This is a genomic window from Pseudomonas sp. xss_2, assembly GCF_043104195.1.
GTDB lineage: Bacteria > Pseudomonadota > Gammaproteobacteria > Pseudomonadales > Pseudomonadaceae > Aquipseudomonas > Aquipseudomonas urmiensis.
In genome coordinates this window covers 1-50,879 of sequence record NZ_JBICKL010000084.1, presented here as the reverse complement: position 1 = coordinate 50,879, position 50,879 = coordinate 1, and the positions used below count along the sequence as shown (strand labels likewise).

The following is a 50,879-nucleotide window of genomic DNA, read 5'->3' as shown; positions in this document are numbered from 1 at the left end:
CGTCCGACTATCCACCATACCTGCCACTATCGCCAGATAACGCCAGCCCAGTCGCCGCCACTAACTTCGCGACTTCAGGAGGCCGAGCGTAGGTGTCTGGAGGGCCAGGTGCGTCAGCACCCTTCGGCGTAGCCGAAGGCGCGAGATGTAGATTTGCGCAGCAAATCGTAGGCCGCGCGGGCCCGGAAGACACCGAAGCGAGGGGACCCGAAGCGCAGCGTAGGGCCGGATGGTGGAGCGCAGACTTTTTTGGTTACTTTTGGCTGGGCCGGCACACCGGGCGTTTGCCAAAAAGTGACCCGCCGTAAGGGCGGAAGGGTGCCGAAATATCACCATCGTGAATGGATAATCACACAAAACACATGGAATCAGACAAATCAGGAAATCAGGAAATCAGGAAATCAGCCACTAACCCCTCAAAGCAACACCACCTCAACCCGATCCCGACCCGCCTGCTTAGCCGCATAAACCCCAGCATCCGCCCGCAACAACAAAGCATCAGCCCCCTCCCCCGACCGCCACCCAGCCACCCCAAAACTCGCAGTAACCCGCCCAACCCCCTCAATCGCCAAACTCCGCACCCCCTGCCACAACTCCAACGCCAACCACCGCGCCTGCTCAGCATCACTCCCCGGACACAGCACCATGAACTCCTCCCCACCCAACCTGCAAAACACATCGCTACGGCGCAACCGCTGGCCAATGTGCTGGCACAGGCTACGCAACACATGGTCACCCACCGCATGCCCATACTCATCGTTGATGCGCTTGAAATGGTCGATATCGAGCATGATCACCGCCAGCTCCAGACCCTCACGCTGGGCCCGTTCCAGCTCGCTCTTGAGCCGCTCCTGGAAGTAGCGACGATTATGAATACCGGTCAGCACATCAGTGATCGACAGCGCTCGCAGCTCTTCCTCAACCCGCTTGGTATCAGACACATCCGTCAGATAGCCATGCCACAAGGTGCAGCCGTTATCGCCAATCTCCGGCGTCGCCTCGCCCCTCACCCAGCGCAGCCCGGCCCGCGGCAGAACCACGCGATACTCCTCCCGCCACGGCGACAGATGCTCGGCCGAGTAACGCACCGAACGCCGTACCCGCTCCAGATCGTCCGGATGAATGCGCTCGAATACCACCGTCGCATCCTCGCCCAACAACTGCAGGTCGACCTCGTAGATGTCGTACAAACCCTGGCTGGCATAGGGAAAGCACGAATGCCCGTCGGCATCCAGGCGGTACTGGTAGATACCTCCCGGCACCTCGGCGCTGAGCTTTTCCAGCAGCCGATCACGCGCAGCGAGCGCCTCATGCACCCGACGCCGCTCGGTCACGTCGATACAAATCGCCAGATAGCCCACCCACAAGCCCTGCTCGTCGAGCACCGCAGTCACCAGCATATTGGCCAACAAGTGGCTGCCGTCCTTGCGCACCAAAGTCCACTCGCCGGGCTCTGCGCCGGCCTCTTGCACGGTTTCGGCGAACATTGCCTGGCCGCCGGCGATCTCCCGCCCGTAACGCACGGTCAAGGCATGCGCTCGCTGGCCGAGTTCTTCAGCTTCGACCAAGTCGGCAAGGTTCAGCTGTCCAACCGCCTCACCGGCCGAGTAGCCCAGCATGCGTTCGGCGCCGGCATTGAAGGTGCCGACCACACCCTTGAGGCTGGTAGCGATGATTGCCACCTGGGTCGCTGCATCGAGCACACTGCGTAACTGGTTGTGGGTGCCGCGCAGGGATTGTTCACTGATGCGCAATTGCGCCGTGCGCTGTTCGACCAGCCGCAAGGCGCGCTGACGTTGGCTGAACAGGCTGTACAGCAAGGCGCTGAGCAACACGCTCAGCAGACCTCCGAGCAATGCCACGGTGTGCACCGCCGAAGAACGGTTGGCCTGCAGAAAGGCCTGGCTGGGCCGGATCGACAGCTGGTAGTGATGATCGGCCAAATGCAGCAAGTGGTTGCTGGCCATCGGGATCTGCGCGACCGGATTCTGCGAGTCGTACAGCGCTTCCTGGCCATTGCTCCCGGAGGTGTCGAGTATGCGCACCACCAGGTTATCGTCGGCCGGCGGCGGCAGGCCCTCGGCGATCAGCTGGCGCATGCTCAGCAGCGCCATGACATAGCCGCTGGGCGCATTGTCTGGCCCGCGCTCGGCGAAGACTGGCGCCACCATCAGCAGGCCACGGGCATACACCGGCTCGACATTGATCATGTCCAACGGGGCCGACACCGCCATGCTCCCCGGCGCCGACGCTCGCGCCAATGTGGCTTCACGCAGCGGCTGGCCGAGCAGATCCAAGCCATAGGGCTGCCCCTGCAACGTCGCCGCCTGGGTATAGAGCACGGGATAAAAACGCTCGCGCGCCGCTGCTGGCTGCAACACGCCTTGCGCGTCCTGATCGCGGATGTGATAAGGCTGGCCGAGCCAGGCACTGGCCTGACGCTCGAAGCTTTCTCGCTGCCCGACTTCTACCCTGGGTGCCCAGGAATAGGCCTGGGTGCGATGCAACAGCGGTTTGACGTAGCCATCGAACTCACGCGGGGTGATTTCGCTTGAGTAGCTGAAGAATCGGCGCAGCCCATCCAGGCGCTGCTCCTGATCATCGAAGCGTTCGGCGATGCGGCTGTAGCGCTCATTGGCCAGCAGCTCGAAGCGCTGGCGCAACTGCTGCTTGTAGAAGGTCTGTGCGGCAATGGCCAGGGCGGCCGTGAGCAGGCCGCCAGCCACCAGGGCCACCAGGGCGACCGCCCAAGCGGACAGCGCCTGGCTGAACAGGCCGAACACCTTCGCACGCACGCCACACTTGGACATAGAGCATTCTCGTCACGTCAGCGTCCTGCGAATTGTCCGGCCCTAGCTATTTATAGCCATTGGCCACTAGCGACGCAATGTACCTCGTCGCCTCAACGCAGTTGCAAACGCCATGCCCGGTGAATCTTGCTGTTACGCGCAAAGTCCGGGTCGACGGTCTGGGCGCTGATCTCCTCCACGGCGTAGCGTGCGCTCAGGCTCTCGTCGAGCTGGAACTTGCGGAAGTTGTTGGAGAAGTACAGCACGCCACCCGGCGCCAGACGGGCCAGGGCCAGGTCGAGCAACTGCACGTGGTCCCGCTGCACATCGAACACGCCTTCCATACGCTTGGAGTTGGAGAAGGTGGGTGGGTCGATGAAGATCAGGTCGTAGCTCTCGCGGCAGTTCTCCAGCCAGGCCATTACATCGCCCTGCTCCAGGCGATGGCGATCGGAATAGCCATTGAGCGACAGGTTACGCCGCGCCCAGTCCAGGTAGGTCTTGGACAGGTCGACGCTGGTGGTGTCGCGCGCGCCGCCTTTGGCGGCATGCACAGTGGCAGTGGCGGTGTAGCAGAACAGGTTGAGGAAGCGCTTGCCGGCAGCCTCGCGCTGGATGCGCATGCGCATCGGGCGATGGTCGAGGAACAGCCCGGTGTCCAGGTAGTCGGTGAGGTTGACCAGCAGCTTGACGCCACCTTCCTTGACTTCCTGGAAGCGCCCTTCGGTAGCCTGACGCTCATACTGGCGGGTGCCACTCTGGCGCTCGCGACGCTTGAGCACCACACGCTGCGGATCAATGCCCAGCGCCTGGGGAATGGCCGCCAGTGCATCGAGCAAACGGCCTTGGGCCTTATCCGGGTCGATCGAGCGCGGTGCGGCGTATTCCTGCACGTGCACCCAATCCTGATAGAGATCGACTGCCAGGGCGTACTCAGGCATGTCGGCGTCATACAGGCGGTAGCAATCGACCTGCTCGCGGCGGGCCCACTTGCCCAGTTGCTTGAGGTTTTTCTGCAAGCGGTTGGCGAACATCTGCGCGCCTTCGGACAACCGCGCCGGCTCGCTGGCCACCGCCAGCGGACGTGGGCTGTCGACTTCTTGCGACTCGGACGAGCGACGCTCGCCAGTGACGAACTGATCGGGTTGAACCTTGAACAGCAGCAGTTTGCACGGCAGCGCGCCGTTCCAGAAGGCGTATTGCTTGTGGCTGCGGATCCCCATGCGCTTGCCCAGCTCAGGCGCACCGGTGAACACCGCAGCTTCCCAACCCAGGCAGGCCTGGCGCAGGCGTTCGCCAAGGTTCTGGTAGAGGTAGAGCAAGCTGGCTTCGTCACCCAGGCGCTCGCCATAAGGCGGGTTGCTGATGACCAGGCCTTTTTGATTCTGGTCAGGACGCGGCTCGAAGCTGCCGACTTCACCCTGGTAGATCTTCACCCAGTCCGCCAGGCCGGCACGCTCGACGTTGTTGCGCCCCGGCTGGATCAGCCGTGGATCGGCCTCATAACCGCGAATCCACAGCGGTGGCTTGGCCAAGCCAGCCTCGGCGCGGGCTGCCGCCTCGTCGTGCACCTTGCGCCACAGCGCCGGCACGTGACCGAGCCAGGCGCTGAAACCCCAACGCTCGCGCTTGAGGTTGGGGGCGATGTCGGCGGCGATCATCGCCGCTTCGACCAGGAACGTGCCCACGCCGCACATCGGGTCGGCCAGGGCGCCGCCTTCGGCGGCAATTCGCGGCCAGCCGGCGCGGATCAGCACGGCCGCCGCGAGGTTTTCTTTCAGCGGCGCGGCGCCTTGCTGCAGGCGGTAGCCACGCTGGTGCAAGCTGTGCCCGGAGAGGTCGAGCGAGAGAATCGCCTCGCCACGGTCCAGGCGCAGATGTACGCGCAAGTCCGGGTTGAGCTTGTCCACCGAAGGACGCAGCCCTTCACGGTTACGCAGCTTGTCGACAATCGCGTCCTTGACCTTCAAGGCGCCGAAGTGGGTGTTGTCGATCCCCGAACCATGCCCGCTGAACTCCACGGCCAGGGTGCCATCGGCGGTCAGGTGATCCTGCCAGTCGACGGCGTTGACGCCGTCGTACAGGTCATCGGCGTTCTTCATCGAGAAGCGCTTGAGGACCAGCAGCACGCGGTTGCCCAGGCGCGACCAAAGGCACAGGCGGTAGGCGGTTTCCATGTCGGCCTCGCCACGAATCGCCGAGGTGTGCTCACGCACCTCCTCCAGACCAAGGCCACGGGCCTCTTCGGCAAGCAGGCCTTCCAGGCCCTTGGGGCAGGTGAGATAAAGTTCGAAACGGTCCGACATGAGTAATCCAGAGCCTTTGGCTATTTAAGTGACGGGTCGACGCATCGTCCCGCCGATGTTTACCCGAGCGCCCTTTTCACAGGCGCTCGGGTGGCGCTGCGTGCAGAGCAAGCGCCAGGCCACCCGACAGTTAAGCACTCACCTGGGTGAAAACGCTTTGATCGTCGGGCAGTGTGAAAATTTCGTGGGTTCGCGGGGAAGGCGTGACCCTTCGTCGCATTACCAATTATTTCAGTCATGTGCCGGAAACAATGGCCAAATGACTGCAACCGCCACTAAACCCTGATCATAGCGGGCTAAAGCCTAAACAGGGTTGAGTCGCATTTATTTACTTATCCTTTCATCGGCAGAAAGGTTACGTCCTTATGACAAATCGATCATTCACACTGTGACTCGCATTCGTTAGAACTGAACTCAGGTCGTTTCGCAATGGAACGACACTTCTGCTCGCGACGCCGGCAGCGAGCGCAAAACCGGCAGAAAGATTCTGCCCGGCCTCAGAGAGGCCGACGGGACATTACAGTCAACAAGTGAGGGCAACACCCTATGAGAAGACTTAAGCGTGATCCGTTGGAAAGAGCATATTCACGTGGCTACCAGTATGGGGTCACCGGCAAATCTCGCGAACTTTGCCCCTTCACCCTTCCATCCGTTCGCCAGGCCTGGATCAACGGCTGGCGCGAAGGTCGCGGAGATAACTGGGACGGTATGACCGGCACCGCTGGCATCCATAGACTCAACGAAAATCACGCCGTTGGCTGAACGAGGACATTGAATTCGAGTCACCATGCACGCCCCATCCGGGCGGCGGGCTACGGCCCAGGGGCCCCTTGATGGGGCCCTTTTTTATGCCCCGCCGTTACTGGCGCGGCATGGCAGCGATGGCATCCACCGCCTGGCGAATCAACGCCGGGCCCTTGTAGATGAAGCCCGAATAGATCTGTACCAGGCTCGCACCCGCGGCGATCTTCTCGGCAGCATGCCGGCCTTCGGTAATCCCGCCCGCAGCGATGATCGGCATCCGCCCGGACAGCTCGCCCGCCAGCACCTTCACCGTGTGGGTGCTTTTTTCCAGCACTGGAGCCCCCGACAGCCCACCCGCCTCGCCGCCGAACGGCAGGCCTTCGACGCCTTCGCGAGACAGCGTGGTGTTGGTGGCGATCACTGCATCCATACCCGACTCGAGCAAGGCCGCCGCTACCAGGGCAGTTTCTTCATCGGTCATGTCCGGGGCGATCTTGATCGCCATCGGCACGCGCTTGCCATGCTCGCTCGCCAGTTGCTCGCGGCGCACGGCCAGGGCATCGAGCAGTTGCTTGAGCGAGTCACCGAACTGCAGCGAACGCAGGCCCGGGGTATTCGGCGAGCTGACGTTGACGGTGATATAGCTGGCGTCGTTGTAGACCTTCTCCAGGCCGATCAGGTAGTCGTCAACCGCGCGCTCGACCGGGGTGTCGAAGTTCTTGCCAATATTGATGCCCAGGATGCCGTCATAGCGCGAAGCCCGCACCCGCGTGAGCAAATGATCGACGCCTAGGTTGTTGAAGCCCATGCGGTTGATGATCGCGCTCGCCTCTGGCAGACGGAACAGGCGCGGCTTGGGGTTGCCCGGTTGCGCACGCGGGGTCACGGTACCGATCTCGACGAAGCCAAAGCCCAGCTGGGCGAAGCCATCGATGGCCGCGCCATTCTTGTCCAAACCCGCGGCCAGGCCTACCGGGTTGGCAAAGTTCAAGCCCATGACGGTCACCGGGGTTGCTGCCGGCTGCTTGCACAGCAAGCCATTGAGCCCCAGCCGGCCACCTGCGCCGATCAGGTCGAGGGACAGGTCGTGGGAGGTTTCCGGAGAAAGCTTGAACAACAGCTGGCGGGCCAGGGTATACATGGGCGGGCAAGACTCGGGGATGAGTGAGGGGGCGATTATAGCCAGCACGCCGCCGCCGCGACAGGCCTTTACCGCACCTCTGGCATATCGCTTGCTTCGCTCAGGCTTCAAAGCCTATTCAGTACGGGCGAGGAGCTTCGTGAATACATTCCCCCGCGCAACACCTCTGGCCTGGGTCAACGGCAGCGATGCACCGGAAAAGCCCAGCCTGGACATTGGCTTCATGGCTCTGACCGATTGTGCTTCGGTAGTGGTCGCAGCCACCCAAGGCTTTGCCCAGCAACAGGGCCTGACCCTCAACCTCAAGCGCCAGGCCTCCTGGGCCGGCCTGCGCGATAAACTGGTCAGCGGCGAACTCGACGCAGCGCACTGTCTATATGGCCTGATCTACGCCGTACACCTGGGTATCGGTGGAGTACCGGCCAGCGACATGGCGGTGCTCATGGGCCTCAACCAGAATGCCCAGGCGATCAACCTGTCGCCGGCACTGCAACGCAAGGGCGTGACCAGCCCTGAAGCACTGGCCAGGCTTGCGCACCAAAATGGCCCACGACTGACCTTCGCCCAGACCTTCCCCACCGGCACCCACGCGATGTGGTTGTACTACTGGCTGGCCAGCCAAGGCATTCATCCACTGCGCGACGTGCACAGTGTCGTGGTGCCACCGGCGCAGATGGTCGCTCACGTCCAGGCCGGGCGTATCGATGGCTTTTGCGTCGGCGAACCCTGGTCGGCCGATGCCGTGGCCCAAGGCCAAGGTTTCACCCTGGCCACCAGTCAGTCGATCTGGCCAGATCATCCAGAAAAAGTCCTCGGTTGCGCGCGCGCCTTTGTCGAGCAATACCCCAACAGCGCCCGAGCATTGATCACAGCCATTCTCGCCGCCAGCCGCTTCGTCGAGCAGAGCCCGGAAAATCGCCGCAGCACCGCCCAGTTGCTCAGCGGCAAGGCGTACCTGGATACGCCGCTGGAAAACATCGAGCCGCGCTTGCTCGGCGACTACCAGGACGGCCTGGGCAACCGCTGGCAAGACCGGCATGCGCTGCGCCTGTTCGACCAAGGCCGGGCCAACCTGCCGTACCTGTCCGATGGCATGTGGTTCATGACTCAGTTCCGCCGCTGGGGCCTTTTGCGCGAAGACCCTGATTACCTCGACGTCGCCCGCCAAGTGCAGCAACTGGGCCTATACCGGGAAGCTGCGGCAGCACTGGGCGTGCCTTGCGCTGAGCTGCCAATGCGCAGCAGCCTGCTGATCGACGGCATCCGCTGGGATGGCAGCGATCCCCACGGCTATGCGCGCAGCTTTCGCCTGCATGCCATGGCTGAAACACCCAGCGCCCGTGTCGGTCTGTGAGGGGGACGAACATGCTACGCATCCTGCTGATCGACGACACCGAAAAGAAAGTTGGCCGGCTCAAGGCCGCACTGGTCGAAGCCGGCTTCGAGGTCATCGAAGCTGGCGGGCTGACCATCGACCTGCCCGCCTGCGTCGAAACGGTGCGTCCCGATGTGGTATTGATCGATACCGAGTCACCGGGGCGGGATGTGATGGAGCAAGTGGTGCTGGTCAGCCGTGATCGACCGCGCCCCATCGTGCTGTTTACCGATGAGCACGACCCGCAGGTGATGCGCCAGGCGATCCAGGCTGGGGTCAGCGCCTACATCGTCGAAGGCATCCATAGCGCCCGCCTGCAGCCGATCCTGGATGTAGCCATGGCCCGCTTTGAGAGCGACCAGGCGCTCAAGGCCCAGCTGTTGGCGCGCGACCAGCAACTGGCCGAGCGCAAGCGCATCGAGCAGGCCAAGGGCTTGCTGATGAAGATGAAGGACTGCAACGAGGAGCAGGCCTTCACCCTGATGCGTCGCCAGGCCATGAGCAAACAGCAGAAGCTGATACAGGTGGCCGAGCAGATTATTGCCATGCACGAGATGCTGGGCTGAGCCTTGCGGCCAGTAAGCGCTGACCGGCACTGACAAGCCAAAATAGCCGGCTCAAGATTGGCCCGGCTCTTGCTGAACAAATACCACAGGTAGCCAACGGCGGTTGCCCAACCCTCCGACAAAGACGTCGCTCTCCCCTCCACTGTGGTGGATCGGGTAGCGGCGTCTTTTTCGTTCCGGCCCTGCACAGACAGGGCATGACTACCGTTGCAAGCCGCGCGAGGTGTTCGATGAGTACGAGTTTCTGGAAGTCCGGGCATGTGCCTACCCTGTTCGCCGCGTTCCTGTATTTCGACCTGAGCTTCATGGTCTGGTACCTGCTTGGCCCCATGGCGGTGCAGATCGCCGCCGACTTGCAACTGAGCCCGCAACAACGTGGCCTGATGGTCGCGACACCGATCCTGGCTGGCGCACTGCTGCGCTTTGCGATGGGCATGCTGGTCGATCGCCTGTCGCCAAAAACCGCCGGCCTGCTCGGTCAGGTGGTGGTGATCCTGGCCTTGGCCTGTGCCTGGTTGCTGGGTGTGCACAGCTATGAGCAGGCGTTGCTGCTCGGCGTGTTCCTCGGGGTTGCCGGCGCTTCGTTCGCGGTCTCGCTGCCACTGGCTTCGCAATGGTATCCGCCACAACACCAGGGCAAGGCCATGGGCATCGCGGGTGCCGGCAACTCCGGCACCGTGTTCGCCGCACTGCTGGCCCCGGCGCTGGCGGCAGCCTTTGGTTGGAACAACGTGTTCGGCTTCGCCCTGATCCCGCTGCTGCTGACCCTGGTGCTGTTCGCCTGGCTGGCACGCAACGCCCCACAACGCCCCAAGCCCAAAGCCATGGCCGACTATTTCAAGGCGCTGGGTGATCGTGACAGCTGGTGGTTCATGTTCTTCTACAGCGTCACCTTCGGCGGCTTCATCGGCCTGGCCAGCGCCCTGCCCGGCTACTTCAGCGACCAGTACGGGCTGAGCCCGGTGACTGCCGGTTACTACACCGCCGCCTGCGTCTTTGGCGGCAGCATGATGCGCCCGCTGGGCGGCGCCCTGGCCGACCGCTTCGGCGGTATCCGTACCCTGCTGGGCATGTACAGCGTAGCCGCAGTGTGCATCGCTGCGGTCGGCTTCAACCTGCCCAGCGCTGCCGCGGCCTTGGCCTTGTTCGTCAGCGCCATGCTCGGTCTTGGTGCGGGCAATGGTGCGGTGTTCCAATTGGTGCCGCAGCGCTTTCGCCAGGAAATCGGCGTGATGACCGGGCTGATCGGCATGGCCGGCGGCATCGGTGGCTTCATCCTGGCCGCAGGCCTGGGCATGATCAAGCAGCACACTGGCGACTATCAACTGGGGCTGTGGCTGTTCGCCAGTCTCGGCCTGCTGGCCTGGTTCGGCCTGCATGGGGTCAAGCAACGCTGGCGCACCACCTGGGGCTCGGCGGCGGTCACCGCGGCACGGGTCTGAGGCAGCCAACATGAGCCTGCAACTGAGCTTTGCCCAAGCCACGGCCACCGGCCCGCGTGCGGAAAACCAGGACGCTTTGCGCCTGGTCACCCCGGCGCCGGAGCTGGCTGCCAGCAAGGGCTATCTGTTCGCCCTCGCCGACGGCGTCAGCCAGTGCGCTGACGGCGGCCTAGCGGCGAGGGCCAGCCTGCAGGCGCTGGCGCTGGATTACTATGCCACCCCGGCGACCTGGGCCGTGCCGCAAGCGCTCGATCGCCTGCTGTTGGCGCAAAACCGTTGGCTGCGCGCCCAGGGCAGTGGCCAACCGCTGTTGACCACCTTGAGCGCGCTGGTGATCCGCGGGCGGCGCTTCACCCTGGCCCACGTTGGCGACTGCCGGGTCTATCGCTGGCACCAGGGGCGCTTGCATTGCCTGAGCGAAGACCATGTCTGGGATCAACCCGGCATGCAGCATGTGCTCAAGCGCGCCTTGGGGCTGGATCAGCACCTGCTGGTCGACTACCTCGAAGGCGAGCTGCACAGCGGCGAAAGCTACCTGCTGCTCAGCGACGGCGTGTGGGCCAGCCTGGGCGACCAAGGCATCCTCTCGGTGCTGCGCGAGCAGGCTGATCTACAGGAGGCAGCCAATACGCTGGTGGCCAGCGCTCATCTGTGCGGCAGCCAAGACAACGCCAGCGCCCTGCTGGTGCGGGTCGAGCAACTGGGGCCAGCAAACTTGGGAGACACCCTGGCACAACTGCAACAGTGGCCTGTGCCGACAGCGCTGCGCCCAGGGCAACTGATCGATGGCTGGCGGGTCGATGCACAACTGGCGCGTAGCCGCCAGTCACTGCTGTACCGCGTTCACGACAGCCAAGGCCACCCGTGGCTACTGAAGACCTTGCCCACTGGCCAAGAAACACAAGCCGGCGCCGCGCAGCGTTTGCTGCAGGAGGAATGGTTCCTGCGCCGCGTTGCAGGCCGGCATTTCCCCGAGGTGCATGCTGCCAGCCATCGCCAGCACCTGTACTACCTGATGCGCGAATACCCAGGGCAGACCCTGGCGACCCTGCTGACCGAAAGCGGCCCGCTGCCGCTGGTGCAATGGCTGGAGGTCGCCCGCCAGCTGCTGCAAGCGGTAGGCGTGCTGCACCGGCGCAACCTGCTGCACCGGGACATCAAACCGGACAACCTGCACCTGGGCGAAGACGGTCAGCTGCGCCTGCTGGACTTCGGCCTGGCCTATTGCCCGGGCCTATCCGAAGACGCCCCGCATGATCTGCCCGGAACCCCCTCGTTCATCGCCCCGGAAGCGTTCGAAGGGCAACCGCCCAGCCCCCGCCAAGATCTCTACGCGCTGGGCGTAACCCTGTATCAGCTGCTCACCGGGCACTACCCCTATGGCGAAATCGAAGCGTTCCAGCACCCGCGTTTCAACAACCCGATTAACCCGGCGCGCTATCGCCCAGACCTTCCCGAGTGGCTCCAGCGCAACCTGGAGCAGGCCGTCGCCGCAGACCCTGCGCAGCGTTTCGAAACCGCTGAGCAGTGGCTGTTGTTGCTCGAACGCGGTGACCGCCAGGAGCTGACCGGCCGCCCTCGGCCATTGCTTGAGCGCGAACCGCTGAAAGTCTGGCGGACCTTGGCGCTGCTATCGATGCTGTTCAACCTGATTGCGCTGTTCTGCCTGTTCAAAGGCTGAGCGGCGCTGCTGATGAGGAACACCCCAATGCATGCAAAAGTCTGGCTGGTGGGCGCAGGCCCCGGCGACCCTGAGCTTCTGACCCTTAAGGCGGTACGTGCGCTACGCCAGGCCCAGGTGGTGATGATCGATGACCTGGTCAATCCGGCGCTGCTCGAGCACTGCCCGCAGGCGCGAGTGATTGCCGTGGGCAAGCGCGGCGGTTGTCGCTCGACGCCGCAAGCGTTCATTCAACGGCTGATGCTGCGCCATGCCCGCCAGGGTCGTTGCGTAGTGCGGCTCAAAGGCGGAGATCCGTGCATCTTTGGCCGTGGCGGCGAAGAGGCACTGTGGTTGCAGGGCTACGGCATTGAAGTGGAGGTGGTCAATGGCATTACCGCAGGACTGGCCGGCGCGACCCAGTGCGGTATCCCCCTGACCTTGCGTGGCGTCAGCCGCGGGGTGACGCTGGTCACTGCACACACCCAGGATGACAGCGAGCTGAATTGGGCAGGACTAGCCCAGGGCGGCACTACGCTCGTGGTGTACATGGGCGTCGCCCGCCTGGAGGAGATCCGCCAAGGCTTGCTCAGCGCCGGCATGCCTGGCGATACGCCTGTGTCGATGATCGAAAACGCCTCGCTGCCCAATCAGCGCGAATGCCGCAGTCAGCTGCAGCGAATGGGCTCAGATGCCCATGCATTCGGCCTGCGAAGCCCTGCGATCCTGGTGATTGGCGAAGTCGTCGGACACGCCGCCCAGCAGACCCTGCAACAGCAGTTGGCCAGCTAGCACCCAGGACGAATTTCAGGCAAAGAAAAACCCGGCCTAGGCCGGGTTTTTCATGAACCTCAAACCAATTACTTGGACTGAGCTTCTACTTGCGCTTCAACGCGACGGTTAACAGCGCGACCTTCTTCGGTGGCGTTGTCAGCAACCGGACGGGTCTCACCGTAGCCAACCGAATCAACACGGCTGGATTCAACACCGTACTGCTGGGTCAGCACTTGCTTGACAGCGCTGGCACGACGCTCGGACAGCTTCTGGTTGTAAGCGTCTGGACCGACGGAGTCAGTGTGACCTTCAACGGTGGTGGTGGTCGACGGGTACTGCTTCATGAAGTCGGCCAGGTTTTTGATGTCGCCGTAGCTGTTTGGCTTGACGACCGACTTGTCGAAGTCGAACTTCACGTCCAGCTCAACACGTACGACTTCGGCAACTGCCGGGCAGCCGTCGGCGTCAACGGTAACGTTGGCCGGGGTGTCTGGGCACTTGTCGACGTTGTCGCAAACGCCGTCGTTGTCGCTGTCGGAGCAAACTTCAGCAACTGGAGCAGGAGCAGGAGCAGGCTGCTTGCCGCCGCTACCACCGAAGTTCAGACCCAGACCAACGGTTGGGCCCCACTCGGTGTTGCCGTTGTCGATGTTGTACATGGCTTCAACGCCAGCACGGGCGAAGAACATGTCGGTGATGTACCACTTGGCGCCAGCGCCAACGTTGGCGAAGGTGGAGTGGTCACGGCCGCTACGGGTAGCTTGGCCCAGGCTCTCGTGGGCGAAGCCAGCGGAGACGTACGGACGCAGCGCGTCGCCAACGGTACCGAAGTGGTAGGTGGCGTCCAGCTTGGTTTTGGAACCTTTGATGTCTTTGTTGAAGACTTCGCCACGAGCGTTGTGGGTCTCGTTGTAGCCCAGATCCAGGGAAACGTCGTCGGTCAGGAAGTAACCGAGGCGAACACCAGGATTGGTGCCGTCGTTCTTGAAGTTACGCTCGCTGTCGTAGTACTGCTTGGTGACGTTACCTTCGATTTCGACAGCGCCTTGGCCTTGAGCCAGAGCACCGAACGAAGTAGCAGCTACGAGCGAGCCAATGGCCAAGCCCAAAGTGTTTTTCAATTTCATCCGTTAAATCCCCATCTGGTGATAGTTAAGCGGTCCCACCAAAATCCGGGGGACAACTCGACGGCTAGTCTAGCAGAACTCGCCGGTGGTTAGAGACATTTGCCGGTCACTAAGTTTCAACCTCACCTGCAAATTTCTCTCTAAGCTTGTCGAGCGCACGCTTGTAACGCATTTTGGTTGCGCTCAAGCCCATGTGCATGATATCGGCGATCTCCTGGAATTCCAGCTCTGCGACAAATCGCAGCACCAGGATTTCCCGATCGATCGGATTAACATGCACCAGCCATTTGTCCAGGCCACCCTTCTCCTCGGGCTTTGGAGCCTTGTCTTCAGACGCCTCTTCAACAGGGTCAAGACTAAGGGCATCCATCAGCCTTCGTTTACGACGCTCCTTGCGATACTGGGTGATGCACTCGTTGTAAGTGATGCTGTAGAGCCAGGTCTTGAACTTCGATTTACCTTCGAAGTTCTTCAGGCCGTACAACACTTTCAACATCACTTCCTGACAGACATCGTCCGCATCCCGGTCGTTCCCAAGGTAACGCGCACAGACGTTGAACAAGGTCCGCTGGTAGCGCCGCATGAGCTCTTCATAGGCGCGAGTAACATGAAACAGCTCCTCATGCGAACGCGCCACCAACTCCTCGTCGGTGAGCTCGCGGGGGTCATAGCGCATGGGCAGCGAGTGAACTTTATTCAAAACGGATCTGGCCGACAGTCAGGTCAATTCGCCGCGCCGCCCCAAAGGGTCGGTTTTTCGCGGCGGCATACATTAACAGCTTTTGTGCGGTTAGCGGCTATCGACTCGCTGCTCGAGCAGTTCTCGATTCGACAACGACACCAGTTCGCCATCATCGGTCAGCAACGTCGTCTTGACCGTGCCGATCTCTTCGATCTGCCCTTCGACCTCTCCAATCCGCACCTGCTGGCCGACTTGATAGAGTTCGCGAACGTAAATTCCGGCCAGGATCTGCCCGGCGATTTCCCGGCTACCCAGCCCCATGGCCAATGCAACTGCCAGACCAACGGTAATCAAACCGATGACGATGACGTGGTTGAGCAAGTCGGTCTTGACCTCGAGCTGGCTGATGGCCACCGAGATCGCAATCATGATCACCAGGCCCTGGGCAATCCGCCCAACGCCGGCTGCGTATTCCAGGCCAATGCCTTCAGCCGCACCCCGCGTCAGGCCGTTGACCAGTTGCGCCAGGAGCACACCGGCAAGCAGTACCAAGGCTGCGCCAAACACTTTGGGCAGGTACAGCGCAAGCATGTCCAGGGTCGCCGAAACCCGCTCAAGGCCGAGCGATTCCGCCGCCGAGACGAGGAAGATCAGCAGTACGAACCAGTAGACGATCTTGCCGATCAGGGTCGAGATCGGCACCTGGATGCCGACCCGGCTGAGCATCTTGGTCAGGCCGGTGCCGCTCATCAAGCGGTCCAGGCCGAACTTGGCCAGCAGCTTGGACAGCAGCGTGTCGAGCAGCTTGGCCACCACGAAACCGAGCAGCACCACGACCAGCGCGCCGAACAGGTTGGGGATGAAGTTCGCTACCTTGGTCCAAAGGGCGGTCATCGCAGTGACCAGGCTCTGGGTCCAGAGATCGAGTTCCATATTCAATCGGCCTTATCAGCTTTGCTGCCAGCGGCAGCGGTGCGGCGCACCGGCGCAACATGCGCCGAGCCATTGTTCACGGCGATCATCAGCGCCTGGCCCCAACGGCCAAGCAGGCTGAACAGAACGCCGGCACCAACCTGGCGGTTGGCAGTTTTCAGCACGCGCCCCAGGCACGCAGCGTCGTCTCGGTCCTGGCCGGATGGCGACGCGTTGAGCAGGTCGCGCAACGATTGTTCAAACGGATCGTGCATAGGCACCTCGCGCAGTGTCAGTCAAAGACGAGGGCGCCAGGCGATGGGTCACACGGCGCAGCATGACGATTGTTTCAAAATGCACCATTCACACCCACCGCAGCTTGCGGAACAACCACCACTGGCCCAGCGCCAGGCCCAATACCACCAGGCTGGCGAACAGGAAGCCATAGGGGCTGTCGGCACCGGGGATACCCCCAACGTTGATGCCCAACAAGCCGGTAATGAAGCTCATGGGCAGGAAAATACAGGTGATGATACCGAAGCGGTACATGGTCCGGTTCATCCGCTCGCTGCGCCGTCGATCCTCGCTCTCCAGCACCAGCGCCGCGCGTTCGCGGGTCAGCTCGAGCTCTTCCAGATAACGAATCAGGCTGTTGTTGAGCTCGTTCCAGTAATCGGCATCGGCATCGGCGAACCAGCTCCACTTGTTGCGGGAAAGCTGGGCATAGATGTCCCGTTGCGGCGCCAGAAACCGTCGCAAGCCTGCGGCACGTCGACGAATCTGCTGCAGGCTGCCGTGCTCTGGACTATACCGTTCGTCGGATTCGACCTTCTCTTCTTCGATATCGACCAGCTCGGACAGATCGCTGACCAGGGCCTGGACCTTTTCGGTCAACAGCTCACCCATCAGCAACAGCAGCTCGGACGCCGACTTCGGCCCGCGCCCTTGATCCAGCAGCTGGAGAATTTCATCGCTGGCACGCAGTGGCCTCAAGCGCAGCGAGATGACCCGCTGCGCCTCGGCGAAGATGCGCACAGACACCATGTCTTCGGGCTCGGCGCCCGGATTGAGGTTGACCCCGCGCAAGAACAGCAACACTTGTTCATTGGCCAACGGCAGCAGACGTGGACGGGTGTTTTCTTCCAGCAGCAGATCGCAGCTGAATTCGCTCAGGCCACTTTCGCGCAGCAACCAGCTGCGGGTCTGCGGATGACTGCGGTCCCAATGCAGCCAGAGGCTCTCCTGCGGCTGCAACTGCAAGCCATCCAATTCGGTCCGAGCGATAGAACGCGCGCCACCTTTGCCATCGAGCACCAGAGCATGGACCAGCCCCCACTGCGCGTTGTCTTCCTCAAACATTGAAGCTCCATCAGCGCGCGCGGCGCATCACTCCGGCATTTTCAGCGGGCTTGGCGAGATCAGCACGCCGTTGTTGTCGGCATACACGTACTCACCCGGGCGGAAGGTCACCCCGGCAAAGGTCACGTTGACGTTGAGATCACCTAGGCCGCGCTTGTCGGTCTTCATCGGGTGGCTGGCCAAGGCCTGGACGCCGAGGTTGGTCTGCGCCAGCACATCGACGTCGCGCACGCAGCCGTAGATGACCAAGCCTTCCCAGCCATTTTTTGCCGCTTTGTCGGCGATCATGTCACCGAGCAATGCGCAGCGCAGCGAACCGCCACCGTCGACTACCAGCACCTTGCCTTTGCCGTCCAGTTCAGCCTGGGCTTTGACCAGCGAGTTGTCTTCGAAGCACTTGATGGTGACGATCTGCCCACCAAAAGAGTCGCGACCACCGAAGTTGCTGAACATCGGCTCCAACACCTGGACCAGCTCTGGGTAGGCATCGCACAGGTCGGGCGTTACGTAATGCTGCATGGGAAAGCTCCTGTCAGGCACAACGAAAACAAGGGTTGAGTGCAAGGCTACACCGGGGACGGTGTCGCAGTCATCCGGGACTGAGCAGTCAGATTGATTGGCGCCTCATCGCGGGGCAAGCCCGCGATGAGGCCACAACAGCCACCCCACGCTAAACCGCTGGCACCACCTGCGAAACCGCCACAGCCCCATGCACCTGCGCCATTGGATCGCGCAGCCACCCCTCCACCAACGGCCACACCTGCTGCTGAGCGGCCTTGCTGACCAACATATCGACGTGTCCGAACGGCTCGAAGCCCTCTTCGCGCCCCAGCCGCAGAAACTGCTTGCGCTCGCCACCTAATTGATCGAACAACTTGCGACAGGCCCACACCGGATCCTGGAAATCGCCCGCCCCGGCCACCGCCAGCACCGGCACATCAACCTGCGTCAAGCCGGCCCACCAGTCGCCATCCTTGCCACCGAAGCGGCCGAATAGGCCATGCCAGCGCATGCTTTCCAGCGCCAGGCCGATCGGTTCATCTTCCGGGCCACGCTTGAGCCGCGAGCCGGAAATCTGCGCAAAGCGCTTGAGCACCAGGCGCGCGCCCCACTCCACCGTCGGCACTTTCAACGGCCAATAGACGCGGCTGACCTGGGTGCCGAAGAACGCCGCACTGGCGACCCGTTCCGGCTCCAGATAACCGCCGCCCAAGGCCGCAGCCAAGGTAGTGCCACCCAATGAATGGCCAAGCCAATGCGGCGCCTGGCCGGCTTGTTCCTGCACGAACGCAGCAATCAAGGGCAGGTCGTAGCGGGCATAGTCGGCCACCCGGTTATCGCGCCACTGGCGGTTGCGTGGCGACAAGCCATGGCCGCGCATCTCCGGAATCCATACATCGAACCCGGCACGCGCCAGAAAGGCGCCCAGGCCCACGCCCTTGGGCGAGAACCAGAAGCGCCGATTGGAAAAACTGCCATGCAGAAGAATCACCGGCACGCCCGGGCCACGGCTATGGTCGGCTAGCCCTAGGCGGGTCACGGCCAGCTCGACGCTCGGGTCGGGGCTGTTGCCGGCCTTGATCCGATACACGTCCTCACTGAGATCGCCGCGGCGCTCGGCACTTTGCAAGGCCACGGGGAAAAGGGTGCTGCTGCTTTGCATAAGGTACTTGTATGAAAAAGGGCGCGAACCATCACTGGAACTCGCCCCGAAGAAAACGGGCGCAGGCACGCGAAGGTGCCTGCGCATTGGCTGGATCAGGCTGCGCCTTGGCCTTCGGCCAGGAAGAACCAGGTCTCGAGTACCGAGTCCGGGTTCAGCGACACACTCTCGATGCCCTGCTCCATCAGCCACTTGGCCAGGTCTGGGTGGTCCGATGGACCCTGGCCGCAGATACCGATGTACTTGCCAGCCTTGTTGCACGCCTGGATGGCGTTGGCCAGCAGCTTCTTCACGGCCGGGTTACGCTCGTCGAACAGGTGAGCGATGATCCCCGAATCGCGGTCCAGGCCCAGGGTCAGCTGGGTCAGGTCGTTGGAGCCGATGGAGAAGCCGTCGAAGTACTCAAGGAACTCTTCAGCCAGGATGGCGTTGGATGGCAGCTCGCACATCATGATCACGCGCAGGCCGTTGTCGCCACGGGCCAGGCCGTTTTCGGCCAGCAGGTCGACGACCTGGCTGGCTTCGCCCAGGGTGCGCACGAACGGCACCATGATCTCGACGTTGGTCAGGCCCATCTCGTCGCGCACACGCTTGAGTGCACGGCACTCGAGCTCGAAGCAGTCACGGAACGACTCGCTGATGTAACGCGAAGCGCCGCGGAAGCCCAGCATCGGGTTTTCTTCTTCCGGCTCGTACAGCTTGCCGCCGATCAGGTTGGCGTATTCGTTGGACTTGAAGTCCGACAGGCGCACGATGACCTTTTTCGGGTAGAAGGCCGCAGCCAGGGTGCTGATGCCCTCGACCAGCTTCTCGACATAGAAACCGACCGGGTCGTTGTAGCCAGCGATACGCTTGTCGACGCTCTCTTTGAGCTCCGCTGGCAAGCCTGCGTAGTTGAGCAGTGCCTTGGGATGCACGCCGATCATGCGGTTGATGATGAACTCCAGGCGCGCCAGGCCGACACCGGCGTTGGGCAGCTGGGCGAAGTCGAAAGCGCGGTCTGGGTTGCCGACGTTCATCATGATCTTGAACGGCAGGTCAGGCATGGCATCGACCGAGTTCTGCTTGATGTCGAAGCCCAGTTCGCCTTCGAAGATGAAACCGGTATCGCCTTCGGCGCAGGAGACGGTAACGCCCTGGCCATCCTTGAGCAGTTGGGTGGCGTTGCCACAGCCAACCACAGCCGGAATACCCAGCTCGCGTGCGATGATCGCCGCGTGGCAAGTACGCCCGCCACGGTTGGTGACGATGGCGCTGGCGCGCTTCATCACCGGCTCCCAGTCTGGGTCGGTCATGTCGGAAACCAACACGTCGCCTGGCTGGACCTTGTCCATCTCGGATACGTCGTTGATCACCCGCACCTTGCCGGCGCCGATGCGTTGACCGATCGCGCGGCCTTCGACCAGCACGGTGCCCTTCTCTTTGAGCAGGTAGCGTTCCATGACATTGGCGCTGGCGCGGCTCTTCACGGTCTCAGGACGGGCCTGGACGATGTACAGCTGGCCGTCATCACCATCTTTGGCCCACTCGATGTCCATCGGCCGCTGGTAGTGCTGCTCGATGATCATCGCCTGCTTGGCCAGCTCGCTGACCTCGGCGTCGGTCAGGCAGAAGCGCGCGCGTTCGGCACGGTCGACTTCGACGGTCTTGACCGAGCGACCGGCCTTGGCCTCGTCGCCGTAGATCATCTTGATCGCCTTGCTGCCCAGGTTGCGCCGCAGGATGGCCGGGCGGCCGGCCTGCAAAGTGTTCTTGTGCACGTAGAATTCGTCAGGGTTGACCGCACCCTGCACCACGGTTTCGCCCAGGCCATAGGCGCCAGTGATGAACACCACGTCGCGGAAGCCCGACTCGGTGTCGAGGGTGAACATCACACCGGCAGTGCCCGTTTCCGAGCGGACCATGCGCTGCACACCCGCAGACAAGGCCACCAGCTTGTGGTCGAAGCCCTGGTGCACGCGGTAGGCGATGGCGCGGTCGTTGAACAGCGAGGCGAACACTTCCTTGGCGGCGCGGATCACGTTGTCGACGCCGCGAATGTTCAGGAAGGTTTCCTGCTGGCCGGCGAACGAGGCGTCTGGCAAGTCTTCGGCAGTCGCCGAGGAACGCACCGCGACCGCCATGTTGTCATTGCCGGCGGCCATGGCAGCGAAGGCTGTTCGGATTTCCGAATCCAGGCGCGCGGGGAACTCAGCTTCCATGACCCACTGGCGAATCTGTGCGCCGGTCTTGGTCAGGGCATTGATGTCATCGACGTCCAGCGCGTCGAGCGCGGCGTGGATGCGGTCGTTCAGCCCGCTCTGCTCGAGAAAATCGCGGTACGCCTGAGCCGTAGTGGCAAAGCCGCCCGGCACCGAAACGCCGGCACCGGCGAGGTTACTGATCATCTCGCCCAGGGATGCGTTCTTGCCCCCCACATGCTCCACATCATGGACGCCGAGCTTATCGAGGGAAACTACGTACTCTACCAAGGTGATCTCTCCACTAACTGTGTTGGAAAAGCTCAAAGGGCGCCCGCCTGCCTGAATTGACTGGGCCGGACGCTTGTGGCCTGGACCTGGAAAATAAGTGAGAATGCCGACAGCCGCATTCGGCAAACCGAACTTATCATATCCAAGAAACGTCATCAGCTTAAGGCCTAGGGTGCAAATGAAACGAACCGCGTTTTTCATCTCCGACGGCACCGGCATCACTGCCGAGACCCTGGGTCAAAGCCTGCTCGCCCAATTCGATAGCATCGGCTTCAATAAATTTACCCGCCCGTACATCGACAGCCCAGACAAAGCGCGGACCATGGTCCAGCAAATCAACGCTGCGGCCGAGCGTGACGGCGTGCGCCCGATCATCTTCGACACCATCGTCAACCAGGACATTCGTGAGATCCTGGCGACCTCAAATGGCTTCATGATCGACATCTTTTCGACGTTTTTATCCCCGCTCGAGCAAGAATTGACTGCCCATTCGTCGTATTCGGTGGGTAAATCCCATTCGATTGGCGGCAACTCCAACTACATGGAGCGCATCGAAGCGGTCAACTTCGCCCTGGATAACGACGACGGCGCTCGCACCCATTACTACGACAAGGCCGACCTGATTCTGGTGGGTGTCTCGCGCTGCGGCAAGACCCCAACCTGCCTGTACATGGCGATGCAGTTTGGCATTCGTGCGGCCAACTACCCGCTGACCGAGGATGACATGGAGCGCCTGCAGCTGCCGGCGGTGCTGAAGAAGCATCACAACAAGCTGTTTGGCCTGACCATCGACCCGGATCGTTTGACCGCCATTCGCCATGAGCGCAAGCCCAATAGCCGCTATGCCAGCTTTGCCCAGTGCGAGTTCGAGGTGCGCGAGGTGGAGAATCTGTTCCGCCGGGAGAACATTCCCAACATCAACTCGACGCATTTTTCGGTGGAAGAGATTTCGGCGAAGATCTTGGTCGAGAAAGGGGTTGAGCGGCGGTTCAAGTAAGTGAGCTTCGGGTTGTAAGCCTCAAGCCACAAGAAAAAGCAGAGCTGCGCCAAGGTAGCCATTGGTGATGGGTGCAAAAGCTGCAAGCGAAACCTGCGAAGGTCTGCTTGCAGCTTGTAGCTTACAGCTTGCGCCTTATGAAGGCACCACCGCCGCCTGGCCACTCATGGCCAGATCCACCAGCTCGCGGTTGGCCACTGCGTACATCGCGTAGTCGGTCCCGGTAGCGTTGCGCAGATCATCCAGCATCGCGCGCCAGCGCTCGACCATCACCCGGTGCTGCTCGGCCCACAGGGCCACGCGGGCGTCCATGTCTTCTGGCGCATCGACCATCTGCAACACAGAAATGGTAATGGCCCGCTGCTGCAGGTCGATATCGTCGCGGAACGCCTCGCGGGCCAGGGCCTGCCAGTTGTTCTCCACCGGCAGGTTGCTGATCTCCTGCAGGTACCAGGTCAGGTCCAGCGCACTGCCCACGGCGAAGAACGCCTTGGCGACCTGGGCCGGATCGTGGCCGGTGACATCCGAGGCCTCGATGATCGGCAACAGGGTGTACAGATGGGTTGTGCCAGCGACCATCCGCGCCAGCAACTCCGGCACGCCAGCCTCGACGAAGCCCTGGTAGCGCACCTGCCAGCGTTCGCGGGTCGGCCCTTCGAGCAACTCGTCGAGCTTGAGCCCCAGCTGGGCGATCTTCGGTCCGAAGTGGGCGCTGTCGCGACCGGCGTCCTGCTCGTTACGCCGGCTGCGCAGGAACCAACGGGTCGCACGGCGGCCCAGGCGCATCAACTCGTCCATCAGGGTCAGCTGGATCTCGGCCGGGACTTGGTAGTCCAGCGCCTCGATCTGGCGGAACCAGTGCGGCAGGTGGAAGATGTCGCGCACGATCACATAGGCCCCGGCAACGTTGGCCGGGCTCATGCCAGTGGACTCCTTGAGCCGCTGGACGAAGGTGATGCCCATGTTGTTGACCAGGTCGTTGGCGATCTGGGTGCTGACGATCTCGCGCTTGAGGCGATGACGCCGCATGGCCTCGCCGAACTGGCTGAGCAGCGACGGCGGAAACGCAGTTTCCATGTCACGGGTCAGGTAGTCGTCGTCCGGCACCAGCGATTTGAGCAGTTGTTCCTTGAGGTCGATCTTGCTGTAGGAAATCAATACCGACAACTCAGCACGGGTCAGGCCCTGGCCAGCAGCCAGGCGCTCATTGAGCTGCTCTTCCGAAGGCAGGAACTCGATGGCCCGATCGAGCTTGCCGCGCGCCTCAAGGTCAGCCATCAGGCGCTTGTATTCGGCAATCCGCTCACGGGCCCGACGCGCCGCCAGCGACAGCGCCTGGGTCTGCTTGTAGTTGTTGCCCAGCACCAGCGAGGCCACTTCGTCGGTCATGCTGCCCAGCAGCTGGTTGCGCTGCTTCTCGGTCATGTCGCCGCCCTGCACCACTTCGTTGAGCAGGATCTTGATGTTGACCTCGTGGTCGGAGCAGTCGACGCCGCCGGCGTTATCGATGAAGTCGGTGTTGGTCGCGCCGCCATTGAGGCCGAATTCAACCCGGCCAAGCTGGGTCATGCCCAGGTTGCCGCCCTCGCCCACCACCTTGCAGCGCAGCTCGTTGCCATTGACCCGCAGGGCATCGTTGGCCTTGTCGCCGACATCGGCGTGGCTTTCGCTGCTGGCCTTGACGTAAGTGCCGATGCCACCGTTCCACAGCAGGTCGACCGGCGCCTTGAGCAGCGCGTGCAACAGTTCGGTCGGCGTCAGGCGGTCGGCTTCGATGGCGAAGCGTTCCTTCATCTGCGGGCTGATGCTGATGCTCTTGGCGCTGCGCGGGAAGATCCCGCCGCCTTCGGACATGATGCTGGTGTCGTAGTCGCTCCAGGCCGAGCGTGGCAGGTCGAACAAGCGCTTGCGCTCGGCGAAGCTGCTAGCCGGGTCCGGGTTGGGGTCGATGAAGATGTGCAGGTGGTTGAACGCCGCCACCAGTTGCAGCTTGTCGGACATCAGCAAGCCGTTGCCGAACACGTCACCGGCCATGTCGCCGACACCAATCACGGTGATCGGGTCTTGCTGCACGTTGATGCCACGCTCACGGAAGTGGCGCTGCACGCCGACCCAGGCGCCACGGGCAGTGATGCCCATTTTCTTGTGGTCGTAACCGGCCGAACCGCCCGAGGCGAAGGCGTCGCCAAGCCAGAAGCCATAATCGATGGCGATGCCGTTGGCGATGTCGGAGAAGGTTGCCGTGCCCTTGTCTGCGGCCACCACCAGGTACGGATCGTCATCATCGTGGCGAACCACGTTGGCCGGTGGCACCACGCCGCCGTCCTTGAGGTTATCGGTGATGTCGAGCAGGCCAGAAATGAAGATGCGGTAGCAGGCGACCCCTTCAGCCGCGATCTCGTCGCGGCTGCCACCGAGCGGCAACCGCCGTGGCAGGAAGCCGCCCTTGGCGCCGACCGGCACGATCACCGAGTTCTTAACCTGCTGGGCCTTGACCAGGCCGAGCACTTCGGTGCGGAAGTCTTCTTCACGGTCCGACCAGCGCAAACCGCCGCGAGCGACGTTGCCAAAGCGCAGGTGCACGCCCTCGACCCGTGGCGAATAAACGAAGATTTCGAACTTGGGTACCGGCTTGGGCAGCTCGGGGATCAGCTTGGGATTGAACTTGAAGCTGAAGTACGACTTGTTCTGGCCATTGCCATCAGGCTGGTAGAAGTTGGTCCGCAGGGTGGCCTTGATCAGGTCCAGGTAGCGGCGCAGGATGCGGTCTTCGTTGAGCACCTGAACGTCGTCCAGGGCACTGTTGATCGCCTGCTCCAGACGCAATTGCTTGTCGTCCAGATCATCCTGGGTGAGCTTGCGCGCCAGGTAGAAGCGGGTCTTGAACAACCGGGTCAGCTCGCGGGCGATGTCGGTGTGGTTGTTCAGGGTGCTGGCGATGTAGCCCAGGTCGAAGCCCAGGCGAATCTGCTTCATGTAGCGGGCGTAGGCACGCAGCAGCGCCACGTCGCGCCACGGCAGGCCGGCGGTCAGCACCAGGCGGTTGAAGGCGTCGTTCTCGGCGTCGCCCTTGACGATGTGGATGAAGGCGTCTTGCAGGGTGTCGTTGAGCTGCTGCAGATCCAGGCTCAGGCCTTCGCTGTAGGTAAAGGCGAAGTCGTGAATCCAGAACTCGCGACCGCTGGCATGGCGCAGGCGATAGGGAAACTCGCCGAGCACCCGCAGCCCCAGGTTTTCCAGGATCGGCAACACATCCGACAGCGCCAATGGCGTGTCGGCGTGGTACAGCTTGCAATGCAACAGGCGCTCACCCAGTTGGGTCAGCGGCTGGTAGAAGCTCATCGCCAGCGGCTTGCTTTCACTCAAGGCCAACACATGCTGCATGTCGACCACCGCCGAATGGGCGGCGAAGCGCTCGCGGTAGCCGGCCGGGAAGCCTTTGGGGAAGTCGGCCAGGATGTTGGTGCCCTGGGCCTCGCCGAAGTTCTCCACCACCAGGGTCGAGTAGTCGTCATGCCACGAGCGGCAGGCCTGGATCACTTCGTTTTCCAGCTGCTGCGGGTCGATATCGATCCGATTCTTCGGATCGACCCGCAAGATCAGCTGCACGCGCGCCAGCACCGACTCGGAGAAGAAGGTCCAGAACTCGCAGTCGCTGGCCTTCAGACGCTCCATCAGTACCTGCTGGATCTTCTGCCGCACTTCGGTCGAGTAGATCTCGCGAGGTACGTAGGCCAGGCAGTAGCAGAAGCGGCCGTACGGATCCTTGCGCAGGAATACCCGGATCTTGTTGCGCTCCTGGATCTGCACGATCGACATGACGGTGCTGAACAGCTCGTCGATCGGCGTCTGGAACAGGTCGTCGCGCGGCAGCACTTCCAGCACCTGGGCCAGCTCCTTGCCCAGGTGCGCCTTCGGATCGAAGCCGGAACGTCGCTCGACTTCCGCAACCTTGACCCGGATGTAGGGGATGGCATGCACGCTCTCGCCATACACCGAGGAGGTGTACAGGCCCATGAAGCGGCATTCCTTGATGACCTTGCCGTCGGCATCCAGCTGGCGGATCGACACGTAGTCCGGGTAGGCCGGACGGTGCACGCGACTGGGCAGCGCGGCCTTGGCGAACGACAGCAGCAGCGGCTCGTTGAGGTAGGTGACGGCGTAGTCTTCGATGCGCAGCTCTTCAGGCGTCAGGCCCACCCTCAGACGGCGTGGCAGGCCAAGGAAGGACTGCTCGTCGTAGTCGATCCGACCCCCTTCGGCATCGCCCTGGACGGTGAATTCTTCATAGCCGAGGAAGGTGAAGTGGTTGTCCAGCAACCATTCGAGGAAAGCCTTGACCTCGGTCTTCTCGTGTTGCGCCTGCGGGTATGGGGTCTGCTCGACCAGCGCCACGACCTCGCGCAGCTTGGCTTTCATCGGCTCGAAATCAGCCACGGCAACGCGCACTTCGGCCAGCACCTGCTCGATTTCGCGCGACAGCACGTTGAGCTCGGCGGCATTGGCGCAGCGGTCGATCTCCAGGTACATCAGCGACTCATGCCGCACGCCTTCGCCCTGGGTGCCCTTGGGCAGCAGCTCGAGCAGCTCGCCCTTTGCCCCGCGACGCACGCTGAGCACGGTGGTCTGCAGGGTGTGGATGCTGTAGCCACGGCGGTTGAGCTCGGTGCGTACCGAGTCGACCAGGAACGGCAGGTCATGGTGCAGCACCTCGACCACGGTGTGGGTCGACTGCCAGCCGTTGCGCTCGTAATCGGGGTTGTACACCCGCACTTGCGGGGTTTGCGGATCGAAGCGCTCGATGATGCGCCAGGCAGAGAGGGTGCAGCCAGCCAGGTCGGAAAGCCTGCGCTGGGTAAGTTCGTCCAGAGAGATGATGCCGAAGAACTGTTCGGCGAACAGCGCCACTTGTGGCAGTGACTGCTCGCTGATGTGCTGCGCCAGGGCCGTTTGCAGTTGATGCTGGAAGTCGGCTTTGCTGGCTGCGGTGAAGAACGCCATCTGTGGTACTCCGCTTGGGCTTTGTTTTGTAAGAGAAGCGTCGTGCGCGTCCGCCTTGCATGGATCAACCATAGCTAACCCACGGCAAAACAGGACGATGAAACCGGGCGTTGAGCGTGATCGGCACACTCATCCATTGCACGATGGGTACCTGCAAAAGCGACTGCCTGCGGCTGTGCCTTTACGCGAACCCATCGACTGGGCAGCTTAACGACTGAGCGGTCATCCCGGCTTGCAGCGCTGCGACATATTCGGTCAATGGCCGGTAACATTCGTTTATGGATCCGCCCAAGACTGGCAGAATTCACTTTCACTTCACTTGACCCGAGCTGCCCATGCAACTGAAAACCGCCCTGCTCTTCGCCACCCCTTGCGATGACGAGGAAGACAACATGGCGACCCTGTGCTGCCACAGCGACAAGGGCCAGATGTTCTTGCTCACCCGTTATCCAGACGAAGACACGGTCGACCTGACCCTGGATGATGAGCCCTCGACCCTGGATGGGCTGAAGGTGACGCTCAGTGCCGAACGGCTGCTGCTGGAGGTGGCTGCGGGGGATACCGATGCACTCAAGGGGGATGACACCCTGGAGATCGTGTTGACTAGCCAAGGTACCGACCTGGCTGAGGTCGAGGAGACGCTGCGGATCATCCTCGAAGGCACCGGGACCTACGTCAGCGAGCTCTGAGTGATGAACTGAAGGTGCTGGCCTCATCGCGGGACTAGCGCTAGCCCTGAGCGGGCTTATCCCGCGATGAGGCCAGCACTGTAAACACACCACTCACTGAAACAATTGACAGCCAACCTTCCCGACAGGCATTGTCTGACAACCTGATCAATAGGCATCACCGTCCATGCTAGAGCTCCAGCGCCCAGACACCTTGGTAGAACGGGTCGTCAGCGCCATCCGCGCAGAGATCGATTCCGGCCGCCTGGCCGCCGAATCGCGTCTGCCCACCGAACAGCAACTGGCCGAGCAGCTCAATGTCAGCCGCTCGGTGGTGCGCGAGGCTGTGGCTCAGCTCAAGGCTGACGGTGTATTGATCGCTCGCCGCGGGCTCGGCTCGTACATTTCGCAAACGCCCAATGGCACGGTGTTCCGCTTCCCCGGCAGCAACGGGCGCAAGCCGGACCTGGTGCAGATGTTCGAGATGCGCCTGTGGATCGAAACCCAGGCCGCCGCCATCGCCGCCCGCCGCCGCGACGCCGCCGACCTGGCGAGCATTGCCAAGGCCCTCGAGCAGATGCTCGACAAGCGTAACGATCTGGCCGCCGCTGCCGCCGCCGACGTCGCCTTCCACCGCGCCATCGCCGAAGCCAGCAAGAACGACTACTTCGTGGCCTTCCATGATTTCCTTGGCGGCCAATTGGCCGCCGCGCGCCGCAATGCCTGGGAGAACTCCGCCACTCACTCAGTGGGGGGCTCGGCAGACGCCAATCGCGAACACCAGGCGCTGTACCAGGCCATCGCCGACGGCGACCGCCACGCCGCTGCCGCCTGCGCCGAAGCGCACCTGCGCGCTTCGGCCAAACGCCTGAAAATCGACCTGCCCGCCCTCGACTGAACCCGGAGAACCCATCGCGACCTGGCGAGGCTTTCACGCGCACCACTTAGTCTGACAACCTGATAAGCAGATCCACCGACAAGAATACCAAGGTACCCCTGCATGACTTACGACTACCTCATCATTGGTGGCGGCATCGTCGGCCTCGCCACCGCGATGGCCTTGCTCGAACAGCGCCCCGGCGCCTCATTGCTGATTCTGGAGAAAGAATCCAGCCTCGGCCGCCACCAGACCGGCCACAACAGCGGCGTGATCCACGCGGGGATCTACTACGCCCCGGGCAGCCTCAAGGCCGAGCTGTGCAAACGCGGCGCCCAGGCCACCAAGGAGTTCTGCACCGAACACGGCATTGCCTTCGACGTCTGCGGCAAGCTGCTGGTGGCCTCCAACGAGCTGGAAATGCAGCGCATGCAGGCGCTTTATGAGCGCTCGCAGCAAAACGGCTTGAAGGTCGAGCGCCTGGATGGCGCCGAGCTCAAGCAGCGCGAACCGAATATCGCAGGCTTAGGCGCGCTGTTTCTCGATGCCACAGGCATCGTCGATTACAAGCAGGTCTGCTACGCCATGGCCAAGGTGATCGAGCAAGCCGGCGGCGAAGTGCGCCTGTCGACCAGCGTGCAGGCCATTGCCGAGCACGGTGATTACGTAGAAGTGAGCAGCGCCGAGCACAGCTGGCGCGCCCGTCAGCTGGTGGCCTGCGCGGGGCTGCAATCGGACCGCCTGGCGCGCCTGGCCGGGGTCAAGATCGACCACCAGATCATCCCGTTTCGTGGCGAGTACTACCGCCTGCCAGCGAGCAAGAACCAGATCGTCAACCACCTGATCTACCCGATCCCCGACCCTGAGTTGCCGTTTCTCGGCGTGCACCTGACGCGGATGATCGATGGCAGCGTCACCGTTGGCCCCAATGCGGTGCTCGGCTTTGGCCGGGAGAACTACCGCAAGCTCTCGGTGAACTGGGGCGATGTCGCCGAGTACGCGCGCTTCCCGGGCTTTTGGAAAACCATCTGGAACAACCTCGGCTCCGGCACCCGCGAGATGAAGAATTCGCTGTTCAAGCGCGGCTACCTGGAGCAGTGCCGCAAGTACTGCCCGTCGCTGCAGGTGGAAGACCTGCTGCCCTATGAAGCCGGCATTCGCGCCCAAGCGGTCATGCGCGACGGCAGCCTGGTGCACGATTTCCTGTTCGCCGAGACCCCGCGCATGGTGCATGTCTGCAATGCCCCCTCGCCGGCTGCCACCTCGGCTATCCCGATCGGCCAGATGATCGCCGAAAAGATCCTCAAGGCCCGCTGAACCTGCTGCACACACAACTACAAAGACAATAAGGAAACCTCAGATGTCGGTACATGAGGCGGCTGTGGCCGCAACGGAAACCCCCGATCAGAAACGTAAACGCCTGCGCAAGGTGGCCGCAGCGACCATCTTCGGCTCGATGCTGGAGTGGTACGACTTCTACCTGTACGCGACCATGGCGGCGATCGTGTTCTCGAAGATCTTCTTCGATGCCAGCAATCCGGCAGTAGCCTCGCTACTGGCGTTTTCCACCTTCGCCATCGGCTTCATTGCCCGGCCCTTCGGCGGCATCCTGTTCGGCTACCTGGGCGACCGCTTTGGTCGCAAGCACGTACTGGTGATCACCTTCTGCATGATGGGCGTGTGCACCGCGCTGATCGGCCTGATCCCCAGCTACGCCTCGATTGGCATCTGGGCGCCGATCCTGCTGGTGGTGATCCGCATCATCCAGGGCCTGGGCGCTGGCGCGGAACTGTCGGGCGCCGCGGTGACCTCCTACGAGCACGCCAGCGAAGGCAAGCGCGGCAGCCAGGGTGCCTGGCCGGCGCTGGGGCTGAACCTGGGCCTATTGCTGTCGTCGCTGACCGTGTACCTGCTGACCATGAACGGCAATGACTTCCTGCTCGCCGGCGGCTGGCGTATCCCGTTCATCGCCAGCATCGTGCTGGTCGCTGTCGGCCTGTGGGTGCGCAAAAGCATCCCTGAGACCCCGGACTTCAAGGAACTGGACAAGTCCGACGACAAGCCCAAGGTCTCGCCGCTCAAGCTGCTGTTCAAGAATGACCTCAAGGGCCTGGCCGTGGTGTTCTTCGTGGCCGTCGGCTACAACGCCCTGAGCTACATCTTCAAGACCTTCTCGCTGGCCTACCTGACCCAGTTCAAGGGCGTCGAGGCGCATGTCACCTCGCTGTCGGTGACCATCGCCAGCCTGGTGGCGATTTTCGCCGTGCCGTTCTTCGGCTGGCTGTGCGACCGCTGGAGCAGCAAGACCGTGCTGATGCTCGGCGGCGTGTTGTCGGCGCTGTTCGCCTACCCCTTCCTGCAACTGTTGGGCACTGGCGAGCCGACCATGATCTACATCGCAATCGGCATTGGCACCGGCATTCTGGCGCCGATGATGTTCGCCCCACAGGGCTCGTTCCTCAGCCGCCAGTTCCCGACCCAGACGCGCTCCTCGGGGTTTGGCACCGGTCGCGAGATTGGCACCGCGGTGGCCGGTGGCCTGGCGCCGTTGGGCGGCCTGGCGCTGGTGGCCAACTCCGCGACCCACTCCACCGAAGGTGTGGCGTTGATCCTGACCATCGCTGGCGTGCTGGTGGTGGCATTCGCCTTGTGTGACCAGGGGCGCAAGCACTCCAATTCGAAAAACTGATTGGCGAAAACTGATCGGCAAAGCCAATGCGGGGCCGCCAATGGCCTCGCATTCGCTCAGCGGTTGGCATGCACCGCCCGTCCACCTTCTGCGGGGCGGTCGATGTAGGTCAGGTCGAGGATACTGTTACGCAGCCCCTTGAGCGGGTTCCAGTGCGCCGAAGCGTGAATGTAGCGGCCCTGCAGCAGTTGCTGTTCCTCCTCGGTCAAGCCCGGCTGTGCAGTACGCCCCAGGGCGAACGCATGCAATTTACGGCTGATTTCATGCAGTGCCTGCGGCAATCGCCATGCCTGGCGCGCTTCATCCAGCTCAGCGAACGGCACCCCACTGCGCACCGCCAAGGCGTGCATGATCCGCAGGTAGATGCGCGACAGATGCCCACACACCTCGCGCTCGCGCTGCAGTGCGGCATACACCTGTTTCTCTGGCAGCTCACGCCGGCCGCCGCCAGCGGGGATCTCCCACGTGATAATGGTCGGCCGCGGCGCAGGGCTATCGCTGTACTCACACTCTAACTGCGCCTGGGCCAAGGCATAGGCACGACTTTGCGTCGCCGGGGTGCGCAACGGCAGTCGATTGGACTGCGGCTTGCTCAACAGCACCCGTTCGACGCTGCGCTCAGGGTAGCCACCGCCAATGTCTGAATGCACGCCAGGCAGCACGATGTCATGTTCAGTGCGCACCAGCGGGTAGTTGTAACGTCGCTCATCGCCCGCCACCAGCTGTACCACCTGCTTGGCCACACCCGGCTCAAGGCCCAGGCGCAATCCTGAATAGCGGCCATTGGCCGGGCTGAAATTGCCTTTGAGCGGCGCCACGATGGCCGCCACGGTATCGAACAGTCCGACGAATTCAATGGTGATTTCGCAGCGTATGGCCAAGCTTGCCAGCGCTTGCGCCAACTGGCTTTTTTCGCCCAGGCGCAGATCGTTGACCAAATGCCGGGCCGCCGCCGCCCCGCGACTAAAGCCAAACAAATCAAACTCAAGCTTGACGGTGCGTCCGCCTGGATATGCCTGACGCCAGCCCAGCAACTGCTCAACAATGGCCTGCACGGCTTGCGCCACCCGCGCCTTGACCCCAGTCGACCCCCGCCCGGTCAGCTGATGATAGAGCGAGTCCTGCGCGCCCCGGGTGGTGCCGATGCCTTCGACGTAGAGCTTGAAGCAATGGCGCAGCGCGCCGTCAGGCAGTTCAGCACAGCCAGTAGGATACAACTGGTGCAGCAAGGCCACGTTGCTCGGTGCGTTGGCGTAGCTGCCCTGGCGCGTGTCGGCTGCAGCCGGGTTATCGTCGGCCCGCAGGCTATTGCAGAAATTATTGCCCGTGCCGTCGAAGAACACCCCCAGACGCAGGGGCGTCGGGTGTCGCGGGAATGCCGCCGCATGATGGTCCGCCATGTCACTGCCCGTCCTGATTGCCGAGCCTCCATCAAAAGGCACAGCCACCGTTGGCGAGAATCAGGGTTTTTTCGCTTGCTCGTCGGAATCGGCCGAGGCCGCTGTCGTCTGTAACCCTTACATAAATTTGCGTGCCGCCATTAGTCGGCATGGGCCCGGATGGATTAAAGTATCACCCCCTGCCCGGGCTGCTCGCTTACCGCACCCCTGGCCCCTTTCCAGGAACCGTCGCCGATGGAACACCGTGAAGCGCTGATCGCGCTGCGCACCTTTCTTTCCTCCCAGATCCTGGGCCAGGAAAAGCTGGTTGAACGCCTACTGATCGTCCTCCTTGCCGACGGCCATATGCTGGTCGAGGGTGCGCCGGGCCTGGCCAAGACCAAGGCCATCAAAGAGCTGGCAGAAGGTGTCGAGGCGCAGTTCCATCGCATTCAGTTCACCCCCGACCTGTTGCCGGCCGATATCACCGGCACCGAGATCTATCGCCCGGAAACCGGCAGCTTCGTGTTCCAGCAAGGGCCGATCTTCCATAACCTGGTGCTGGCCGACGAAATCAACCGCGCCCCGGCCAAGGTGCAATCGGCACTGCTCGAGGCCATGGCCGAGCGCCAGGTCAGCGTGGGCCGCAGCACTTACGACCTGTCGCCGCTGTTCTTGGTCATGGCCACGCAAAACCCGATCGAGCAGGAAGGCACCTACCCGCTGCCCGAGGCGCAGCTCGACCGCTTCCTGATGCATGTGAAAATCGGTTTCCCCGACGCCGCCGTGGAGCGACGCATCCTGCAGCAAGCCCGAGGCGAAGCGCTCAATGGCGAGACCAAGCCGGAGCGCCGGGTCAGCCAGCAGGCGATCTTCGCAGCGCGCAAGGAAATTCTCGGCCTGTACATGGCCGATGCAGTGGAGGAGTACCTGGTGCAACTGGTAATGGCCACGCGCACCCCGGCCAAGTTCGACAGCGAGCTGGCCGACTGGATCGCCTATGGCGCCAGCCCCCGTGGCTCGATCGCCCTGGACCGCTGCGCGCGTGCCCATGCCTGGCTGGCCGGACGCGACTTCGTCAGCCCTGAGGATATCCAGGCGGTGCTGTTCGATGTCCTGCGCCACCGGGTGATTCTCTCGTTCGAGGCTGAGGCGGCAGGGGTCGACCAGGACCGCGTGGTCCAACGCATCCTCGACGTCGTTGCAGTCGCCTGAGCCCATGCCCACTGCGACGTTGGCCGAACCCGGTATCCGCACCAGCCTCGGCGAGTTGATCGACATGCGCCACCGCGTGCGCGAGATCCAGCTGTTCTCGCGGCCCGGCCAGCGCAGCCCATTGGTCGGCCTGCACCATTCCAAGCTGCGTGGCCGTGGCGTGGACTTCGACCAGGTGCGTGTGTATCAGGCTGGCGACGATGTGCGCAACATCGACTGGCGCGTCACCGCGCGTACCCAGGAGCCGCATACCAAGCTGTTCCACGAGGAGCGCGAGCGGCCGATCTTCATCATGGTCGAGCAGAGCCAGCGGCTGTTCTTCAGCTCCGGATTGATGTTCAAGTCGGTCCTGGCGGCCCAGGCTGCGGCGCTGTTCGGCTGGGCCGCGCTGGGCCATAACGACCGTATCGGCGGCCTGGTGTTCGGCGATAACGAGCACCATGAAGTCAAGCCGCGGCGCAGCAAGCAGAGCCTGTTGCAACTGCTCAACCGGCTGGCCAAGGTCAACCAGGCGCTGCACACCGAAGCGGTGCCGCAGGCCGACAGCCTGGCCCTGGCCCTGCGCCGGGCGCGCGAAGTGCTGCGCCCGGGCAGCTTGGCCATCGTCATTTGCGACGAACGCGCACTCAGCGAGGGCGTCGAGCAGCACCTGTCGATGCTCTCACGCCACTGCGACGTGCTGCTCATGCCGGTCTCCGATCCACTTGACCATGCCCTGCCCGCCGCCGGCCTGCTGCGCTTCGCCCAGCGCGGCGCCCAGCTCGAACTCGACACCCTCGACGCCAACCTGCGCCGCACCTACCACCAGCAGGCCGAAGCGCGGATCGAGCGCTGGGAGCTGCTGGCGCAAAAGCTGCGCGTGGTGCTGATGCCACTGAGCACCCAAAGCGAGATGATTGAGCAGCTGCGCGAGTACCTCAACGCCCAGCGCCCAGGGAGCAGCACATGAACCCGCTGGATTCGCTGCAGCCGTTGATCGCCCCCGCGGCGATTGGCTGGTGGCCACCTGCACCCGGCTGGTGGGTGTTACTGGCGCTGCTGCCGCTGCTCGCTTGGGGCCTGTGGCGGGTGCGTAAATGGCGCCCTGGCAAGCGGCGGATCGTGCGCGCCGAACAACCCCTGGACCCGGTACGGGTGGAAGCCCTGGCCGAGCTCGCACGCCTGCCCCGCCCCTATGACGGCGCACCCGCAGGCGCCTGGTTGCAGCAGATCAACGCCCTGCTCAAACGCCTGTGCCGCAACCACTACCCCGGCGCCAACAGCCACACGCTCAGCGGCCGCCAGTGGCTGGCGTTTCTCGACAACCGCTGCCCCGCTGCTGGCCTGACCCGCTGGATGGTGCTGGTCGAAGGCACCTACAAACCCGAGTGCAAGCTCGACGACAAAGCGATCGCCGGGCTCAGCCAGGCGGTCGAAACCTGGATCCGCAAGCATGTTTGAGCTGGCCTGGCCGTGGATCTTCCTGCTGCTGCCGCTGCCGTGGCTGGCGCGCTTGCTGCTGCCGGCCGCCGACAGCGGGGAGCCGGTGCTCAAGGTTGGCTTTCTCAATGAGCTCGAAGGTCTGGCCGGCCGGCGCGCGCGACTGAACCTGCCGACCTGGCGCCAGCAGGCACCCTACGTCCTGATCTGGCTGCTGCTGCTGATCGCCGCCGCCCGCCCGCAATGGCTCGGCGAGCCGGTGCCGGTGGCGGCCAGCGGGCGTGACCTGCTGGTGGCCGTGGATGTCTCCGGGTCGATGGATTTCCCCGACATGCTGTGGAAGGATGAGGAAATCAGCCGTTTGGACCTGGTCAAGGCGCTGCTCGGCGATTTCCTCCAGGACCGCGAGGGCGACCGGGTGGGCCTGATCCTGTTCGGCAGCGAGGCTTACCTGCAAGCGCCACTGACCTTCGACCGGCGCACCGTACGCACCTTCCTCGACGAAGCGCAGATCGGCATCGCCGGCAAGAACACGGCGATTGGCGATGCCATTGGCCTGGCCGTCAAGCGCCTGCGCCAACGCCCGGCACAGAGCCGAGTGCTGGTGCTGATCACTGACGGCGCCAACAACGGCGGGCAGATCCATCCGCTGACCGCCGCCCGTCTGGCCGCCCAGGAAGGCGTGCGCATCTACACCATCGGCATCGGCGCCAACCCCGAGGCCAGCGGCACTCCTGGCCTGCTCGGGCTGAACCCGAGCCTGGACCTGGATGAAGCCTCGCTGCGGGAAATCGCCGATCTGACCCAGGGCACCTATTTCCGCGCCCATGACGGCGCCGAGCTGGACGCGATCGGCGACACCCTCGATCAGTTGGAGCCAGTGGCGCAGCAACCGACCCAGGCGCGCACCGCCAAGGAGCTGTATGCCTGGCCGCTGGCCCTGGCGCTGCTGCTGAGCGTGTTGCTGGTGGTCGCTGTGCAATGGCCGGATAACCTGTTGCAGCGGGTCCTGCGTCGCCCCAGCTTCTTGCAACCGCACCCGCAATGGCGCGAGCGCTTGAAACGCCTGCGGCTCAGGAGGCGGCGATGATCGATCTCTGGCCGCAATGGTTGCGCCCGCTCTGGCTGCTGGTCGTGCCGCTGCTCGCCTGGCTGCTGTTCAAGCTCTGGCACCGGCGCAAGCGCGCCGGGCGCTGGCAGATGATCCTGCCGCCACAATTTCATGCGGTACTGCTTGGCGGCGGCAGTGGCAGCAACAGCAAGTTGCCGTGGATCGCCTTGGGCCTGGCCTGGTTACTGATCGTCCTGGCCTTGCTTGGCACCAGTTGGCAGCGGGTGGAAGAAACCCGCCAACGCCCCGCCGACCCACTGGTGATCATGCTTGAGCTAACCCCGCAGATGCTCGCCGAAGACAGCCCGCCCAATCGCCTGGAGCAAGCTCGGCGCAAGGTTCTCGACCTGCTCGAACACCGCCGCGACAGCCAGACCGCGTTGATCGTCTATGCCGGTAGCGCCCACACCCTGGTGCCGCTGTCCGACGACCTCGGTACCACGCGCAACCTGCTGGAAGCGATCGACCCGTCGATCATGCCCCAGCCGGGCCAGCGCGCGGACCTGGCAGTGCACAAAGGTCTGGCTTTGCTAGCCCAGAGCGGCCTGGGCCAAGGCCGCCTGTTGCTGATCGGCTCGGCCTTGAGCGATCAGGAGCGCGACGGCATCAAGCAGGCGCTAGGCCGCCAGGGCCCAAGCCTGCTGATGCTCGGCATCGGCAGCAGCGAGGGCGCGCCGGTGCGCCAGGTCAATGGCGAATACCTCAAGGATGAGCAAGGCGGTATCCTCCTCCCCCGCTTGGACAGCGCCAGCCTCAAAGCCTTCATCAATGGCACTGGCGGGCGCTATCGCCACGCCCGCATCGACGACCTGGACCTGCGCGGCCTGGGCCTGTTCGATAATCCGCGCGGCTTGCGCAACGATGGCCAGACCGTGCAATTGGACAGCTGGGCCGACCAAGGCTACTGGTTACTGCTGCCGCTTTTGTTGCTGGCTGCCTGTGCCGGACGGCGCGGCTGGCTGTTTTGCCTGCCACTGCTGCTGGCGCTGCCGCAACCGAGCCAGGCGTTCGAATTCAACGACCTGTGGCTGCGCCCTGACCAGCAAGGCCAGCGCCTGCTGGAGCAACAACGCCCGGCCGAGGCCGCACGCCACTTCGACGATCCGCAATGGCGTGGCATAGCGCTGTACCAGGCCGGTGACTATGAAGGTGCGGCCAAGGCATTTGCCCAAGGCAGCACGGCCGCCGCCCACTACAATCGAGGCAATGCCCTGGCCCGTGCCGATCAGCTGGAGGCAGCCCTGGACGCCTACGAGCAGGCCCTTGAGCGCCAGCCGGAACTGCAAGCGGCACTGGACAACCAGGCCCTGGTCCAGCAACTGTTGCTGCAGCGTCAAGCCAAGGCCGAACAGCAACAAGCCAGCAGCGATGCCCACGGCACCCCAGGCAGCGAAACCGACGGTAACAGCAGCTCGGCGACCAATCAGGCGCAAGCCACCCCCGGCAACGAGGAGCAAGCGCCCGGCCAGGAGCAAGGCGACAGCAGCAACGGCCCGCCGCCGCCAGGCAATCAGGCCGGCGATGACGACAGCCTTACCCAGCCGCCGCAACGCCCGGCTGCCACCAGCCTGGATGCCGAACAACGCCAGGCGTTGGAGCAGTGGCTACGAGAGATTCCGGACAATCCAGCGCAGCTGTTGCGGCGCAAATTCTGGTATGAACAGCAATTGCATCAGGAAAACCCACGATGAGTCGCTTCGGCGTCTTGCTCCTCACCCTGCTATGGATCGTCCAGGTCCACGCCCAGCCGACCCTGCAAGCCAGCGTCGATCGCAGCCGCCTGCAAGCCGGGGAAACCCTGGAGCTGATCCTCGAAAGCCAGGATGTCACCCAGTTCGGCAAACCCGACCTGCGTGCCCTGGATGCCGACTTCGAAGTGCGCGGCACCCGTCAGCTGAACAGCCTGCACACCCTCGATGGCGAAACCCGCGCCAGCACCCGCTGGATCATCACCCTGCTGCCGCGGCGCAGCGGCAGCTTGAGCATCCCCGCGTTGCAACTGGGCCAGTCGCATAGCCTGCCCATCGACCTGCAAGTACTCCAAGCCGATGCCAGCCGCCCGGACAGCGCCGCCAAGGTGTTCATCGAAGCGACCCTGGACAGCACTGAGGTCTACGTTCAGGCCCAGGCCGTGCTGACCCTGCGCATCTACCATTCGGTGTCGCTGTACGACGACAGCAGCCTCACCCCACTGCAGTTGGACAACGCCAAGGTCGAGCCGCTGGGCGAGTCGCGCACTTATGAAAAAGACATCGACGGCGTGCGCCACGGCGTCATCGAAACCCGCTATGCGGTTTATCCGCAGCACAGCGGCAGCCTCGATATCCCCTCGCTGACCTTCACCGCCACCGCCGCCGACAGCGCCGAGCAGCGCGCCGGTCGCCAGATACAAGTCAGCTCGCTGCCGCTGCGTCTTAGCGTGCGGCCGATCCCGGCCAACTATCCTGCCGACACCCCGTGGCTGCCAGCACGCAGCTTGACCCTGGAAGAACGCTGGAACCCCGACCCCAGCACGCAAACGGTGCAGATCGGCGATTCAATGACCCGCAGCGTCACCCTGCGCGCCGATGGCCTGTCCAGCACTCAGTTGCCGCCACTACCGGCCACCGAAATCCTTGGCCTGCGCCGCTACCCTGACCAGCCACTGCTGCGTAACGAGATCAACGAGCGCGGCATGACCGCCAACCGTGAAGAACGTGAAGCGCTGGTACCGACCCACAGCGGCGAGCTGACCTTGCCGACCGTCGACGTGACCTGGTGGAACACTCGCGAGGATCATCTGGAACACAGCAGCCTGCCGGCGCGCAGCCTCAACGTGCAGGACAACCCTGCCTTGAGTGCCGAAACCCCGGTGGGAGATAGCAGCTCTGCCAGCACCCTGCTGTGGCCTTGGCAGCTGGCGACGCTGGTGTTGGCATTGACCACGCTGCTCGGCTTCGCCCTGTGGTGGCGAGCACGCTCGCAGCCGGCGGTGTTGCGCGCGGCGCAGGCTGGCCCAAGCCCGCGCACCTTGCTCGATGACCTCAAGCGCGCCTGCCAGGCCAATGATCCGCAGGCTACCCGACAGGCGCTGGATGCCTGGGCACGCCAGCAGCCCGAGACCCTCGCCGAAATGGCGGCGCGCTTTGTGCCGTTGTCGGATGCGCTGGATGGATTGAATGGCGCGTTGTATAGCGAGAGCGGCCAGTATTGGCATGGCGATGAGTTGTGGCGGGCGATCGGGGCCATCCCGCCAGCCGAGCAATTGCTCGCGCCGACTGGGGATAGCGGCAGCTTGCCGCCGCTTTATCCCAAGTAGCGTTTCGCTGGCGTGGGTTCGGGCCTCGTACCGCGATGAGGCCCGCACATCCACCGCACATTGCTGATCGCAACTTGGGTTACCATACCCACCCGCAAAAATTCCATCGCAAGCAACCCCGACTCAACACCTACAGGTCACCCATGCGTCTGTTTCACACCTCCGACTGGCACCTGGGCCAAAGCCTGCATGGCCAGGAACGCGATTTCGAACACGCCTGTTTCCTGCACTGGCTGCTCGGCCAGCTGAAATTGCGCCAGCCCGACGCGCTGCTGATCGCTGGCGATATCTTCGACACGGTCAACCCGCCGGTCAAAGCCCAGGAACGCCTCTACGAATTCATCGTCCAGGCCCACGAGCAACAGCCCAAGCTGGACATCGTGATGATCGCCGGCAACCACGACTCCGGCTCGCGCATCGAGCTGCCTGCCGCGCTGATGCGCCGGTTGCGCACCCACGCCCTGGGCCGGGTGCACTGGCTCGACGAAGGCCAGCTGGACGCCGAACGCCTGTTGATTCCACTGACCAACGCCCGTGGCAAGGTCAGCGCCTGGTGCCTGGCCCTGCCGTTCCTGCGCCCTGCGGAGGTCACCGGCCCGCAGTTGGGCGATGACTACCTGCAAGGCATCACCCAGGTGCACCAGCAACTGATCGCTGCCGGCCAGGCCAAACGCAAGAAAGACCAGGCGCTGATCGCCATCAGCCACGCGCATATGGCAGGTGGCTCGATCTCCGAGGACTCCGAGCGCAGCCTGATCATCGGCAACGCCGAGGCGCTGCCGGCCAAGCTGTTCGACAAGGCCATCAGCTACGTCGCCCTGGGCCACTTGCACAAGCCGCAGAAGGTCAATCGCGAAGAACGCATCCGCTACAGCGGCTCGCCGATCCCGCTGTCGTTCGCGGAAATCAACTACCCCCACCAGGTGCTGGAAGTCGAGCTCGACGGTGCCGAGCTGGTCAGCGTCGAACCGCGGCCGGTGCCCCGCGCTGTAGCCCTGCAACGCATGGGCCCGGCGCCGCTGGCCGAGCTGCTCGAACTGCTCGCCGAGCTGCCGGTGATCGACCTGCTCGAAGACCCCAATCGCCAGCCCTGGCTGGAAGTGCGGGTGCGCCTGGACGAGCCACAGCCAGACCTGCGCCAGCAGATTGAAACGGCGCTGCAAGGCAAGGCCGTGCGCCTGGTGCGCATCAGTGCCGAATATGCCGGGCGCGGGACACTGGAGGAGGACAAGCTGGAGTTCGTCGAGCTGAGCCAGATGACCCCGCAGGACTTGTTCAGCCGGGCCTGGGAGCAAGCCTACGGCAATCCCGTCGACGAGCAGGCCCTGAGCGATTTCGCCCTGCTCCTGCAGGATGTCCAGCTGGAGCAGGAGCAGCCATGAAGATCCTTGCCATTCGCCTGAAGAACCTCGCCTCGCTGGCCGGCCCGATCGACATCGACTTTACCGCCGAGCCCTTGGCCAGCGCTGGTCTGTTCGCCATTACCGGCCCGACCGGCGCGGGCAAGAGTACCCTGCTCGATGCCCTGTGCCTGGCCTTGTTCGGCACCGTGCCGCGGCTCAATGCGATCGGCCGCGAGGCCAAGGTGCCCGATGCCGACGGCGACATCCCCACCTACGATCCGCGCAACCTGTTGCGCCGGGGCACCGGCAGCGGTTTTGCCGAGGTCGACTTCGTGGGTATCGACGGCCACCGCTACCGCGCCCGCTGGGAAGCCAACCGCGCCCGCGACAAGGCCAACGGCAAGCTGCAGCACAGCCGCCAGAGCCTCTACGATCTGGACAGCGAGCAGCTGCTGGGCAGCGGCAAGAACGAATACAAGCAATTGGTCGAAGCGCGCCTTGGCCTGAACTTCGAGCAGTTCACCCGCGCGGTGATGCTGGCCCAGAGCGAGTTCAGCGCCTTCCTCAAGGCCGACGACAAAGAGCGCAGCGAACTGCTGGAAAAGCTCACCAACACCGCGATCTATACCCGCCTCGGTCAGCGTGCATTCAGTAAATCGCGAGAAGCGGGCGAAGCCCACAACGCCCTCAAGGACCGCGCCAGCCACCTGCTGCCGATGGCCGTGGAGGCTCGCGCCGAGCTCGATCAGCGCTTGGAGCAGGCGCAACAAGCGCTCAAGGCCGAGCAGGCGCGCGAGCGTCAACTGGAACAGCAGCGCGCCTGGCTCAATGAACAGCACCAACTGCAAGCCCAGCACAGCGCTGCCAGCCAAGCCTTGCAAAGCGCTGAGCACGACTGGCAACAACTGGCCGGACAGCGCCTGGATCTGCAGCACCTGGAACGCCTGGCGCCGCAGCGCCACCCGTTCCATCGCCAGCAAGCCTTGGCCAGCCAGCTCACGCCGCTGGCTGCTGCGCTTGCGGCGCAGCAAGACCAGCAACAGAGCCTGCAAGCACGCGCCCTGGAGCTGCAACACGCCCTGCAAGCGGCACGCCAGGCGCTGAGCCAGGCCCAGACCGTGCAAAGCGACAGCGCCCCGCACCTGCGCCAGGCCTTCGCCGCCCAGGACAACCTGGCGCGTCTGGACAGTGAGTCGGCCAAGCTCGGCGACCTCGCCCGAGACGCTGAGCAGGGCGTCAGTGACGCTCAGCAGCAGTTGCAGCAACTCGACGAGCAGCAGCAACGCAGCCAGCAGCAACTGGTCGCAATCGATGCCGCCCTGGCCGACAGCGCCCCGCTGGCCGCATTGGCCAGCGCTTGGCAGGCTTATCGCGGGCAACTGCAGCAGCTGCTGCAAATCGGCAATCGCCTGAGCCAGGGCCGCGCTGAACTGCCCAGCCTGCAAGCCCAGGCCAGCCAGGCCAATGCCCAGTTGCAGGAACAGCGCGACGCCTTCGAGGTGTTGTTCCGTGAAGCTGGCGCCGAGCCGCAGGCCCTGGCCGAACAGCTCGACCTGCTCGGCACCATGCTGCAGGAAAACCGCAAGCAGCAGCGCGCCGTGGAAGAACTGTCACGCCTGCACGCCCGTGAGCAAGAGCTGCAACAGAACATCCAGTCGCTGCGCGAACGTCAGCAACAGGGCCTGCACCAACGTCAGCAATTGATCACCGAAGGCCAGTCGGCCAAGGCCGAGCTGGAAACCGCCGAGCAAGCCCTGACGCTGACCCGCCAGTTGCTCGAACGCCAGCGCCTGGCACGCAATACCAGCGTCGAAGAACTGCGCGCCCAGTTGCGCGATGGCGAGCCATGTCCGGTCTGCGGCAGCGCCGAGCACCCGTTCCATCAGCCCGAGGCGCTGTTCAATAGCCTTGGCCGACATGACCAGGCCGAAGAAGCCGCTGCCTTGGCTCAGGTGGAAAGCCTCAATGCCCGCCTGATCGACCTGCGCACCCAGGTCGGTATGGTCAATGGCCAGGTCAAGGAGTATCAGCACCAGCAGGGGCAATTGGCCGAGCAGTTGCAACCGCTGCAGCAGCAGTTGCAGGCGCATGCCCTGTGGCCGTCGCTCAGCGCTCAGGACGACAGCACCCGCAGCAGTTGGCTGGAGGGCCAATTGCGCCGTCTGGACGGCGAGATCAGCCGCGACGAACAACGCCAGAGCGCGCTGCTGACCCTGCAAAAGGACGCTGCCCGCCTCACCCAGCAATTACAGGCCGCCAACGAAGCGCAACAGCAGGCCCAGCGGCGTCTCGACCAGCAGCACCAGGCACTCGACGCCGACCAGGAACGCCTGGAGCAGGCATTGGCCGATTTTGCCGGGGTATTGCCCGCTGACATTCTCCAGGCCCTGCGCGACGAACCTGCGCATGCCTTCCTGGCGCTGGATCAGCAGGTGGCCCAGCGCATGCTCCAGCTTGAGCAGCAACAGGACGAACAGCAACAACAGCAGCAGCGCCAGCAACAACTGGAACGCCTGCGCGACCAGCAACAAGCGCGCCTGCAACGCCAGGGCGAGCTGCAACAGCAACTGGCCAGCCTTGCCGAGCAACAGCAACAAGCGCGCACGACCCTGGCCGCGCTGTTGGCCGAGCACACCAATGCCGAAGCCTGGCAACTGCATCTTGAGCAGCAGGTAGAACAGGCGCGCAGCAGCGAAGCCAGCACTGCCCAGGCGCTCCAGGAGGCCAACACGCAAAGTCTGCAAGTGGCCGCTGAACTCAAGGCCAATCAACAGCGCCGCGAGGCCCTGGAACAGGAGCACCAGGCGCTGCAACAGCAGATCAGCCAATGGCGCGCCGATCATCCGGAGCTGGACGACCAAGGCCTGGACCGGCTGCTGGCGATCGACGATGGCGCAGTGGCTGAGCTACGCCAACGCGTGCAAGCTGCCGACAAAGCCATCGAACAAGGTCGCGTGCTGCTGCAAGAGCGCCAGCAGCGCCTGCAACAGCACAATCAGCACGCCATCAGCGAAATGCCCACTGAAGAGCTGGAGCAGACCCTCAGCCAGCTGCAGCAACAACTGGCCGTGCATGAACAGCAGTGCGCCGAACTGCGCGCGCAACAGGCCGACGACCAGCGTCGCCAACAGGCGCATCAGGCCCTGGCCGCAGAGATCGAGCAGGCCTATCAACAGTGGCAACGCTGGGCGCGCTTGAATGCCCTGATCGGCTCGGCCTCTGGCGATGTGTTCCGCAAGATCGCCCAGGGCTACAACCTCGACTTGCTGCTGCACCACGCCAACAGCCAGCTGCGCCAGTTGGCCAAGCGCTACCGCCTCAAACGCGGCGGCAGTGCCCTTGGCCTGCTGGTGCTGGACACCGAGATGGGCGATGAGCTGCGCTCGGTGCACTCGTTGTCGGGCGGTGAGACCTTCCTGGTTTCGCTGGCCCTGGCCTTGGGCCTGGCCTCGATGGCTTCGAGTACCCTGCGCATCGAGTCGCTGTTCATCGACGAAGGCTTTGGCAGCCTTGATCCTGAGTCGCTGCAACTGGCCATGGACGCCCTCGATGGCTTGCAGGCCCAGGGCCGCAAGGTCGCGGTGATCTCGCACGTGCAGGAGATGCACGAGCGGATTCCGGTGCAGATCCAGGTGCGCCGTCAGGGCAACGGTTTGAGCGATGTGGAAGTCTGCGGATGATCCTCTACTCGTTCCGCCGCTGCCCCTGGGCCATGCGTGCGCGCCTGGCCCTGCGCTATGCCGACTGCGCCGTGCAGGTGTGTGAAGTGGCAATGAAGAACAAACCGGCCGAGCTGCTGGCACTGTCGCCCAAGGGCACGGTGCCGGTGCTGGCGACTGCCGACGGCGTACTGGAAGAAAGCCTGGATATCATGCGCTGGGCACTGGCGCAGAACGATCCGCAGGACTGGCAGCTGCAAGCAGACCCGACTGCGGCGCAGCACGCTGAGGCCCTGATCGCACGCAACGACAGCGTATTCAAGGCCCAGGTCAACCTGTACAAGTATGCCGAACGCTACCCCGAGCATTCGCGTGAGCATTACCGCCAGCAGGCCGAGCCCTGGCTGGCGGAGCTTGAAGGCCTGCTCGAAGGCCGGCCTTATCTGCTTGCCGGGCATCCAAGCCTGGCCGATGCCGCCCTGCTACCCCTTATGCGCCAGTTTGCCGGGGTCGAACCGCAGTGGTTCGCCGAGGCGGCTTATCCGCGGGTGCGGAGCTGGTTGCAGGGGTGGCTGGCTTCAGAGCTGTTCAAGGCCGTTATGGCTAAATAGCGATCAGCCTGGGAGCGGAACCTGTGGGAGCGGGCTTGCCTGCGAACCAGGGCAAAGCCCTGGCCATACACCGCAGTGTATTGTTCGCGGGCAAGCCCGCTCCCACAGGTTCAGTGTTGACATCGGGATCAGAGGCCGTTCTTGCCACTCAACGCTGCATGAAAATGGGCACTCTGGCGCAGGTACTGCTCGGTATAGCTGTGGGTGGCAGATGCCTTGCGGTTGGTGTCGGCATGGGCATGCGTCGGCAGCACAACCGAGGCGGAAATGGCGGAAGCGGCGATAACCGGGAAGAGATTGAAGTTCATCTGGGCTGACCTCGACATCGGTGGTTTGACAATGGCCCGGGTGGGCCTTGGGTCAAACTTACGCCGCCAAGGTCTGCCACTGAAATTCATTGCAGCAGTAGCAATTATCACCCCGGTTGATAGTCGCTGTTGATAGCCCCTGTTGATAGTCACTCGATGAACTTGAGGTCCGAGGGCGCATCCTGGGCCAGCTTCTGTACCGTCTCCCCGAGCTTGCCGCTACGCGGGTCGCGGCGCATGACCACGATCTGGTTGCTCTTCTGGTTGGCCACCAGCAGGTAGTTGCCACTGGGGTCCAGGGCGAACTCACGCGGATGATCGCCCTCGACCGAACGGCGCTGCAGCAAGGTTAGCTGGCCGTTGTCCTTGGCCACCGCATACACCACGATTTCATTCGCCGTGCCGCGGTTACTGACATACAAGAAGCGTCCATCGACCGACAGGTGCAAGCCACCCGACGCTTTTGCAGCGGCGTCTTGGCGTTCGCTCAAGGGCAGGCGCTGGCGCTCGATCAGGGCACCATCCTCAACATCGAACACCACCACTTCGCCACTCATCTCCAGGGTGAGATAAGCGTGCTGGCCCTTGGCATCGAACAGCAAATGCCGCGGCCCGCTGCCTGGCGGCAGGCTGACCGAGGCCGGAATCGCCGCGCTCAGCGGCTGTTCGGTGCTGGCGCCGTCGTAGCGGTAGATGAACACCTTGTCCGCGCCCAGGTCGCTGGCATACAGGTGGCGGCCTTCAGGCGAAGGCACCAGCGAATGCACATGGGCGCCGGCCTGGCGCTCGAGGTTGACCTTGCTCGGCGCATGCCGCGCCTGCTGCACCACCGGCTTGAGCTTGCCGTCCTTGGCCACCGGGATCACCACCAGGCTGCCGCCCGGGTCGGCGGCGACCGCGTAGTTGGCGACGAACAGATAGCGCTGATCGTGGCTGAGGCTGGCGTGGGTCGGCTCATCGCCTTGGCTGGCGACCTGGTTCAACGGTTTGATCTCGCCCTTGCTGCTGAGGGCAAAACTGCTGACCTGGCCCTTGGGCGTTTCATTAACCGCAAACAAGAGGCGCTGGTCAGCAGAGAGCACCAGCCACGACGGGCTGACGCTGTTGACCACTTGCAGCGGCTGGGTATCGATCTGGCCGCGTTCAGTGTCGAAATGGTAGCGGTAGATACCCTTGCTGGCGCCGTCGGTGTAGCTGCCCACCAGCAGGGTCGCGGCGTGTGCCTGGAGAAAAAGGCTCATCAGACTAGCGGCCAGCAGGCACTTCCAGGTCCGGTTCATCATCGTCGTACTCATCGTCATCGTCCGAGCCGTACACGGCACTCATACAGACTAGTTGATGCTCGCCCTGATCATCGTTGAGGCGCCACTGTTCACCCGCGCCGATTGCCGCGGCGACTTGTTCGGGGGTGAAGGTCCAGCGCTTGAGGTCGCGGCCGTCCATGCATTCGATCAGCAGACCGTTGTCGTTGAAGGTGAAGTCGAAGGCATGCAGGCCGTCGATCAGGAGCATGTCGCTGGATTCGAGGGCGGTGGCGAGGGTGGTCATGGAAGAGGTACCTGGGGAGCAAAGACCCGCAGTATACCTGTGGGGCCGCTTTGCGGCCCATCGCAGGCTGCGCCAGCTCCCACAATAGCCCGCGCACAGGGGGTTCATCGCAGACTTGTAGGAGCTGGCAAAGCCTGCGATGGGCCGCAAGGCGGCCCCCCGTACACCGATCAATGAGCGAAGATCGAGCCGCCCTCCTTGCCCGCCAACTTCTGCGGCTTGATCAAGAACCGCGCCAGCGCCGGCAGCAGCCACAGCGCACCGAACATGTTCCACAGCAGCATGAAGGTCAGCATCAAGCCCATGTCGGCCTGGAACTTGATCGCAGAGAAGATCCAGGTGCACACGCCAATCGCCAGGCACAAACCGGTGAACAGCACCGCTTTACCGGTCGAGCGCAGGGTCTGGTAATAGGCTTCCTGCAACGGCAACCCGGCCCGCAGGAAGCTCTCCAGGCGGCTGTAGATGTAGATGCCGTAGTCAACGCCAATCCCCACCCCCAGCGCCACCACCGGTAAGGTGGCGACCTTCACGCCAATGCCCATGAAGGCCATCAGCGCATTGCCCAGCACCGAGGTCAGTACCAGCGGCAGAACGATACACAAGGTCGCGGCAAACGAGCGGAAGGTGATCATGCACATCACCGCCACGCACAGGTAGACCAGGATCAGGATGGTCAGCTCGGCCGACTTGATCACCTCGTTGGTAGCCGCTTCGATACCCGCGTTACCCGCCGCCAGAAGGAACTGCAGACCTTCTTTGTTATGGCTGTCGGCAAACGTCTTGGCCACCGCCGTCACCCGCTCCAGGGTCTCGGCCTTGTGGTCGTTGAGGAACACCAGCACCGGCGCCAGCGAGCAGTCGGCGTTGTACAGGCCATCGGCACGGGCGATCGAGCTGTTGAGCACATCCGGGTTACGCGACAAGGTCTCCCATTTCAGGTTGCCCTCGTTCATGCCCTTGATCATCTGCTTGGACACCGTCACCAGAGAGATCGCCGACTGCACTCCAGGGGTGTTCTGCATGGTCCACATCAGCTCGTCGATCGGCGCCAGGGTCGAGTGGATCGAGCAGCTTTCCGACGGGGTCTTGACCATGATCACCAGGACATCGGAACTGGTCGAGTAGTTGCTGATGATGAAGTGGTTGTCCTGGTTGTAGCGCGAGTCCGGGCGCAGCTCAGGCGCGCCTTGGTCCAGGTCGCCGATCTTCAGGTTCTGGCTGTACCACAGCCCACCGGCGAAGGCGACCAAGGCCAGGGCGATGGAGACCGGCGCGACCTTGGCGCTGGCGAAATTGGCCAGCAGGCGCCAGAACGGATGCTCGCGGGTCGCATCCTTCTTGCTGCGCTCGATCGCCTTCTTGCTGATGCCCACATAGGAGATGGCGACCGGCAGCAGGATCAGGTTGGTGAAGACGATGACCGCCACGCCAATCGAAGCGCCGATGGCCAGCTCGCGAATCACGCCGATGTCGATGATCAACAGCGTGATGAAGCCCACGGCGTCGGCGAGGATGGCGATCATCCCCGGCAGGAACAGCTGGCGGAAGGTGCGCCGGGCAGCTGTCAGGGCATTGTCGGCGCCACTCGATTGCAGGGCGATGCCGTTGATCTTCTGCACCCCGTGGGAGATGCCGATAGCGAAAATCAGGAATGGCACCAGCATCGAGTACGGGTCAAGACCAAAGCCCACCGCATGCATAAGCCCCAGCTGCCAGACCACCGCCACCAAGGTGGTGATGAGCACGGCGATGGTGCTGCGGATGCACCAGGTGAACCAGTACAACAGGATCCAGGTAATCACCAGCGCCACGCCAAAGAACAGCGCCACCATCACCAGGCCATCGATCAGGTCGCCGACCTTCTTGGCGAAGCCGACAATGTGAATCTTCACATTGGGGTTCTGCGCCTGGAACTTGTCGCGGATCTTCTCTTCCAGCTGGTGGGAGAATTGCTGGTAGTCGAGCTTGATCTGCTTACCCTGATCCTGCGGGTCGGGGTAACTCTCCAAGAGCGGTACATCGACGATGCTCGACTTGAAGTTGTTGGCCACCAGGCGCCCGACCTGGCCAGACTTGAGCACGTTGTCGCGCAACTGGTCGAGGCTGTCGGCCGAGCCGTTGTAGGTATTGGGGATCACCTCGCCGCCGGCAAAGCCTTCCTCGGTGACCTCGGTCCAGCGCACACTGGGGCTCCACAGCGACTTGAGCCCGGCCCGATCGACGCCGGGGATGTAGAACACCTCGTCATGGATCTGACGCAGGGTCTCCATGTAGTCCTTGTCGAAGATATCGCCATTGACCGCTTCGACCGAGATGCGCACGGTGTTGCCGAGGTTGGCCAGGTCGTTGCGGTGCTCGAGCATCTGCTCGATGAACGGGTGCTCGAGCGGGATCATCTTCTCGAAGCTGGTCGATGGCCGGATCTGCGTGGCCTGCCAGAACAGGAAGATGCTCACCAACAGGCACAGGCCGATCACTACCGGGCGGTTGTTGAAGATCAGCCGTTCGAGCAGCGTGGCCTTGTCCTGATGGTGCTGGTGCATGTCAAAGCTCTCCTGGCGAGTCATGGCCGCACCTCTTCGGCACCTTCGCCGTTGGCCAGGTGCAGCCCGCCTTGGCCGACCAGCAGCAGGCCGCCATCGGCCAGGCCACTGACCCCGGCCAGGGCAATCCGATCAGCGCGGTTGTAGACCGTGAAACTCTGGCCGTCGTCATGACTGCGCAGCACGCTGCCGCCATTGCCGACCAGCACCAGGCTGCCGTCATCGAGAAGCGTAGCGCTTGCCAGGCCGAATTCGAGCGGGCCACGCGCGGCCTTGAGATCGATCTGTTGCCAGCTGTCGCCAAAATCAGTCGAGCGGTACAGGTTGCCGCGCAAACCATAGGCCAACAGGGTCTGCGCCTGGGCGGTGCCGATCACGCCGAACAGCGAGCCCTCGTAGGGGCCTTGCACGCTGGTCCAGCTCTGGCCGTTATCGCTGGAGCGGAACATGCTGCCCTGCTCACCGACGATGAACAGGCCGGCGTCCTTGATTGCGGCAATGCCATTGAGGTGCAGCTGATCAGGGTTGTCCAGGCGCTCGGCGACGTCCTGCCAATGCTGGCCGCCATCGGTGGTTTCCAGCAGCGCACCATAAGCGCCCACGGCGAAGCCATGCTGGGCGTCGAGGAATTTGACGTCGAGCAACGGCGCTTCGCGGGAAAGGTCTTCGAACTGCTTGCTCCAGGTGGCGCCGCCATCGGTGCTGGCAAGGATCTGCGCGTCGTGGCCGACCGCCCAGCCGCGCTTGTCGTCGAGGAAGAACACTGCGGTGAGCAGTTGCCGGGTGGGCACCCGGGCCTGGGTCCAGGTCTTGCCCTGGTCGTCGGAGAACAGGATATGGCCGCGATCACCGACCACCACCAGACGCTTGCCGGCATGGGCAGCGTCGATCAGCAGGCTTTCGCTGGCCTTGGCAGATTCGGTCGAATATTCATCGGCAGCAGCAGCTTCAACCCTGCCTGTCCACATCCCCAGTGCCAGCACCAGCATCGCGCCGGTCGCCAGCGGCCAGGCACCACGCCTGGCTTGCGCCATTCCCCGCTCCCTCATGACCGTCCCCTGTTGTGTTCTTGTAAGTGGGTCAATTCATTGCAGGCACTGCGAAAACCCTGTGCCAGAGCCCTGCAATAGCTTTGGGCCATCCTATCGGGGATTTCTTGGGGAACACAACGAGTGGGACGTTATGTTTTGTTAAGCAGC

At 63.3% G+C, this 50,879-nt stretch carries 38 protein-coding genes; 20 read left to right on the top strand and 18 right to left on the bottom strand.

The window, feature by feature from the left end; all coding sequences use genetic code 11:
• Window positions 1–416 precede the first annotated feature (416 nt).
• Together ACF8K2_RS22140 and rlmKL are read right to left on the bottom strand one after the other, a co-directional pair.
• Window positions 417–2,810 (bottom strand): diguanylate cyclase, encoded by a 2,394-nt coding sequence (locus ACF8K2_RS22140; RefSeq protein ID WP_392467630.1) that lies wholly within the window; start codon window positions 2,808–2,810, stop codon window positions 417–419.
• Window positions 2,811–2,902: 92 nt separating this feature from the next.
• Complete coding sequence (gene rlmKL, locus ACF8K2_RS22135) at window positions 2,903–5,095, bottom strand: bifunctional 23S rRNA (guanine(2069)-N(7))-methyltransferase RlmK/23S rRNA (guanine(2445)-N(2))-methyltransferase RlmL (protein WP_392467628.1); 2,193 nt, start codon at window positions 5,093–5,095, stop codon at window positions 2,903–2,905.
• Window positions 5,096–5,641: 546 nt separating this feature from the next.
• On the opposite strand from rlmKL, the gene rmf reads away from it, so the two are divergent.
• Window positions 5,642–5,857, top strand: coding sequence for a ribosome modulation factor (gene rmf / locus ACF8K2_RS22130; RefSeq protein ID WP_079227119.1), 216 nt, complete (start codon window positions 5,642–5,644; stop codon window positions 5,855–5,857).
• A gap of 97 nt (window positions 5,858–5,954) precedes the next feature.
• Here the strand turns inward: rmf and ACF8K2_RS22125 are convergent, their stop codons facing one another.
• Window positions 5,955–6,980: a quinone-dependent dihydroorotate dehydrogenase gene (locus ACF8K2_RS22125; RefSeq protein ID WP_186557254.1), complete on the bottom strand. Its 1,026-nt coding sequence runs from the start codon at window positions 6,978–6,980 to the stop codon at window positions 5,955–5,957.
• Window positions 6,981–7,119: 139 nt separating this feature from the next.
• Between ACF8K2_RS22125 and ACF8K2_RS22120 the strand changes: the two genes are divergently transcribed.
• The 5 genes from ACF8K2_RS22120 to cobA all read left to right on the top strand — a co-directional run bounded on the left by ACF8K2_RS22120 (window position 7,120) and on the right by cobA (window position 12,815).
• A complete protein-coding gene (locus ACF8K2_RS22120) occupies window positions 7,120–8,334 on the top strand; it encodes a CmpA/NrtA family ABC transporter substrate-binding protein (protein WP_392467625.1) in 1,215 nt (404 codons plus the stop codon).
• Window positions 8,335–8,345: 11 nt separating this feature from the next.
• Window positions 8,346–8,921, top strand: a complete 576-nt coding sequence (locus ACF8K2_RS22115; protein WP_186557256.1) for an ANTAR domain-containing response regulator — start codon at window positions 8,346–8,348, stop codon at window positions 8,919–8,921.
• 230 nt (window positions 8,922–9,151) lie between these two features.
• Window positions 9,152–10,363: a NarK/NasA family nitrate transporter gene (locus tag ACF8K2_RS22110; RefSeq protein ID WP_186557257.1), complete on the top strand. Its 1,212-nt coding sequence runs from the start codon at window positions 9,152–9,154 to the stop codon at window positions 10,361–10,363.
• Window positions 10,364–10,373: 10 nt separating this feature from the next.
• Window positions 10,374–12,044 carry a protein kinase gene (locus tag ACF8K2_RS22105; RefSeq protein ID WP_392467623.1) on the top strand — a complete coding sequence of 557 codons (1,671 nt, stop codon included), beginning with the start codon at window positions 10,374–10,376 and terminating at the stop codon, window positions 12,042–12,044.
• A 27-nt stretch (window positions 12,045–12,071) separates the two neighbouring features.
• Window positions 12,072–12,815 carry a uroporphyrinogen-III C-methyltransferase gene (gene cobA, locus ACF8K2_RS22100; RefSeq protein WP_186557259.1) on the top strand — a complete coding sequence of 248 codons (744 nt, stop codon included), beginning with the start codon at window positions 12,072–12,074 and terminating at the stop codon, window positions 12,813–12,815.
• Between the two features lie 68 nt (window positions 12,816–12,883).
• On the opposite strand, the gene ACF8K2_RS22095 is transcribed toward cobA, so the two are convergent.
• The 8 genes from ACF8K2_RS22095 to ppsA all read right to left on the bottom strand — a co-directional run bounded on the left by ACF8K2_RS22095 (window position 12,884) and on the right by ppsA (window position 21,011).
• A complete protein-coding gene (locus ACF8K2_RS22095; protein WP_186557260.1) occupies window positions 12,884–13,924 on the bottom strand; it encodes an OmpA family protein in 1,041 nt (346 codons plus the stop codon).
• A gap of 109 nt (window positions 13,925–14,033) precedes the next feature.
• On the bottom strand, window positions 14,034–14,600 hold the full coding sequence (sigX, locus tag ACF8K2_RS22090) for an RNA polymerase sigma factor SigX (RefSeq protein ID WP_372353289.1): 567 nt from the start codon (window positions 14,598–14,600) through the stop codon (window positions 14,034–14,036).
• A gap of 114 nt (window positions 14,601–14,714) precedes the next feature.
• Window positions 14,715–15,539 (bottom strand): mechanosensitive ion channel domain-containing protein, encoded by an 825-nt coding sequence (locus tag ACF8K2_RS22085; RefSeq protein WP_186557262.1) that lies wholly within the window; start codon window positions 15,537–15,539, stop codon window positions 14,715–14,717.
• Window positions 15,540–15,541: 2 nt separating this feature from the next.
• On the bottom strand, window positions 15,542–15,793 hold the full coding sequence (locus tag ACF8K2_RS22080) for a CrfX protein (RefSeq protein ID WP_186557263.1): 252 nt from the start codon (window positions 15,791–15,793) through the stop codon (window positions 15,542–15,544).
• An 88-nt stretch (window positions 15,794–15,881) separates the two neighbouring features.
• Complete coding sequence (locus ACF8K2_RS22075; protein WP_264233763.1) at window positions 15,882–16,877, bottom strand: zinc transporter ZntB; 996 nt, start codon at window positions 16,875–16,877, stop codon at window positions 15,882–15,884.
• A gap of 27 nt (window positions 16,878–16,904) precedes the next feature.
• Complete coding sequence (gene rraA / locus ACF8K2_RS22070; protein ID WP_186557265.1) at window positions 16,905–17,396, bottom strand: ribonuclease E activity regulator RraA; 492 nt, start codon at window positions 17,394–17,396, stop codon at window positions 16,905–16,907.
• 151 nt (window positions 17,397–17,547) lie between these two features.
• Window positions 17,548–18,540, bottom strand: a complete 993-nt coding sequence (locus ACF8K2_RS22065; RefSeq protein ID WP_392467619.1) for an alpha/beta fold hydrolase — start codon at window positions 18,538–18,540, stop codon at window positions 17,548–17,550.
• A gap of 95 nt (window positions 18,541–18,635) precedes the next feature.
• Window positions 18,636–21,011 (bottom strand): phosphoenolpyruvate synthase, encoded by a 2,376-nt coding sequence (gene ppsA / locus ACF8K2_RS22060; protein WP_186557267.1) that lies wholly within the window; start codon window positions 21,009–21,011, stop codon window positions 18,636–18,638.
• Window positions 21,012–21,189: 178 nt separating this feature from the next.
• Between ppsA and ACF8K2_RS22055 the strand changes: the two genes are divergently transcribed.
• A complete protein-coding gene (locus ACF8K2_RS22055; RefSeq protein ID WP_186557268.1) occupies window positions 21,190–22,008 on the top strand; it encodes a pyruvate, water dikinase regulatory protein in 819 nt (272 codons plus the stop codon).
• A gap of 135 nt (window positions 22,009–22,143) precedes the next feature.
• On the opposite strand, the gene ACF8K2_RS22050 is transcribed toward ACF8K2_RS22055, so the two are convergent.
• Window positions 22,144–27,009 carry an NAD-glutamate dehydrogenase gene (locus ACF8K2_RS22050; protein ID WP_186557269.1) on the bottom strand — a complete coding sequence of 1,622 codons (4,866 nt, stop codon included), beginning with the start codon at window positions 27,007–27,009 and terminating at the stop codon, window positions 22,144–22,146.
• A 335-nt stretch (window positions 27,010–27,344) separates the two neighbouring features.
• On the opposite strand from ACF8K2_RS22050, the gene ACF8K2_RS22045 reads away from it, so the two are divergent.
• The 4 genes from ACF8K2_RS22045 to ACF8K2_RS22030 all read left to right on the top strand — a co-directional run bounded on the left by ACF8K2_RS22045 (window position 27,345) and on the right by ACF8K2_RS22030 (window position 31,243).
• Entirely contained in the window at window positions 27,345–27,698 is a 354-nt protein-coding gene (locus ACF8K2_RS22045; protein ID WP_186557270.1) for a hypothetical protein, read from the top strand.
• Between the two features lie 166 nt (window positions 27,699–27,864).
• Window positions 27,865–28,575 carry a FadR/GntR family transcriptional regulator gene (locus ACF8K2_RS22040; protein WP_392467616.1) on the top strand — a complete coding sequence of 237 codons (711 nt, stop codon included), beginning with the start codon at window positions 27,865–27,867 and terminating at the stop codon, window positions 28,573–28,575.
• 102 nt (window positions 28,576–28,677) lie between these two features.
• Entirely contained in the window at window positions 28,678–29,871 is a 1,194-nt protein-coding gene (gene lhgO, locus ACF8K2_RS22035; RefSeq protein WP_392467614.1) for an L-2-hydroxyglutarate oxidase, read from the top strand.
• 43 nt (window positions 29,872–29,914) lie between these two features.
• A complete protein-coding gene (locus tag ACF8K2_RS22030) occupies window positions 29,915–31,243 on the top strand; it encodes an MFS transporter (protein WP_186557273.1) in 1,329 nt (442 codons plus the stop codon).
• Window positions 31,244–31,299: 56 nt separating this feature from the next.
• Here the strand turns inward: ACF8K2_RS22030 and ACF8K2_RS22025 are convergent, their stop codons facing one another.
• Window positions 31,300–32,643, bottom strand: a complete 1,344-nt coding sequence (locus ACF8K2_RS22025; protein ID WP_392467612.1) for a T6SS phospholipase effector Tle1-like catalytic domain-containing protein — start codon at window positions 32,641–32,643, stop codon at window positions 31,300–31,302.
• Window positions 32,644–32,877: 234 nt separating this feature from the next.
• Here ACF8K2_RS22025 and ACF8K2_RS22020 point away from each other — a divergent pair, with 234 nt between their 5' ends.
• The 9 genes from ACF8K2_RS22020 (at window position 32,878) to ACF8K2_RS21980 (ending at window position 45,278) form a co-directional block, all read left to right on the top strand.
• Entirely contained in the window at window positions 32,878–33,837 is a 960-nt protein-coding gene (locus ACF8K2_RS22020) for a MoxR family ATPase (RefSeq protein ID WP_186557275.1), read from the top strand.
• A 4-nt stretch (window positions 33,838–33,841) separates the two neighbouring features.
• Complete coding sequence (locus ACF8K2_RS22015) at window positions 33,842–34,786, top strand: DUF58 domain-containing protein (RefSeq protein WP_186557276.1); 945 nt, start codon at window positions 33,842–33,844, stop codon at window positions 34,784–34,786.
• A complete protein-coding gene (locus ACF8K2_RS22010) occupies window positions 34,783–35,277 on the top strand; it encodes a DUF4381 domain-containing protein (protein WP_186557277.1) in 495 nt (164 codons plus the stop codon). Before ACF8K2_RS22015 ends, ACF8K2_RS22010 begins: the two co-directional genes overlap by 4 nt.
• Window positions 35,270–36,346, top strand: a complete 1,077-nt coding sequence (locus ACF8K2_RS22005) for a vWA domain-containing protein (protein WP_392467609.1) — start codon at window positions 35,270–35,272, stop codon at window positions 36,344–36,346. The genes ACF8K2_RS22010 and ACF8K2_RS22005 overlap by 8 nt, the downstream gene beginning before the upstream one ends.
• Window positions 36,343–38,058, top strand: a complete 1,716-nt coding sequence (locus ACF8K2_RS22000; protein ID WP_392467607.1) for a tetratricopeptide repeat protein — start codon at window positions 36,343–36,345, stop codon at window positions 38,056–38,058. The genes ACF8K2_RS22005 and ACF8K2_RS22000 overlap by 4 nt, the downstream gene beginning before the upstream one ends.
• Window positions 38,055–39,665, top strand: coding sequence for a BatD family protein (locus tag ACF8K2_RS21995; RefSeq protein WP_392467605.1), 1,611 nt, complete (start codon window positions 38,055–38,057; stop codon window positions 39,663–39,665). The genes ACF8K2_RS22000 and ACF8K2_RS21995 overlap by 4 nt, the downstream gene beginning before the upstream one ends.
• Before the next feature lie 143 nt (window positions 39,666–39,808).
• Complete coding sequence (locus ACF8K2_RS21990; protein ID WP_392467603.1) at window positions 39,809–41,047, top strand: exonuclease SbcCD subunit D C-terminal domain-containing protein; 1,239 nt, start codon at window positions 39,809–39,811, stop codon at window positions 41,045–41,047.
• Window positions 41,044–44,688, top strand: coding sequence for an AAA family ATPase (locus ACF8K2_RS21985; RefSeq protein ID WP_392467602.1), 3,645 nt, complete (start codon window positions 41,044–41,046; stop codon window positions 44,686–44,688). Before ACF8K2_RS21990 ends, ACF8K2_RS21985 begins: the two co-directional genes overlap by 4 nt.
• Window positions 44,685–45,278 carry a glutathione S-transferase gene (locus tag ACF8K2_RS21980; protein WP_392467600.1) on the top strand — a complete coding sequence of 198 codons (594 nt, stop codon included), beginning with the start codon at window positions 44,685–44,687 and terminating at the stop codon, window positions 45,276–45,278. The genes ACF8K2_RS21985 and ACF8K2_RS21980 overlap by 4 nt, the downstream gene beginning before the upstream one ends.
• Before the next feature lie 128 nt (window positions 45,279–45,406).
• On the opposite strand, the gene ACF8K2_RS21975 is transcribed toward ACF8K2_RS21980, so the two are convergent.
• From ACF8K2_RS21975 to ACF8K2_RS21955, 5 genes are all read right to left on the bottom strand, one after another.
• Window positions 45,407–45,586 (bottom strand): hypothetical protein, encoded by a 180-nt coding sequence (locus ACF8K2_RS21975; RefSeq protein ID WP_392467598.1) that lies wholly within the window; start codon window positions 45,584–45,586, stop codon window positions 45,407–45,409.
• 149 nt (window positions 45,587–45,735) lie between these two features.
• Window positions 45,736–46,866, bottom strand: coding sequence for a lactonase family protein (locus tag ACF8K2_RS21970; protein WP_392467632.1), 1,131 nt, complete (start codon window positions 46,864–46,866; stop codon window positions 45,736–45,738).
• Window positions 46,832–47,134 (bottom strand): DUF5629 family protein, encoded by a 303-nt coding sequence (locus ACF8K2_RS21965; RefSeq protein ID WP_392467596.1) that lies wholly within the window; start codon window positions 47,132–47,134, stop codon window positions 46,832–46,834. Before ACF8K2_RS21965 ends, ACF8K2_RS21970 begins: the two co-directional genes overlap by 35 nt.
• Window positions 47,135–47,304: 170 nt before the next feature.
• Window positions 47,305–49,680: an RND family transporter gene (locus ACF8K2_RS21960; RefSeq protein WP_392467594.1), complete on the bottom strand. Its 2,376-nt coding sequence runs from the start codon at window positions 49,678–49,680 to the stop codon at window positions 47,305–47,307.
• A 20-nt stretch (window positions 49,681–49,700) separates the two neighbouring features.
• On the bottom strand, window positions 49,701–50,729 hold the full coding sequence (locus tag ACF8K2_RS21955; RefSeq protein ID WP_392467592.1) for a YCF48-related protein: 1,029 nt from the start codon (window positions 50,727–50,729) through the stop codon (window positions 49,701–49,703).
• Window positions 50,730–50,879 lie beyond the last annotated feature (150 nt).

Coding starts and splice junctions, on each gene's coding strand:
- ACF8K2_RS22105 (WP_392467623.1), top strand. CDS start 10,374: ATGAGCCTGCAACTGAGCTTTGCCCAAGCCACGGCCACCGGCCCGCGT.
- sigX (WP_372353289.1), bottom strand. CDS start 14,600: ATGCGCTATGACCCCCGCGAGCTCACCGACGAGGAGTTGGTGGCGCGT.
- ACF8K2_RS22000 (WP_392467607.1), top strand. CDS start 36,343: ATGATCGATCTCTGGCCGCAATGGTTGCGCCCGCTCTGGCTGCTGGTC.
- ACF8K2_RS22140 (WP_392467630.1), bottom strand. CDS start 2,810: ATGTCCAAGTGTGGCGTGCGTGCGAAGGTGTTCGGCCTGTTCAGCCAG.
- ACF8K2_RS21990 (WP_392467603.1), top strand. CDS start 39,809: ATGCGTCTGTTTCACACCTCCGACTGGCACCTGGGCCAAAGCCTGCAT.
- ACF8K2_RS22055 (WP_186557268.1), top strand. CDS start 21,190: ATGAAACGAACCGCGTTTTTCATCTCCGACGGCACCGGCATCACTGCC.
- rmf (WP_079227119.1), top strand. CDS start 5,642: ATGAGAAGACTTAAGCGTGATCCGTTGGAAAGAGCATATTCACGTGGC.
- ACF8K2_RS22015 (WP_186557276.1), top strand. CDS start 33,842: ATGCCCACTGCGACGTTGGCCGAACCCGGTATCCGCACCAGCCTCGGC.
- ACF8K2_RS21970 (WP_392467632.1), bottom strand. CDS start 46,866: ATGAACCGGACCTGGAAGTGCCTGCTGGCCGCTAGTCTGATGAGCCTT.
- ACF8K2_RS22115 (WP_186557256.1), top strand. CDS start 8,346: ATGCTACGCATCCTGCTGATCGACGACACCGAAAAGAAAGTTGGCCGG.
- ACF8K2_RS22030 (WP_186557273.1), top strand. CDS start 29,915: ATGTCGGTACATGAGGCGGCTGTGGCCGCAACGGAAACCCCCGATCAG.
- rraA (WP_186557265.1), bottom strand. CDS start 17,396: ATGCAGCATTACGTAACGCCCGACCTGTGCGATGCCTACCCAGAGCTG.
- ACF8K2_RS22005 (WP_392467609.1), top strand. CDS start 35,270: ATGTTTGAGCTGGCCTGGCCGTGGATCTTCCTGCTGCTGCCGCTGCCG.
- ACF8K2_RS21975 (WP_392467598.1), bottom strand. CDS start 45,586: ATGAACTTCAATCTCTTCCCGGTTATCGCCGCTTCCGCCATTTCCGCC.
- rlmKL (WP_392467628.1), bottom strand. CDS start 5,095: ATGTCGGACCGTTTCGAACTTTATCTCACCTGCCCCAAGGGCCTGGAA.
- lhgO (WP_392467614.1), top strand. CDS start 28,678: ATGACTTACGACTACCTCATCATTGGTGGCGGCATCGTCGGCCTCGCC.
- ACF8K2_RS22125 (WP_186557254.1), bottom strand. CDS start 6,980: ATGTATACCCTGGCCCGCCAGCTGTTGTTCAAGCTTTCTCCGGAAACC.
- ACF8K2_RS22085 (WP_186557262.1), bottom strand. CDS start 15,539: ATGGAACTCGATCTCTGGACCCAGAGCCTGGTCACTGCGATGACCGCC.
- ACF8K2_RS22075 (WP_264233763.1), bottom strand. CDS start 16,877: ATGTTTGAGGAAGACAACGCGCAGTGGGGGCTGGTCCATGCTCTGGTG.
- ACF8K2_RS22110 (WP_186557257.1), top strand. CDS start 9,152: ATGAGTACGAGTTTCTGGAAGTCCGGGCATGTGCCTACCCTGTTCGCC.
- ACF8K2_RS21980 (WP_392467600.1), top strand. CDS start 44,685: ATGATCCTCTACTCGTTCCGCCGCTGCCCCTGGGCCATGCGTGCGCGC.
- ACF8K2_RS21965 (WP_392467596.1), bottom strand. CDS start 47,134: ATGACCACCCTCGCCACCGCCCTCGAATCCAGCGACATGCTCCTGATC.
- ACF8K2_RS21955 (WP_392467592.1), bottom strand. CDS start 50,729: ATGAGGGAGCGGGGAATGGCGCAAGCCAGGCGTGGTGCCTGGCCGCTG.
- ACF8K2_RS21995 (WP_392467605.1), top strand. CDS start 38,055: ATGAGTCGCTTCGGCGTCTTGCTCCTCACCCTGCTATGGATCGTCCAG.
- ACF8K2_RS21985 (WP_392467602.1), top strand. CDS start 41,044: ATGAAGATCCTTGCCATTCGCCTGAAGAACCTCGCCTCGCTGGCCGGC.
- ACF8K2_RS22010 (WP_186557277.1), top strand. CDS start 34,783: ATGAACCCGCTGGATTCGCTGCAGCCGTTGATCGCCCCCGCGGCGATT.
- ACF8K2_RS22025 (WP_392467612.1), bottom strand. CDS start 32,643: ATGGCGGACCATCATGCGGCGGCATTCCCGCGACACCCGACGCCCCTG.
- ACF8K2_RS22095 (WP_186557260.1), bottom strand. CDS start 13,924: ATGAAATTGAAAAACACTTTGGGCTTGGCCATTGGCTCGCTCGTAGCT.
- ACF8K2_RS22080 (WP_186557263.1), bottom strand. CDS start 15,793: ATGCACGATCCGTTTGAACAATCGTTGCGCGACCTGCTCAACGCGTCG.
- ACF8K2_RS22045 (WP_186557270.1), top strand. CDS start 27,345: ATGCAACTGAAAACCGCCCTGCTCTTCGCCACCCCTTGCGATGACGAG.
- ACF8K2_RS22065 (WP_392467619.1), bottom strand. CDS start 18,540: ATGCAAAGCAGCAGCACCCTTTTCCCCGTGGCCTTGCAAAGTGCCGAG.
- ACF8K2_RS21960 (WP_392467594.1), bottom strand. CDS start 49,680: ATGCACCAGCACCATCAGGACAAGGCCACGCTGCTCGAACGGCTGATC.
- ACF8K2_RS22050 (WP_186557269.1), bottom strand. CDS start 27,009: ATGGCGTTCTTCACCGCAGCCAGCAAAGCCGACTTCCAGCATCAACTG.
- ACF8K2_RS22020 (WP_186557275.1), top strand. CDS start 32,878: ATGGAACACCGTGAAGCGCTGATCGCGCTGCGCACCTTTCTTTCCTCC.
- cobA (WP_186557259.1), top strand. CDS start 12,072: ATGCATGCAAAAGTCTGGCTGGTGGGCGCAGGCCCCGGCGACCCTGAG.
- ACF8K2_RS22040 (WP_392467616.1), top strand. CDS start 27,865: ATGCTAGAGCTCCAGCGCCCAGACACCTTGGTAGAACGGGTCGTCAGC.